At 63.1% G+C, this 56,916-nt stretch carries 49 protein-coding genes and 2 pseudogenes (1 of these 51 running past the window's edge); 34 read left to right on the top strand and 17 right to left on the bottom strand.

Going from position 1 to position 56,916, the window contains the following annotated elements; genetic code table 11:
* From nuoC to NPS58_RS27270, 12 genes are all read left to right on the top strand, one after another.
* On the top strand, nt 1-1,310 hold the 3' portion of the coding sequence (gene nuoC, locus NPS58_RS27215; protein WP_274118308.1) for an NADH-quinone oxidoreductase subunit C/D. 472 nt of this gene lie to the left of the window's left edge; only the last 1,310 of its 1,782 coding nucleotides appear in the window; the start codon falls outside the window, past its left edge; it ends in the stop codon at nt 1,308-1,310.
* Nucleotides 1,311-1,312: 2 nt separating this feature from the next.
* Entirely contained in the window at nt 1,313-1,810 is a 498-nt protein-coding gene (gene nuoE, locus NPS58_RS27220; RefSeq protein ID WP_012313767.1) for an NADH-quinone oxidoreductase subunit NuoE, read from the top strand.
* A complete protein-coding gene (gene nuoF / locus NPS58_RS27225; RefSeq protein ID WP_274118309.1) occupies nt 1,807-3,174 on the top strand; it encodes an NADH-quinone oxidoreductase subunit NuoF in 1,368 nt (455 codons plus the stop codon). The genes nuoE and nuoF overlap by 4 nt, the downstream gene beginning before the upstream one ends.
* A gap of 133 nt (nt 3,175-3,307) precedes the next feature.
* Entirely contained in the window at nt 3,308-6,022 is a 2,715-nt protein-coding gene (gene nuoG / locus NPS58_RS27230) for an NADH-quinone oxidoreductase subunit NuoG (RefSeq protein WP_274118310.1), read from the top strand.
* On the top strand, nt 6,019-7,026 hold the full coding sequence (gene nuoH, locus NPS58_RS27235) for an NADH-quinone oxidoreductase subunit NuoH (protein ID WP_274118311.1): 1,008 nt from the start codon (nt 6,019-6,021) through the stop codon (nt 7,024-7,026). Before nuoG ends, nuoH begins: the two co-directional genes overlap by 4 nt.
* Nucleotides 7,027-7,037: 11 nt before the next feature.
* On the top strand, nt 7,038-7,586 hold the full coding sequence (gene nuoI / locus NPS58_RS27240) for an NADH-quinone oxidoreductase subunit NuoI (protein WP_009400993.1): 549 nt from the start codon (nt 7,038-7,040) through the stop codon (nt 7,584-7,586).
* 9 nt (nt 7,587-7,595) lie between these two features.
* Complete coding sequence (gene nuoJ, locus NPS58_RS27245; protein WP_274118312.1) at nt 7,596-8,096, top strand: NADH-quinone oxidoreductase subunit J; 501 nt, start codon at nt 7,596-7,598, stop codon at nt 8,094-8,096.
* A 4-nt stretch (nt 8,097-8,100) separates the two neighbouring features.
* Complete coding sequence (gene nuoK, locus NPS58_RS27250) at nt 8,101-8,409, top strand: NADH-quinone oxidoreductase subunit NuoK (RefSeq protein ID WP_028944232.1); 309 nt, start codon at nt 8,101-8,103, stop codon at nt 8,407-8,409.
* The gene (gene nuoL / locus NPS58_RS27255) at nt 8,406-10,259 is read left to right on the top strand and encodes an NADH-quinone oxidoreductase subunit L (protein ID WP_274118313.1); all 1,854 of its coding nucleotides are present in this window, start codon (nt 8,406-8,408) and stop codon (nt 10,257-10,259) included. Before nuoK ends, nuoL begins: the two co-directional genes overlap by 4 nt.
* Nucleotides 10,260-10,298: 39 nt before the next feature.
* Nucleotides 10,299-11,831, top strand: coding sequence for an NADH-quinone oxidoreductase subunit M (gene nuoM / locus NPS58_RS27260; RefSeq protein ID WP_274118314.1), 1,533 nt, complete (start codon nt 10,299-10,301; stop codon nt 11,829-11,831).
* A 7-nt stretch (nt 11,832-11,838) separates the two neighbouring features.
* Nucleotides 11,839-13,308 carry an NADH-quinone oxidoreductase subunit NuoN gene (gene nuoN / locus NPS58_RS27265; RefSeq protein ID WP_274118315.1) on the top strand — a complete coding sequence of 490 codons (1,470 nt, stop codon included), beginning with the start codon at nt 11,839-11,841 and terminating at the stop codon, nt 13,306-13,308.
* 149 nt (nt 13,309-13,457) lie between these two features.
* A complete protein-coding gene (locus tag NPS58_RS27270) occupies nt 13,458-15,524 on the top strand; it encodes a TonB-dependent receptor family protein (protein ID WP_274118316.1) in 2,067 nt (688 codons plus the stop codon).
* Here the strand turns inward: NPS58_RS27270 and NPS58_RS27275 are convergent.
* Nucleotides 15,521-16,585 (bottom strand): AI-2E family transporter, encoded by a 1,065-nt coding sequence (locus tag NPS58_RS27275; protein ID WP_274118317.1) that lies wholly within the window; start codon nt 16,583-16,585, stop codon nt 15,521-15,523. The two genes, NPS58_RS27270 and NPS58_RS27275, sit on opposite strands and share 4 nt — an antisense overlap.
* Before the next feature lie 119 nt (nt 16,586-16,704).
* Here NPS58_RS27275 and yegQ point away from each other — a divergent pair, with 119 nt between their 5' ends.
* Both yegQ and NPS58_RS27285 read left to right on the top strand, forming a co-directional pair.
* Nucleotides 16,705-18,051 (top strand): tRNA 5-hydroxyuridine modification protein YegQ, encoded by a 1,347-nt coding sequence (gene yegQ / locus NPS58_RS27280; RefSeq protein WP_425313165.1) that lies wholly within the window; start codon nt 16,705-16,707, stop codon nt 18,049-18,051.
* Nucleotides 18,052-18,264: 213 nt separating this feature from the next.
* Nucleotides 18,265-18,651 carry a fe2+ zn2+ uptake regulation protein gene (locus tag NPS58_RS27285; RefSeq protein WP_274118319.1) on the top strand — a complete coding sequence of 129 codons (387 nt, stop codon included), beginning with the start codon at nt 18,265-18,267 and terminating at the stop codon, nt 18,649-18,651.
* 36 nt (nt 18,652-18,687) lie between these two features.
* Here the strand turns inward: NPS58_RS27285 and NPS58_RS27290 are convergent, their stop codons facing one another.
* Nucleotides 18,688-18,876, bottom strand: coding sequence for a hypothetical protein (locus NPS58_RS27290; RefSeq protein WP_028944224.1), 189 nt, complete (start codon nt 18,874-18,876; stop codon nt 18,688-18,690).
* Nucleotides 18,877-19,021: 145 nt separating this feature from the next.
* Between NPS58_RS27290 and NPS58_RS27295 the strand changes: the two genes are divergently transcribed.
* The 4 genes from NPS58_RS27295 to NPS58_RS27310 all read left to right on the top strand — a co-directional run bounded on the left by NPS58_RS27295 (nt 19,022) and on the right by NPS58_RS27310 (nt 21,473).
* Entirely contained in the window at nt 19,022-19,480 is a 459-nt protein-coding gene (locus NPS58_RS27295) for a hypothetical protein (RefSeq protein ID WP_274118320.1), read from the top strand.
* Between the two features lie 220 nt (nt 19,481-19,700).
* Nucleotides 19,701-20,096, top strand: a complete 396-nt coding sequence (locus NPS58_RS27300) for a Mor transcription activator family protein (protein WP_274118321.1) — start codon at nt 19,701-19,703, stop codon at nt 20,094-20,096.
* Between the two features lie 61 nt (nt 20,097-20,157).
* On the top strand, nt 20,158-20,817 hold the full coding sequence (locus NPS58_RS27305; RefSeq protein WP_274118322.1) for a DUF2589 domain-containing protein: 660 nt from the start codon (nt 20,158-20,160) through the stop codon (nt 20,815-20,817).
* A gap of 89 nt (nt 20,818-20,906) precedes the next feature.
* Complete coding sequence (locus NPS58_RS27310) at nt 20,907-21,473, top strand: DUF2589 domain-containing protein (protein WP_274118323.1); 567 nt, start codon at nt 20,907-20,909, stop codon at nt 21,471-21,473.
* Between the two features lie 9 nt (nt 21,474-21,482).
* Here NPS58_RS27310 and NPS58_RS27315 read toward each other — a convergent pair whose 3' ends face one another.
* From NPS58_RS27315 to NPS58_RS27325, 3 genes are read right to left on the bottom strand one after another with little or no spacing between them, the layout of a single operon-like run.
* Complete coding sequence (locus tag NPS58_RS27315) at nt 21,483-25,157, bottom strand: translocation/assembly module TamB domain-containing protein (RefSeq protein ID WP_274118324.1); 3,675 nt, start codon at nt 25,155-25,157, stop codon at nt 21,483-21,485.
* Nucleotides 25,154-26,896 carry an autotransporter assembly complex protein TamA gene (locus NPS58_RS27320; RefSeq protein ID WP_274118325.1) on the bottom strand — a complete coding sequence of 581 codons (1,743 nt, stop codon included), beginning with the start codon at nt 26,894-26,896 and terminating at the stop codon, nt 25,154-25,156. The genes NPS58_RS27315 and NPS58_RS27320 overlap by 4 nt, the downstream gene beginning before the upstream one ends.
* 57 nt (nt 26,897-26,953) lie before the next feature.
* Nucleotides 26,954-27,613, bottom strand: a complete 660-nt coding sequence (locus NPS58_RS27325) for a GNAT family N-acetyltransferase (RefSeq protein ID WP_274118326.1) — start codon at nt 27,611-27,613, stop codon at nt 26,954-26,956.
* A gap of 161 nt (nt 27,614-27,774) precedes the next feature.
* Here NPS58_RS27325 and xthA point away from each other — a divergent pair, with 161 nt between their 5' ends.
* The 3 genes from xthA to NPS58_RS27340 all read left to right on the top strand — a co-directional run bounded on the left by xthA (nt 27,775) and on the right by NPS58_RS27340 (nt 31,202).
* A complete protein-coding gene (gene xthA, locus NPS58_RS27330) occupies nt 27,775-28,587 on the top strand; it encodes an exodeoxyribonuclease III (RefSeq protein ID WP_274118327.1) in 813 nt (270 codons plus the stop codon).
* A gap of 122 nt (nt 28,588-28,709) precedes the next feature.
* Nucleotides 28,710-30,020 (top strand): phosphate ABC transporter substrate-binding/OmpA family protein, encoded by a 1,311-nt coding sequence (locus NPS58_RS27335; protein WP_274118328.1) that lies wholly within the window; start codon nt 28,710-28,712, stop codon nt 30,018-30,020.
* 174 nt (nt 30,021-30,194) lie between these two features.
* Complete coding sequence (locus tag NPS58_RS27340; protein ID WP_274118329.1) at nt 30,195-31,202, top strand: TerC family protein; 1,008 nt, start codon at nt 30,195-30,197, stop codon at nt 31,200-31,202.
* A 41-nt stretch (nt 31,203-31,243) separates the two neighbouring features.
* Here the strand turns inward: NPS58_RS27340 and NPS58_RS27345 are convergent, their stop codons facing one another.
* Nucleotides 31,244-32,473, bottom strand: coding sequence for an acyl-CoA dehydrogenase (locus tag NPS58_RS27345; protein ID WP_274118330.1), 1,230 nt, complete (start codon nt 32,471-32,473; stop codon nt 31,244-31,246).
* A gap of 138 nt (nt 32,474-32,611) precedes the next feature.
* Between NPS58_RS27345 and NPS58_RS27350 the strand changes: the two genes are divergently transcribed.
* From NPS58_RS27350 to NPS58_RS27360, 3 genes are all read left to right on the top strand, one after another.
* The gene (locus NPS58_RS27350; RefSeq protein ID WP_274118331.1) at nt 32,612-33,535 is read left to right on the top strand and encodes a LysR family transcriptional regulator; all 924 of its coding nucleotides are present in this window, start codon (nt 32,612-32,614) and stop codon (nt 33,533-33,535) included.
* Nucleotides 33,536-33,705: 170 nt separating this feature from the next.
* On the top strand, nt 33,706-34,107 hold the full coding sequence (locus NPS58_RS27355; protein WP_274118332.1) for a MerR family transcriptional regulator: 402 nt from the start codon (nt 33,706-33,708) through the stop codon (nt 34,105-34,107).
* A gap of 18 nt (nt 34,108-34,125) precedes the next feature.
* Nucleotides 34,126-35,025: a hydroxymethylglutaryl-CoA lyase gene (locus NPS58_RS27360; RefSeq protein ID WP_274118333.1), complete on the top strand. Its 900-nt coding sequence runs from the start codon at nt 34,126-34,128 to the stop codon at nt 35,023-35,025.
* Nucleotides 35,026-35,560: 535 nt separating this feature from the next.
* Here the strand turns inward: NPS58_RS27360 and NPS58_RS27365 are convergent.
* The gene (locus NPS58_RS27365; RefSeq protein WP_274118334.1) at nt 35,561-36,097 is read right to left on the bottom strand and encodes an MgtC/SapB family protein; all 537 of its coding nucleotides are present in this window, start codon (nt 36,095-36,097) and stop codon (nt 35,561-35,563) included.
* A 139-nt stretch (nt 36,098-36,236) separates the two neighbouring features.
* On the opposite strand from NPS58_RS27365, the gene NPS58_RS27370 reads away from it, so the two are divergent.
* From NPS58_RS27370 to NPS58_RS27385, 4 genes and pseudogenes are all read left to right on the top strand, one after another.
* Nucleotides 36,237-36,476 (top strand): DUF3203 family protein, encoded by a 240-nt coding sequence (locus NPS58_RS27370; RefSeq protein ID WP_274118335.1) that lies wholly within the window; start codon nt 36,237-36,239, stop codon nt 36,474-36,476.
* A 121-nt stretch (nt 36,477-36,597) separates the two neighbouring features.
* Nucleotides 36,598-38,010, top strand: coding sequence for a cytochrome c oxidase accessory protein CcoG (gene ccoG / locus NPS58_RS27375; protein ID WP_274118336.1), 1,413 nt, complete (start codon nt 36,598-36,600; stop codon nt 38,008-38,010).
* A 40-nt stretch (nt 38,011-38,050) separates the two neighbouring features.
* Nucleotides 38,051-39,460: a GntR family transcriptional regulator MpaR gene (gene mapR / locus NPS58_RS27380; RefSeq protein WP_274118567.1), complete on the top strand. Its 1,410-nt coding sequence runs from the start codon at nt 38,051-38,053 to the stop codon at nt 39,458-39,460.
* Nucleotides 39,461-39,711: 251 nt separating this feature from the next.
* Nucleotides 39,712-40,860: pseudogene (locus NPS58_RS27385) on the top strand (ATP-binding protein); the annotation flags it as partial.
* Between the two features lie 30 nt (nt 40,861-40,890).
* Here the strand turns inward: NPS58_RS27385 and NPS58_RS27390 are convergent.
* Complete coding sequence (locus NPS58_RS27390) at nt 40,891-41,637, bottom strand: SDR family oxidoreductase (protein WP_274118337.1); 747 nt, start codon at nt 41,635-41,637, stop codon at nt 40,891-40,893.
* Between the two features lie 195 nt (nt 41,638-41,832).
* Between NPS58_RS27390 and NPS58_RS27395 the strand changes: the two genes are divergently transcribed.
* From NPS58_RS27395 to NPS58_RS27415, 5 genes are read left to right on the top strand one after another with little or no spacing between them, the layout of a single operon-like run.
* Nucleotides 41,833-43,593 (top strand): copper resistance system multicopper oxidase, encoded by a 1,761-nt coding sequence (locus NPS58_RS27395; RefSeq protein WP_274118338.1) that lies wholly within the window; start codon nt 41,833-41,835, stop codon nt 43,591-43,593.
* Nucleotides 43,586-44,482, top strand: coding sequence for a copper resistance protein B (locus NPS58_RS27400; RefSeq protein WP_274118339.1), 897 nt, complete (start codon nt 43,586-43,588; stop codon nt 44,480-44,482). Before NPS58_RS27395 ends, NPS58_RS27400 begins: the two co-directional genes overlap by 8 nt.
* A 15-nt stretch (nt 44,483-44,497) precedes the next feature.
* On the top strand, nt 44,498-44,926 hold the full coding sequence (locus NPS58_RS27405; RefSeq protein WP_274118340.1) for a DUF411 domain-containing protein: 429 nt from the start codon (nt 44,498-44,500) through the stop codon (nt 44,924-44,926).
* A gap of 10 nt (nt 44,927-44,936) precedes the next feature.
* The gene (locus NPS58_RS27410; RefSeq protein WP_274118341.1) at nt 44,937-45,371 is read left to right on the top strand and encodes a YqaA family protein; all 435 of its coding nucleotides are present in this window, start codon (nt 44,937-44,939) and stop codon (nt 45,369-45,371) included.
* Nucleotides 45,372-45,429: 58 nt separating this feature from the next.
* A complete protein-coding gene (locus tag NPS58_RS27415) occupies nt 45,430-46,428 on the top strand; it encodes an alpha/beta fold hydrolase (RefSeq protein WP_274118342.1) in 999 nt (332 codons plus the stop codon).
* Here NPS58_RS27415 and NPS58_RS27420 read toward each other — a convergent pair.
* The 6 genes from NPS58_RS27420 to NPS58_RS27445 all read right to left on the bottom strand — a co-directional run bounded on the left by NPS58_RS27420 (nt 46,425) and on the right by NPS58_RS27445 (nt 51,856).
* Entirely contained in the window at nt 46,425-47,012 is a 588-nt protein-coding gene (locus NPS58_RS27420) for a DinB family protein (RefSeq protein WP_274118343.1), read from the bottom strand. The two genes, NPS58_RS27415 and NPS58_RS27420, sit on opposite strands and share 4 nt — an antisense overlap.
* Nucleotides 47,013-47,023: 11 nt before the next feature.
* Nucleotides 47,024-48,130: a cell division protein ZapE gene (zapE, locus tag NPS58_RS27425; protein ID WP_274118344.1), complete on the bottom strand. Its 1,107-nt coding sequence runs from the start codon at nt 48,128-48,130 to the stop codon at nt 47,024-47,026.
* A gap of 63 nt (nt 48,131-48,193) precedes the next feature.
* Nucleotides 48,194-49,339 carry a PQQ-dependent sugar dehydrogenase gene (locus tag NPS58_RS27430; RefSeq protein WP_274118345.1) on the bottom strand — a complete coding sequence of 382 codons (1,146 nt, stop codon included), beginning with the start codon at nt 49,337-49,339 and terminating at the stop codon, nt 48,194-48,196.
* A 26-nt stretch (nt 49,340-49,365) separates the two neighbouring features.
* Nucleotides 49,366-49,680: a hypothetical protein gene (locus NPS58_RS27435; protein WP_274118346.1), complete on the bottom strand. Its 315-nt coding sequence runs from the start codon at nt 49,678-49,680 to the stop codon at nt 49,366-49,368.
* 111 nt (nt 49,681-49,791) lie between these two features.
* Nucleotides 49,792-50,754 (bottom strand): agmatinase, encoded by a 963-nt coding sequence (gene speB, locus NPS58_RS27440; RefSeq protein WP_274118347.1) that lies wholly within the window; start codon nt 50,752-50,754, stop codon nt 49,792-49,794.
* A 22-nt stretch (nt 50,755-50,776) separates the two neighbouring features.
* Entirely contained in the window at nt 50,777-51,856 is a 1,080-nt protein-coding gene (locus tag NPS58_RS27445) for an extracellular solute-binding protein (RefSeq protein ID WP_274118348.1), read from the bottom strand.
* 100 nt (nt 51,857-51,956) lie between these two features.
* On the opposite strand from NPS58_RS27445, the gene NPS58_RS27450 reads away from it, so the two are divergent.
* Entirely contained in the window at nt 51,957-52,847 is an 891-nt protein-coding gene (locus tag NPS58_RS27450; RefSeq protein ID WP_274118349.1) for a LysR family transcriptional regulator, read from the top strand.
* 1 nt (nt 52,848) lies between these two features.
* Here the strand turns inward: NPS58_RS27450 and NPS58_RS27455 are convergent, their stop codons facing one another.
* From NPS58_RS27455 to NPS58_RS27465, 3 genes and pseudogenes are all read right to left on the bottom strand, one after another.
* Nucleotides 52,849-55,281: a TonB-dependent siderophore receptor gene (locus NPS58_RS27455; RefSeq protein ID WP_274118350.1), complete on the bottom strand. Its 2,433-nt coding sequence runs from the start codon at nt 55,279-55,281 to the stop codon at nt 52,849-52,851.
* Nucleotides 55,282-55,449: 168 nt separating this feature from the next.
* On the bottom strand, nt 55,450-56,331 hold the full coding sequence (locus NPS58_RS27460; protein WP_337994272.1) for a FecR family protein: 882 nt from the start codon (nt 56,329-56,331) through the stop codon (nt 55,450-55,452).
* A 4-nt stretch (nt 56,332-56,335) separates the two neighbouring features.
* A pseudogene (locus NPS58_RS27465) lies at nt 56,336-56,842 on the bottom strand (RNA polymerase sigma factor); the annotation flags it as partial.
* Between the last annotated feature and the right edge of the window lie 74 nt (nt 56,843-56,916).

The following is a 56,916-nucleotide window of genomic DNA, read 5'->3' on the forward strand; positions in this document are numbered from 1 at the left end:
GGGAAGGTCACCCGCTGCGCAAGGACTACCCTGCCCGCGCCACCGAATTCGACCCGTACAGCCTGACCCTGGCCAAGCAGCAGCTCGAGGAAGAAGCCGCGCGCTTCAACCCGGAAGCCTGGGGCATGAAGCGCCACGGCGCCAACGAAGACTACATGTTCCTCAACCTGGGCCCGAACCACCCATCGGCCCACGGTGCCTTCCGTATTGTGCTGCAGCTGGACGGTGAAGAGATTGTCGACTGCGTCCCGGACATCGGCTACCACCACCGTGGTGCCGAGAAGATGGCCGAGCGCCAGTCCTGGCACAGCTTCATTCCCTACACCGACCGTATCGACTACCTCGGCGGGGTGATGAACAACCTGCCCTACGTACTCGCGGTCGAGAAGCTGGCCGGCATCCAGGTGCCCCAGAAGGTCGACGTGATTCGCATCATGCTCGCCGAGTTCTTCCGGATCACCAGCCACCTCTTGTTCCTGGGTACCTACATCCAGGACGTCGGCGCCATGACCCCGGTGTTCTTCACCTTCACCGACCGCCAGCGCGCCTACACCGTGATCGAAGCCATCACCGGCTTCCGCCTACACCCGGCCTGGTACCGCATCGGCGGTGTTGCCCACGACCTGCCGCGCGGCTGGGACAAACTGGTGAAAGACTTCGTCGAATGGCTGCCAAAGCGCCTGGACGAATACACCAAGGCTGCCCTGCAGAACAGCATTCTCAAGGGCCGTACCATCGGCGTTGCCCAGTACAACACCAAAGAGGCCCTGGAATGGGGCGTCACTGGTGCTGGCCTGCGTTCCACCGGCCTGGACTTCGACCTGCGCAAAGCCCGCCCTTATTCCGGCTACGAGAACTTCGAGTTCGAAGTGCCGCTGGCCCACAACGGCGATGCCTACGATCGCTGCATGGTCCGTGTCGAGGAGATGCGCCAGAGTATCCGCATCATCGACCAGTGCCTGCGCAACATGCCGGAAGGCCCGTACAAGGCGGATCACCCGCTGACCACGCCGCCGCCGAAAGAGCGCACCCTGCAGCACATCGAAACCCTGATCACCCACTTCCTGCAGGTTTCGTGGGGCCCGGTCATGCCGGCCAACGAATCCTTCCAGATGATCGAGGCGACCAAGGGCATCAACAGTTACTACCTGACGAGCGACGGCGGCACCATGAGCTACCGCACCCGGATCCGTACCCCGAGCTACCCGCACCTGCAGCAGATCCCTTCGGTGATTCGCGGCAGCATGGTCGCGGACCTCATTGCGTACCTGGGCAGTATCGACTTCGTTATGGCTGACGTGGACCGCTAAGCATGAACAGCACGCTTATCCAAACCGACCGTTTCGCCCTGAGCGAAACCGAGCGCTCGGCCATCGAGCACGAGATGCATCACTACGAGGACCCGCGCGCGGCGTCCATCGAAGCCCTGAAGATCGTCCAGAAGGAACGCGGCTGGGTGCCTGACGGCGCCATCTATGCCATCGGCGAAGTGCTCGGCATTCCTGCCAGCGATGTCGAAGGCGTGGCCACCTTCTATAGTCAGATCTTCCGTCAGCCGGTTGGCCGGCACATCATCCGCGTCTGCGACAGCATGGTCTGCTACATCGGCGGCCACGAGTCCGTGGTCAGCCAGATCCAGAGCGAGCTGGGTATCGGCCTGGGCCAGACCACCGCCGACGGTCGCTTCACCCTGCTGCCAGTGTGCTGCCTGGGTAACTGCGACAAGGCACCGGCACTGATGATCGACGACGACACCTTTGGCGACGTCCAGCCTGCTGGCGTTTCCAAACTGCTGGAGGGTTACGTATGACCATCACTTCCTTCGGTCCGGCCAACCGTATCGCCCGTTCAGCTGAAACCCATCCGCTGACCTGGCGCCTGCGTGACGACGGCGAGCCGATCTGGCTCGACGAGTACCAGGCCAAGGACGGCTACGCTGCGGCCCGCAAGGCGCTGGCGCAAATGTCCCAGGACGATATCGTCCAGACCGTGAAAGATTCCGGCCTCAAGGGTCGTGGCGGTGCGGGCTTCCCCACCGGCGTCAAATGGGGCCTGATGCCCAAAGACGAATCCATGAACATCCGCTACCTGCTGTGCAACGCGGACGAAATGGAGCCCAACACCTGGAAAGACCGCATGCTGATGGAGCAACAGCCCCATCTGCTGATCGAAGGCATGCTGATCAGCGCCCGTGCGCTCAAGGCCTACCGCGGCTACATCTTCCTGCGTGGCGAATACACCACCGCAGCGCGCAACCTCAACCGCGCGGTCGAAGAAGCCAAGGCTGCCGGCCTGCTGGGCAAGAACATCCTGGGCAGCGGCTTCGATTTCGAGCTGTTCGTCCACACCGGCGCCGGTCGTTACATCTGCGGTGAAGAAACCGCACTGATCAACTCCCTCGAAGGCCGCCGCGCCAACCCACGCTCCAAGCCGCCCTTCCCTGCCGCCGTTGGCGTCTGGGGCAAGCCGACCTGCGTGAACAACGTCGAGACCCTGTGCAACGTGCCGGCTATCGTCGGCAACGGCATCGACTGGTACAAGTCGCTGGCCCGCGAAGGCTCCGAAGACCACGGCACCAAGCTGATGGGCTTCTCCGGCAAGGTCAAGAACCCCGGCCTGTGGGAACTGCCCTTCGGCGTTACCGCCCGCGAGCTGTTCGAAGACTACGCCGGCGGCATGCGCGATGGCTTCAAGCTCAAGTGCTGGCAACCAGGTGGTGCCGGTACCGGTTTCCTCCTGCCTGAACACCTGGATGCACAAATGTACGCCGGTGGCATCGCCAAAGTCGGCACCCGCATGGGTACTGGCCTGGCCATGGCCGTGGACGACAGCATCAACATGGTGTCGCTGCTGCGCAACATGGAAGAGTTCTTTGCCCGCGAATCGTGCGGCTTCTGCACCCCGTGCCGCGATGGCCTGCCGTGGAGCGTCAAGCTCCTGCGCGCCCTCGAGAAAGGCCAGGGCCAGCAGGGCGACATCGAGACGCTGCTGGGCCTGGTCGGTTTCCTCGGCCCAGGCAAGACCTTCTGTGCACACGCACCAGGTGCTGTGGAGCCGCTGGGTAGCGCGATCAAGTACTTCCGCCCCGAGTTCGAGGCCGGCATTGCGTCTGCTGCTCCAGCAGCCGCTGCCCTGCGCCCGGACCTGGCGAAGCCGATCGTCGTCGGCGCATAACGAATAGAAATGCGGACGGTCCGTGCCGTCCGCTGCTTGCCCAGCTCGCTCGGGGATACCTGTCGCGGGCTGCAGGCACACAGTTTTCCATTAGCCACGCCCGCACACGCGGGCCAACGAAGAACTTTGAACCATGGCCACTATCCACGTAGACGGCAAAGAGCTCGAAGTCAACGGCGCAGACAACCTGTTACAGGCGTGTCTGTCGCTCGGCCTCGACATCCCCTATTTCTGCTGGCACCCGGCGCTCGGTAGCGTCGGCGCCTGCCGCCAGTGCGCGGTCAAGCAGTACACCGACGAGAACGACACCCGTGGTCGTATCGTCATGTCCTGCATGACCCCTGCCTCTGATGGCAGCTGGATTTCCATCGAAGACGAAGAAGCCAAGGTATTCCGGGCCAGCGTCGTCGAATGGCTGATGACCAACCACCCGCACGACTGCCCGGTCTGCGAGGAAGGCGGTCACTGCCACCTGCAAGACATGACGGTAATGACCGGCCACAACGAGCGCCGCTACCGTTTCACCAAGCGTACCCACCAGAACCAGGAGCTCGGCCCGTTCATCGCCCACGAGATGAACCGCTGCATCGCCTGCTACCGCTGTGTGCGCTACTACAAGGACTACGCCGGCGGTACCGACCTGGGTGTGTTCGGTGCCCACGACAACGTCTACTTCGGTCGCGTTGAAGACGGCGCGCTGGAAAGCGAGTTCTCCGGCAACCTCACCGAGGTCTGCCCGACCGGTGTGTTCACCGACAAGACCCACTCCGAGCGCTACAACCGTAAGTGGGACATGCAGTTCGCCCCGAGCATCTGCCATGGCTGCTCCAGCGGTTGCAACATCAGCCCGGGTGAGCGCTACGGCGAGCTACGCCGTATCGAGAACCGCTACAACGGTTCGGTCAACCAATACTTCCTCTGCGACCGTGGCCGCTTCGGCTATGGCTACGTCAACCGTACCGACCGCCCACGTCAGCCACTGCTGGCCGACGGTACCAAGCTGAGCCTGGACGCGGCCCTCGACAAGGCCGCCGACATGCTGCGAGGTCGCAACATCGTCGGCATCGGTTCGCCTCGCGCCAGCCTCGAGAGCAACTACGGCCTGCGCGAGCTGGTCGGTGCCGAGCACTTCTACTCGGGTATGGAAGCCGGTGAGCTGGAGCGCGTGCGCCTGGCCTTGCAGGTACTGAACGACAGCCCGCTGCCAGTCCCTACCCTGCGCGAAATGGAAGACCACGATGCGGTGTTCGTCCTCGGCGAAGACCTGACCCAGACCGCTGCCCGCGTGGCCCTGGCCCTGCGCCAGTCGGTCAAGGGCAAGGCCGAAGCCATGGCCGATGCCATGCGCGTACAGCCTTGGCTCGACGCTGCGGTGAAGAACATCGGCCAGCACGCCATGTACCCGCTGTTCATCGCAAGCCTGGCCGAAACCAAGCTCGATGACGTCGCCGAAGAGTGCGTACACGCCGCTCCCGACGACCTGGCGCGCATCGGTTTCGCCGTCGCCCACGCCATCGATCCAAGCGCTCCGGCCGTAGAAGGCCTGGACGCCGAGGCCCTGGAGCTGGCCAAGCGCATCGCCGATGCCCTGGTAGCCTCCAACCGTCCGCTGGTGGTTGCCGGTACGTCGCTGGGCTCCAAGGCCCTGATCGAAGCTGCCGCCAACATCGCCAAGGCGCTGAAACTACGCGAGAAGAACGGCTCCCTGAGCCTGGTGGTGCCTGAAGCCAACAGCCTCGGCCTGGCCATGCTCGGTGGCGAGTCCATCGACGCTGCCCTGGACGCTGTGATCAGCGGCAAGGCCGACGCCATCGTCGTGCTGGAAAACGACCTGTACAGCCGCGTGTCGGCCACCAAGGTCGACGCCGCCCTGGCCGCGGCCAAGGTGGTCATCGTTGCCGATCACCAGAAGACCGCCACCACTGACCGCGCCCACCTGGTGCTGCCGGCGGCCACCTTCGCCGAAGGCGACGGTACCCTGGTCAGTCAGGAAGGTCGTGCCCAGCGCTTCTTCCAGGTGTTCGACCCAACCTACCTGGACAGCAGCATCCTGGTTCACGAAGGCTGGCGCTGGATGCACGCCCTGCGTGCCACCCTGCTCAACAAACCGGTCGACTGGACCCAGCTGGACCACGTCACCAGCGCCTGCGCCTCGGCCGCTGCGCAACTGACCGGCATCGTCAATGCCGCGCCATCTGCCTCGTTCCGCATCAAGGGCATGAAGCTGGCCCGTGAACCGCTGCGCTACTCCGGTCGTACCGCCATGCGCGCCAACATCAGCGTGCACGAGCCGCGTACCCCGCAAGACAAAGACACCGCCTTCGCCTTCTCCATGGAAGGTTACTCGGGCTCGACCGAACCGCGCTCCCAGGTGCCATTCGCCTGGTCGCCGGGCTGGAACTCGCCGCAGGCCTGGAACAAGTTCCAGGACGAGGTCGGTGGTCACCTGCGCGCAGGCGATCCGGGTACCCGCCTGATCGAATCCCAGGGCGACAAGCTCAACTGGTTCGCAGCCATTCCGGGCGCCTTCTCCCCGGCCCGTGGCACCTGGCAGGCCGTACCGTTCTATCACCTGTTCGGCAGCGAAGAGAACTCCTCGCGCGCTGCCCCGGTGCAAGAGCGCATCCCGCAAGCCTACGTGGCGCTGGCCAAGTCCGAAGCCGACCGCCTGGGTGTCAACGACGGTGCGATGCTCAGCCTGAACGTGGCTGGCCAGACCCTGCGTCTGCCGCTGCGTATCAATGAAGAACTGGGCGCTGGCCTGGTTGCCCTGCCGAAAGGCCTGGCCGGTATCCCGCCAGCCATCTTCGGTGCATCCGTCGAAGGCCTGCAGGAGGCAGCACAATGACCTGGTTCACCCCCGAAGTGATCGATGTGATCATCACCGTCGTCAAGGCCGTAGTGGTCTTGCTGGCCGTGGTGGTCTGCGGTGCGCTGCTCAGCTTCGTCGAGCGGCGCCTGCTGGGCTGGTGGCAGGACCGATACGGTCCGAACCGCGTGGGCCCGTTCGGTATGTTCCAGATCGCCGCCGACATGCTGAAGATGTTCTTCAAGGAAGACTGGAACCCACCTTTCGTCGACAAGATGATCTTCACCCTGGCGCCGGTCGTGGCCATGAGTGCCTTGCTGATCGCCTTCGCCATCGTGCCGATCACCCCGACCTGGGGTGTCGCCGACCTGAACATCGGTTTGCTGTTCTTCTTCGCCATGGCTGGCCTGTCGGTTTACGCCGTACTGTTCGCCGGCTGGGCCTCGAACAACAAGTACGCCCTGCTCGGCAGCCTGCGGGCCTCGGCCCAGACCGTGTCGTACGAGGTGTTCATGGGCCTCGCGCTGATGGGCATCGTGGCGCAGGTTGGCTCGTTCAACATGCGTGACATCGTCGACTACCAGGCCCAGAACCTGTGGTTCATCATTCCGCAGTTCTTCGGTTTCTGCACCTTCTTCATCGCTGGCGTGGCCGTGACTCACCGTCACCCCTTCGACCAGCCGGAAGCAGAACAGGAACTGGCCGACGGTTACCACATTGAATATGCCGGCATGAAGTGGGGCATGTTCTTCGTGGGTGAGTACATCGGCATCATCCTGATCTCGGCGTTGCTGGTAACCCTGTTCTTCGGTGGCTGGCACGGTCCGTTCGGCATCCTGCCGCAAGTACCGTTCCTGTGGTTCGCCCTGAAGACCGCGTTCTTCATCATGCTGTTCATCCTGCTGCGCGCCTCGATTCCGCGCCCGCGCTATGACCAGGTGATGGACTTCAGCTGGAAGTTCTGCCTGCCGCTGACCCTGATCAATTTGCTGGTGACCGCTGCGCTCGTGTTGCTCAACACGCCAGCTGTTGCGGCCCAGTGAGGATTTGACCCATGTTCAAATATATTGGCGACATCGTTAAGGGCACCGGCACCCAGCTGCGCAGCCTGGTGATGGTGTTCTCTCACGGTTTTCGCAAACGTGACACCCTGCAGTACCCCGAAGAGCCGGTCTACCTGCCGCCACGCTACCGTGGCCGCATCGTCCTGACCCGCGACCCGGATGGCGAAGAGCGCTGCGTAGCTTGCAACCTGTGTGCCGTGGCCTGCCCGGTCGGTTGCATCTCGCTGCAGAAAGCCGAGACAGAAGACGGCCGTTGGTACCCGGAGTTCTTCCGCATCAACTTCTCCCGTTGCATTTTCTGCGGCCTCTGCGAGGAAGCCTGCCCGACCACCGCGATCCAGCTCACGCCGGATTTCGAAATGGCCGAGTTCAAACGTCAGGATCTGGTGTACGAGAAAGAAGATCTGCTGATCTCCGGTCCCGGCAAGAACCCTGACTACAACTTCTACCGTGTTGCAGGTATGGCTGTTGCCGGCAAGCCGAAAGGCGCCGCGCAGAACGAAGCCGAGCCGATCAACGTGAAGAGCTTGCTCCCTTAAGGAAGAAAGATGGAATTCGCTTTCTATTTCGCATCCGGTGTCGCTGTGGTGTCCACCCTTCGGGTGATCACCAACACCAACCCCGTGCACGCCCTGCTCTACCTGATCATTTCGCTGATCTCCGTGGCGATGACCTTCTTCGCCCTCGGCGCTCCGTTCGCCGGTGTCCTGGAAGTGATCGCCTACGCTGGCGCCATCATGGTGCTGTTCGTCTTCGTGGTGATGATGCTCAACCTGGGGCCGGCTTCGGTCGCCCAGGAACGGGGCTGGCTCAAGCCGGGTATCTGGCTGGGCCCTGTGGTCCTGGCCTCGCTGCTGCTGCTTGAACTGCTGTATGTGCTGTTCAGCAACCAGAGCGGTGCCAGCATCGGCCACACCACGGTCGACGCCAAGGCAGTCGGCATCAGCCTGTATGGTCCTTACCTGCTGGTGGTGGAACTGGCCTCGATGCTGCTGCTCGCTGCAGCGGTGACGGCTTTCCATCTCGGCCGCAACGAGGCGAAGGAGTAATCACATGCCTGCAATTCCTCTCGAACACGGTCTGGCCGTCGCCGGCATCCTGTTCTGCCTCGGTCTGGTCGGCCTGATGGTGCGCCGCAACATTCTTTTCGTGTTGATGAGCCTGGAAATCATGATGAACGCCTCTGCTCTGGCCTTCATCGTCGCCGGTAGCCGCTGGGCGCAGCCAGATGGACAGATCATGTTCATCCTGGTGATCAGCCTGGCAGCCGCCGAGGCCAGTATCGGCCTGGCGATCCTGCTGCAGCTGTATCGCCGCTTCCACACTCTCGACATCGATGCAGCCAGTGAGATGCGCGGATGAACCTTCTCTTTCTGACTTTCGTATTCCCCCTGATCGGCTTCCTGCTGCTGTCGTTCTCGCGCGGACGGTTCTCGGAGAACCTGTCGGCGCTGATCGGCGTGGGCTCGGTGGGCCTCTCGGCCATCGTCGCCGCCTACGTGATCTGGCAGTTCAATGTCGCCCCACCTGAAGGCGGCGCGTACAGCCAGCTGCTGTGGCAATGGATGTCGGTGGACGGCTTTGCGCCGAACTTCACCCTGTACCTGGACGGCCTGTCGGTCACCATGCTCGGCGTGGTGGTCGGGGTGGGCTTTTTGATCCACCTGTTCGCGTCCTGGTACATGCGCGGTGAAGCCGGCTATTCGCGCTTCTTCGCCTACACCAACCTGTTCATTGCCAGCATGTTGTTCCTGATCCTGGGCGACAACCTGCTGTTCATCTACTTCGGTTGGGAAGGCGTGGGCCTGTGCTCGTACCTGTTGATCGGTTTCTACTACAGCAATCGCAACAACGGTAACGCGGCACTCAAGGCCTTCATCGTCACCCGTATCGGCGACGTGTTCATGGCCATCGGCCTGTTCATCCTGTTCCAGCAACTGGGCACCCTGAACGTTCAGGAACTGCTGGTGCTGGCGCCGCAGAAATTCCAGGCGGGTGACTTCTGGATGGTCCTGGCCACCCTGATGCTGCTCGGTGGTGCGGTCGGTAAATCCGCCCAGCTGCCACTGCAGACCTGGCTGGCGGACGCGATGGCCGGTCCTACCCCGGTTTCGGCACTGATCCACGCTGCAACCATGGTGACCGCGGGCGTCTACCTGATCGCCCGTACCCACGGCCTGTTCGCCCTGGCGCCCGATGTACTGCACCTGGTCGGCGTGGTCGGCGGCGTGACCCTGGTCCTGGCCGGCTTTGCCGCCCTGGTACAGACCGACATCAAGCGTATCCTCGCCTACTCGACCATGAGCCAGATCGGCTACATGTTCCTGGCCCTGGGCGTGGGTGCCTGGGACGGCGCGATCTTCCACCTGATGACCCACGCCTTCTTCAAGGCCCTGCTGTTCCTTGCCTCCGGTGCGGTGATCGTTGCCTGCCACCACGAGCAGAACATCTTCAAGATGGGTGGCCTGTGGAAGAAGCTGCCACTGGCCTATGCCAGCTTCATCGTCGGTGGTGCCGCCCTGGCTGCCCTGCCGATCCTGACCGCAGGCTTCTACTCCAAGGACGAGATCCTCTGGGAAGCCTTCGCCAGCGGCAACAGCGGCCTGCTGTACGCCGGCCTGGTCGGTGCGTTCATGACCTCGCTGTACACCTTCCGCCTGATCTTCATTGCCTTCCACGGCGAAGCCAAGACCGAAGCCCACGCGGGCCACGGTATCTCCCACTGGCTGCCGCTGGGCGTGCTGATCGTGCTGTCGACCTTCGTCGGTGCCTGGATTCATCCACCGCTGGCGGGCGTGCTGCCGCAGAGCGTCGGCCATGCCGGCGGCGAAGCCAAGCACAGCCTGGAGATCGCCTCGGGCGCTATCGCCATCGCCGGTATCCTGCTGGCCGCGGTACTGTTCCTGGGCAAGCGTCGCCTGGTCACGGCCATCGCCAACAGCGGCATCGGCCGCGTCCTCTCGGCCTGGTGGTTCGCCGCCTGGGGCTTCGACTGGATCTACGACAAGCTGTTCGTCAAACCTTACCTGCTGATCAGCCACATCCTGCGCAAGGATCCGGTTGACCGCAGCATTGGCCTGATTCCGCGTATGGCGAAGGGCGGTCATGCCGCCATGAGCAAAACCGAAACCGGTCAGCTGCGCTGGTACACCGCTTCGATCGCCGTAGGTGCCGTGCTTGTACTCGGTGCCGTTGTTATGGCTGCGGTCTGATATGAACCTTGCGACTTTGCGAAAGGAATTGAGCCCGTCATGATTTTGCCTTGGCTGATCCTGATCCCCTTCATCGGCGGCCTGCTGTGCTGGCTGGGTGAGCGCTTCGGCGCCACCCTGCCGCGCTGGATTGCGCTGCTGACCATGTCCCTGCTGCTTGGTATCGGCCTTTGGCTGTGGGCCAACGGGGACTACACCCTGGCCCCTGCCCCGGGCGCTGCGCCCGAGTGGGCGGTCGAATTCAAAGTACTGTGGATCGAGCGCTTCGGCATCAGTCTGCACCTGGCTCTCGACGGCCTGTCGCTGCTGATGATCCTGCTCACCGGCCTGCTCGGTGTGCTCTCGGTACTGTGCTCCTGGAAAGAGATCCAGCGTCACGTCGGCTTCTTCCACCTCAACCTGATGTGGATCCTGGGCGGCGTGGTCGGCGTGTTCCTGGCCCTGGACCTGTTCCTGTTCTTCTTCTTCTGGGAAATGATGCTGGTGCCGATGTATTTCCTCATCGCGCTCTGGGGTCACAGCTCCTCCGACGGCAAGAAGACCCGGATCTACGCAGCAACCAAGTTCTTCATCTTCACCCAGGCCAGCGGCCTGATCATGTTGGTGGCGATCCTGGGCCTGGTCCTGGTCAACTACAGCAATACCGGTGTGATCACCTTCGACTACACCCAGTTGCTCAAGGCCGACCTGCCGGCGGGTACCGAGTACCTGCTGATGCTCGGCTTCTTCATCGCCTTCGCGGTCAAGCTGCCGGTCGTGCCGTTCCACTCCTGGCTGCCTGACGCGCACGCCCAGGCACCGACCGCAGGTTCGGTCGACCTGGCGGGTATCTTGCTGAAAACCGCTGCCTACGGCCTGCTGCGCTTTGCCCTGCCGCTGTTCCCGAATGCCTCGGCCGAATTCGCGCCGATCGCCATGACCCTGGGCCTGATCGGGATCTTCTACGGTGCGTTCCTGGCGTTCGCCCAGACCGACATCAAGCGCCTGATCGCCTTCTCCAGCGTTTCGCACATGGGCTTCGTGCTGATCGGTATCTACTCCGGCAGCCAGCAAGCCCTGCAAGGCGCGGTGATCCAGATGCTGGCCCACGGCCTGTCGGCTGCGGCACTGTTTATCCTCAGCGGCCAGTTGTACGAGCGCCTGCATACCCGCGACATGCGCCAGATGGGTGGCCTGTGGCACCGCATCGCCTACCTGCCGGCCATCAGCCTGTTCTTCGCAGCAGCCTCGCTCGGCTTGCCGGGTACCGGTAACTTCGTCGGTGAATTCCTGATCCTGATCGGCAGCTTCGTCAGTGCCCCATGGGTCACCGTGATCGCCACCTCCGGCCTGGTATTCGGTTCGGTCTACTCGCTGATCATGATCCACCGTGCCTACTTCGGCCCGGCGAAATCCGATGAAGTCCTGGCTGGCATGGATACCCGCGAAATGATCATGGTTCTGGGCCTGGCCGGCCTGCTGATCTTGCTGGGCATCTACCCGCAGCCGTTCCTGGACACTTCTGCCGCCACCATGAGCGGTGTGCAGCAGTGGATCGGTACCGCTTTCACTCAACTCGCTTCGGCCCGGTAAGAGCGCTATGGACCTGACGATTCAACACTTTATCGCGCTTGCGCCGCTGCTGATCACCACCATCACTGTTGTTGTAGTGATGCTGGCGATCGCCTGGCGCCGCAACCACTCGCAAACCTTCCTGTTGTCGACCGTGGGCCTGAACCTGGCCCTGCTGTCGATCATCCCGGTATTGAAGGTCGTTCCACTGGCGGTCACCCCGCTGCTGACCATCGACAAGTTCGCCTGCCTGTACATGGCGCTGATCCTGATCGCCACCCTGGCCTGCGTGACCCTCGCCCATGCCTACCTCGGCGACGGCGGCAAAGGCTACCCGGGCAACCGTGAAGAACTGTACCTGCTGATCCTCATGGCAGCCCTGGGCGGCCTGGTACTGGTCAGCGCGCAGCACCTGGCTGGCCTGTTCATCGGCCTGGAACTGCTCTCGGTACCGGTCTATGGCCTGGTGGCCTACGCCTTCTTCAACAAGCGTTCGCTGGAAGCCGGCATCAAGTACATGGTGCTGTCGGCCGCAGGTTCCGCGTTCCTGCTGTTCGGCATGGCCCTGCTGTACGCTGATGCCGGCAGCCTGAGCTTCGATGGCATCGGCAAGGCTCTGGCCGCGACCAACATGCCAAGCCTGCTGGCCCAGTTGGGCCTGGGCATGATGCTGGTCGGCCTGGCATTCAAACTGTCGCTGGTACCGTTCCACCTGTGGACGCCGGACGTGTACGAAGGTGCTCCGGCACCGGTGGCCGCCTTCCTGGCCACCGCCAGCAAGGTTGCCGTGTTCGCCGTGGTCGTACGCCTGTTCATGCTCTCCCCTGCTGCCAGCAGCGGCGTGCTGACCACCGTGCTGTCGGTGATCGCCGTTGCTTCGATCCTGATCGGTAACCTGCTGGCGCTGACCCAGAGCAACCTCAAGCGTCTGCTCGGTTACTCGTCCATCGCCCACTTCGGCTACCTGCTGATCGCCCTGGTGGCGAGCAAGGGCCTGGCCGTGGAAGCCATCGGCGTGTACCTGGTCACCTACGTGATCACCAGCCTTGGCGCCTTCGGTGTGATCACCCTGATGTCCTCGCCGTACAACGGCCGTGACGCCGATGCGCTGTACGAGTACCGCGGCCTGTTCTGGCGTCGCCCGTACCTGACGGCAGTCCTGACCGTGATGATGCTGTCGCTGGCCGGTATTCCGCTGACCGCAGGCTTCATCGGCAAGTTCTACATCATCGCTACCGGCGTCGAGTCGCAGCTGTGGTGGCTGGTCGGTGCCCTGGTCATCGGTAGCGCCATCGGCGTGTTCTACTACCTGCGCGTGATGGTCACCCTGTACCTGATCGAGCCTAACCTGCGTCGTCACGATGCTCCGCTGAACTGGGAACAGCGCACCGGTGGCGTCATGCTGCTGGCAATCGCTATCCTCGCCTTCGTGCTGGGTGTGTACCCGCAGCCGTTGCTGGACATGGTCCAACATGCAGGCTTGCAACTGATCGGTTGATCAGCGACGCTACACCAAACACCCCGCCTCGGCGGGGTGTTTTGTTTTTACCTGTCGTTGCCGGCAATGAGGCCGGTACAAGTCGGCGACTGTGCTTTGCCTGAAGATTGCGACGTCAGATACCCGCTCACAGTCCCGGAACCCCATCGATGCGTCCCACCCTACCCCGCTCCTCCCTCGCCTTGCTGATCTCCTGCGCCGCCTCGGCCCAGGCCAGCGAAGGCATCGAACTTGGCCAGGTACTGATCCAGGAACAGGAACAAAGCGAGCTGCAGGACGCTCGTGAGCGTCTGCAGCAAGTGCCGGGTGCTACCAATCTGGTCGACATGCAGCGCGTGGAGCAGGGCCGGGTCGCCACCAACCAGGATGTACTGGCCTACCAGCCGGGCGTCTTCGCCCAGTCGGCAGGCAACGACGGCATCAAGTTGTCGATCCGCGGTTCAGGCATCAACCGCGCACCCGGCAGCCACGGCTCCGGTGTCTACACGATGTTCGACGGCTTGCCGCTGACCGGTCCAGGCGGCACCCCATACGAACTGTTCGAGCCCCTGTGGTTGAGCCGCGCCGAAGTGCTGCGCGGTGCCAACGGCTTTGACCGCGGGGCCCTGGCCCTGGGTGGCGCCATCGACTACATCACCCACACCGGCTATGACGCTGCGCCGTTGCAGGTGCGCTACGAACTGGGCAGCCGCGGCTATGCCAAGCGCCAGGTCAGCTCGGGTCAGGTACTGGGCGACCTGGATTACTACGTGGCCCTGACCGATGCCGAGTACGACGGTTATCAGGAGCACAGCAGCGGCAGCAGCAAGGGCATCGCCGCCAACGTTGGCTACCGCTTCAACCCGAACCTGGAAACCCGCTTCTACCTGCGTTACCGGGAAACCGAGAACGACCTGGCCGGACGCCTGACCAAAGAGCAGATCAAGCATGATCCGCGGGCGGCCAACCCGGCCTACCTGACACGCGATGACAGCCGCCCGCAACCGGGCAGTACCTGGCTGGGAAACAAGACCACCTTCTATCTCGATGAAGATTCGCAGCTGGAAGCCGGCCTTGTCTATCACGACTATCCGATGGATCTGCGTGAAGGGCCGATGCGACTGAAGGTCGCCTACACCGACGTCAGCGGTACCTTGGATTATCAACGCCGTCACACCCTGTTCGGCCACGAGAGTAAAACCACCATCGGCTGGCGCACCACCAAACACCTGCCCAATAGCGGTGCTTCGCAATACACGCGGGTGAATGGGGTACCCAGTGCGAAAACCCGTGATTTTACCTATCAGGGCTCGGACACCGTCGTGCACGTCGGCAACGAGCTGGAGCTGATCCCGGACCTGTGGCTGACCAGCGGCCTTGCCATGATCTACACGCGACGCGAAAGCGCCGTCACCTACCCGGAAAACGGCGGCAAGGTCAGCCAACATGACTGGGACTATGCACCGCGCCTGGGGCTGCGCTACGACCTGAACCCCAACCTGCAGCTGTACGGCAACCTCAGCCGGTCGGTAGAGCCGCCACACCCCTGGGCGCTGATCTGGAGTTCGCCGGCGGTCAACGGCCTGCAGACCCAACCGATCGAGATGCAAAACCAGACCGCTACCACCCTGGAGCTGGGCGCACGGGGTGACGCGGCAATCGGGCGCTGGGACCTGGCCTGGTACTACGCCGATGTACGCCACGAGCTACTGGCCGTGGAGATCGTCCCGGGCCTGCCCGCTGCCGAATTCAATGCCAGCCCCACAGTACACCAAGGGGTGGAAGCGGGCCTGGACAGCCTGCTGTGGGCCCGTGGCGACGTGGGCAGACTGTCGCTGCGCCAGGCCTACACCTTCAGCGACTTCCACTACCGTGATGACGATACCTTCGGCGACAACCGGCTGCCGGGTATCCCGATGCACTACTACCAGGCCGAACTGCGCTTCGACCTGCCCAGTGGCCTGTATGCCGGGCTCAACACCCAGATGGCCTCCAAGGTCCAGGTCGACTATGCCAACAGCTACCCCACCGATGCCTACGCCCTGCTTGGCGCCACCCTGGGCTACAACTCGCCCAAGCAGGACTGGCAGACCTGGCTCGACCTGCGCAACCTGACCAACAAGCGTTACGCCGCCACGGTGACGCCTGGTTTCAACGACAGGGGCCAGGACATTGCCCGCTCGACTCCCGGGGAAGGTTTCGGGGTCTATGCCGGGGTGTCCTACAGCTTCCGCTAACTGGGCAACTGCACCTGCGGTTTGGTCGACACGAAGATCGCCCAACTGGACATGAACAGCGCGGCGATCAGCGGCCCGATCACGAAGCCGTTGAGGCCGAACACCGCAAGCCCCCCCAGGGTGGAAATCAGGATCAGGTAATCCGGCATCTTGGTGTCCTTGCCCACCAGCATCGGCCGCAACAGGTTGTCCACCAGGCCGATCACGAACACCCCGAAGGCGGCCAGCACCACCCCTTGCCACACCGCCCCGGTGGCCACGAAGTAGACGGCCACCGGCGCCCAGATGATCCCTGCCCCCACCGCTGGCAACAGGGAGAGAAAGGCCATGAGCACGCCCCAGACCAGCGGGCTGGGAATGCCGAGCACCCAGAAAATGATCCCGCCCAATGCGCCTTGGGTCACCGCCACCAACAGGTTGCCCTTGACCGTGGCACGGACCACCCGATTGAACTTGAGCTGCAGACGACGTTTTTGCTGCTCGGCCAACGGCACCGCAGTGCGGATTTTCCGCGCAAGCTCGGCACCGTCACGCAGAAAAAAGAACAGCAGGTACATCATCACGGCAAAGCTCACCAGAAACTCGAAGGTGCCCTGGCCGAAGCTGAAGGCCTGAGTGGCAAAGAACTGGCTGCCCTGCATGGCGCCTTTGGTGATCTTGTCGCGCAAGCCTTCGAAATCCCCGACGCCCATGCGCTCCAGGCCATTCTGGACAAAGGTCGGCAGCATGTGCTGGAAGCGTTCGAGGTAACCGGCGATGTCCAGTTGGCCGCTTTCGATCTTCTGGTACAGCGCCGCGCCTTCCTGTACCAGCAGCGTACTGATGATGATCACCGGCAAGATGGCCATCACCAGGCACGCCAGCAAGGTCACCGCGGCCGCCAGGTTGCGTCGCCAGCCCAGGCGCAGCAGCAGGCGGCGCTGCATGGGCGCGAAGAGGATCCCGAGGATGACCGCCCAGAACACCGCGCCGTAGTACGGCAGCAGAATCCAGAAAAACGCGATGGTCACCAGGGTCAGGAGTAGAAGCAGGGCCTTGTGCTGCTGGGCGGTTTCGTTCATGGGCGTTCCTTGGCTGTTCACAACATTAGTGCGCAGCCACTGCGCAAAAGTGCCCTTGATGCAGATCAATAGTCGCCGGCCGCAATAGCGTTAGCATCCGCGCCTTTTACCCCGACGCCATCATGACCCTCCTCGCCAAACCCGAATTGCTCGCCCCTGCCGGCACCCTGAAGAACATGCGCTATGCCTTTGCCTATGGCGCCGACGCCGTGTATGCCGGCCAGCCGCGCTACAGCCTGCGTGTACGCAACAACGAGTTCGATCACGCCAACCTCGCGCTGGGTATCAAGGAAGCCCAGGCCCAGGGCAAGCGCTTCTACGTGGTGGTCAACATCGCCCCGCACAACGCCAAGCTCAAGACCTTCCTCAAAGACCTGGCACCGGTGATCGAGATGGCCCCCGATGCGCTGATCATGTCCGACCCGGGCCTGATCATGCTGGTGCGCCAGCACTTCCCGCAGATGCCGATTCACCTGTCGGTCCAGGCCAATACGGTGAACTGGGCCAGCGTCGAGTTCTGGCGCAGCCAGGGACTGACCCGGGTGATCCTGTCGAGGGAGTTGTCGCTGGAGGAGATCGAGGAGATCCGCCAGCAGGTGCCAGAGATGGAGCTGGAAGTGTTCGTCCACGGCGCCCTGTGCATGGCCTACTCCGGTCGTTGCCTGCTCTCGGGCTACCTCAATCGCCGGGACGCCAACCAGGGCAGCTGCACCAATGCCTGTCGCTGGAAGTACAGCGCGACCCCGGCCAGCGAAGACGCCAGCGGCGACATCGTTCGTGAAGTACAACCGACCCTGGGTGTGGGTGCACCGACCGAGCAGGTTTTTCTGCTTCAGGAGAGCAATCGCCCGGATGAAGACATGCCGGCGTTCGAAGACGAGCATGGCACCTACATCATGAACGCCAAGGACCTGCGTGCCGTGCAGCATGTCGAGCGCCTGACCCGCATGGGGGTGCACTCGCTGAAAATCGAGGGCCGGACCAAGTCGCACTTCTACTGCGCACGCACTACCCAGGTGTATCGACAAGCCATCGACGATGCCGTGGCAGGTCGTGCCTTCGACCGCAGCCTGATGCTCAACCTCGAGTCCCTTGCTCAACGCGGCTATACCGAAGGCTTCCTGCGTCGCCACGTGCATGATGAATACCAGAACTACCAGCGCGGCAACTCGGTGTCTGAGCGCCAGCAGTTCGTTGGCGAGCTGACCGGCGAGCGCGTCGATGGCCTGGCCGAAGTGCGCGTCAAGAACCGCTTTACCGTGGGCGATCACCTGGAACTGATGACGCCCCGTGGCAACTATCACTTCGACCTGCATCAGTTGCGTGATCGCCAAGGGGACGCGGTCGAGGTGGCGCCGGGGGATGGGCACACGGTCTATCTGCCGATTCCCGAGCAAGTGGACCTGGCGTTTGGCCTGCTACTCAAGGAGCTGGTGCACAGTGAGGGAGGGCCTGCACTGCGATAGCCTGCTGTCAGTCACACCCGGGCGGCTGGCGAGCCTGGTTGGACGAAGCGCGGCCAGAAAATTTACGGGGTTGACCGGTCCGATACGTCTTTATCTGAGTGGCCCGATAAATTTTTTTCACCAGGTACTGCAGTTTTTCGACACTCGTTCGTCTTATAGGGTGTGGGCAACAATTTTCACAGACCTGGACTGGCCACGAAAAGGAGTATTCGCATGTACAACCAGCAGCAGTCGGTGATCGCCGACAGACCCAAGCACAAACCGCGACAAGCGTTGGCAAACAGAGCGGACGGCGGCGATACCGAGCGACCCGGCAACGAACACATTCGCGAGCTGCTTCGCTCGTACGGGCTGCGTACCAGCCTGATCCGCCTCAAGGTCATCGATGCCTTGCACATGGCAGACAGGAGCGGTCGCAGCATCGGTGTCCGCGGTGTGCACAGCCAGCTCGAACAGCTGGATATCCCGCTGTCGTTCCTCAGTGTGCGCGAGGTGCTCAAGCGCTTGTGCACCGAAGGCGTGATCAGCATGGGCAGTGACAAGTGCTACAGCCTCAATGCCGAGGCTCGCGACATTCTCGAGCACACCAACCCACGCTGAGCGAATGGCCGGCGAACGCCGGCCACGCAAGTTACCTCAAGGCTTGACCTTGCGGCGCATGATGCCGTTGACCACCACCACGGCAATGGCCACACCAATGGCAATGTACTGGAACACTTGCTCACTGATCGTTCCCTGCTTCTGCAGGTAGGACAGGCCGAGCATGATCCCCAGCACCAACAGGGAGATCAGAATGGAGTATTTCAGGCGTTGACCTTGAGTCATTGATTAATCCTTGCGACATCGGGGTAAAGCCCTGGGCGGGCCGTGCGCATCATACAACGCAGCCGGACAATTTCCTTCTTTTGCAGCCATCTGGCAGCTGAAACCATGGTGTTCCGACCTTCCCACGGACAAACGGACGATCACCATGCTCACCTGCCGACTGCTCAGCAGCTTCGCCCTGCTGGCCTGTATCAATGCCCAGGCCATACCCACCACTACACTCTCACCTGAACAACACCATGCCCTAGGCAAACAATTGGCCGAGACCGCCGGCGCCAGCCAATGGCAACAGCTTTGGCACCGCTCACGCCTGGCCGGCTACCTCGACAGCCAGCCGACGGGTGCCTACTTCACCCTGCCCCAGGCCGTGCTCCCCGAGGCCGCGCGCCTGACGTTGAGCGACCCGAGCGTAACCAGCGCCCTCAACCAGACCCAAGTGCTGTATCGCCGCGACTTCCCATCACAATCCATCGGCCGCCAGGGCGAGCGCCCTCTGAACGCCCTGTGCGTCCTCGTCGACTGGCGCACATTGCCCGAGCATGCGCTGGCCCGACCTGCCCCTTACCTGGGGCAAATCAGCCTGCTGCTGGCGCGCCCGTGCTGACACTCATGGGTTGCCGTACCTGGGCACCGCCGCCAGCGGACACCAACGGCAGAACAAGGGCCCTGGCGCAACGACGCATCGTTTTCCCATTTAAGCAGCCCATTAGACCTACAGATCACATACACAAACCCTACCCTTCGTGCTGCGCTTGCAGCCTGTTGCGACCCGCCCGGATGTTCAAACATGGTGATGCCCAATCACTCTCCACAAGGAAGTCATCATGGAGCTACAGGACCTGGAACGCATCGACATCCACCAACTGCCCCACTCACTGCAAATGCTGGTCGGATGCCTGGGTATCGAGCATGCCTACAACCTGACCTGCGCCTACGGAGGGCGTCCCAAATACATCCCCAAGCATCGCGAGCGCACCGCATTGGCCGAGGTCCTGCCGCCGGCGGCCCTGGATGCCCTGATCAAGCAATATGCCGGCATGGCGCTGGAGATCCCCAAGGTCGACCATTTTCTTCGCCAGTTGCGCAATCAGCAGATCCAGCGCGAAAGCGCCGATGGCCTGTCGCGCAGCGTACTGGCCAACAAATACGGATTGAGCCTGCGCCAGATCGGCAACATCCGGCGCCAGGAAGGCGGCCAGACTCACAGCCTTGCAACCTGACCTGCCGACCAGAACACGCCTACCCGCACATTGATGTGCATTGACGATAAGGAAATGTCCCATGGCTACAATCGATAACAGCTTGATCGGCTCGGTGTTGAACGCACTGCCGCTGGACCGGATGATTTCCGGCCCGCTGCAGGCAATGATTCAAGCCCAGACTTCGGCGAGCAAGTCCTACGCCGACTTCCTCATGGGCGTGTGCATCCAGAATGGCAAGGCGGTGTCCATCCAGTTCGACTACGACGAGACCATCACCAACGAGCAAGGGGTGTATCAGGGATCGGTATCGAAAAAGATGCAGGTCCCGCTGATCGCAGCGGTGACCCATCCGAACATCGCCATTGAAGAAGGCAGCATCGAGTTTGAGCTGACCATCAGCCAGCAGGCCGAGAGCGCCAGCGAAACAGCTGGCTCGGCGCGCTTTGGCGCATCGCTCGGCTGGGGGCCTTTCAAGCTGGATGTAAAAGGCCAGATCAGCCACAAATCCAGCCAGACCCGCAAGACCGATACCCGGGCCCGCTATGCGTTCAATACCAAGGTCCGCCGCCAGGACCCGCCGGAAGCCTTGCTGCGGGTGATCGACTTTCTCACCGAGGCTGCCACCAAGCCTGTGATGCTGCCCAACACGGCGCCCAGCAATCCCGGTCAGTTGCCTGCCGATAATGCCTTGCCGATGCCCGATCAGGCCGACACCCCACTCCCAATCCCGGCCCCTTGAGTCAGCAGTCAATGGCCTTGCTTGATCGAAACCCACCCAGCCCCTTATCCATAAGGGGCTTTCTTTGAGTATTCATGGAGCGCGAACGCATGGACAATCGCCCATCGAACAACGTCCCGATCACTTCCAGCGACTTGTGCGACATCACCCGCGGCCTGCAGGAAGCCGCAGCGGCCACCAATACGCTGATCGCCCAGCAATACATCAAGCTGTTCGACCAGTTCTTCGATTACGACGCCGAGGCGCTGGGCACGCCGATGAAAGCCAAGATGGTCGAAGTGGCCATGGATGAGCAGCACCGGATGCAAATACCCTTGATTGCCCTGGTATCGCCCCGGGGGCTGGCCCTGGAACGCATGCAGGTCGATCTGTCGGTCAAGATCCTCAACACCGACAATGCCGAAGCGGCGCCAGGCCTGAATCACGAGCGTTTCTTCGTGACCCTGGGCGGGCAGAGCAAGCGCTGTGGCGAGGGGCGAGACCCCGACGAAGTGCAGATCCGCATGCAGTTCCAGGCCTGCGAGCCCCCGGAAGCACTCAACCGGCTCATCGAAGAGTACACCCACCTGATCTCGCCCCGGCGCATGCCTGAGCCTGAACCTGCGCCAGGCACCGCCGACAGCAACGAGTTCATCGAAGCGGCGACCGTGCGCTAGCGCTTCGTGTCAGAAATCCCGCTTGTAGAAGATATCCAGCGAACTTGCCACGCCGCTGGCCGCTTCCAGGTAGACCTTCTTGCTCAGCTTGTATCGCAAGGCAACCGTGTTGACCGGCTCGAAAACCCCGACCCCATAACGCAAGCTCAAGCGCTCGGTCAGGTTGCCACTCGCCACTACGCTGGTGCTGGTACCACTGCCCTGGGTGTCGAGCTGGAAGTCTTCGATGCCCAGGCTTGAGGCCAGGCTGCCGGTGATCCCGGCGCTGCCGGCCAGGCCCAAGCCCAGCGCGGCTTCGGCCAGCATGTTGTTGTCCTCGCCGGTGGTGCCCAGGGGGCGCCCCAGTACCAGGTACGACAGAGCCTGCTCCTGGCTCATGGCCGGCTCGGAGAACACCTGGGTGGTCGGTTGCTCGGCGCTGCCGCTCAGGCGAATACCGGCGATCACGTCATCGGTCTGGCGAATGGCTTCGATATCCAGGTAGGGCTGGTCGATCGGCCCGGCGAACAACAGTCGCGCGCGGCGAATGGTCAAGCGTTGGCCATAGGCACGATAGCGACCATCGGCCAGGCTCAGTTCACCGCGGGTGTCGAGGTTGTCGCCAATATGCACATGCCCCAGCAGGTTGGCCGTCAGGCCAAAGCCCGAGAACGACAGCTTGTCCTGGCCGACTTCGACATCGATGTCCATCGCGACCGCCATCGGTGGCTTGCCCTGTTCGGTCTGGTGGCCCACGATCACCGTGTCATCGGAGACCTTGACCGTCGAAGGCGGCAACTCGCGCACGGTGATCTTGCCCTTGGGCACCAGCACTTTGCCTGTCACTGCCAGCTTGTCGCCCTGCACGCTGATCTTGAGGTTTGGGGCAATCTCCAGCGCGGCATAGGGTTCGACGTTGACCGGCAGGCGCTGGCCCTGCAGCTGCAGGTCGACCGCCAGGGCCTGGGCCCAGCCAATCTGTCCGCGCAAGCTCCCCTCACCTGCTTCCCCGCTTTTCCAGGCGCCATTGAGCTGCACCTGCTCGCCGGCAATCAAGGCCTGGATGTTCAGGTCTTCCAGGCTGATCGGCAGTTCCGCACCGCTGACTTCGCCCCCGCTCAGGTTCAAGCTGCCATTGACTTGTGGCCCAAGCAAAGTACCCGACAGCTGGCCACTGCCGTTGAGCTGGCCGGCCAGGCGTTCGACCATGGGGGCGAACGGCCGGGCAATGGCCAGGTCCAGGCCGCTCAGGCGGAAGGTGCCGGTCAACGGCTTGTTGCGGGCTACCGGGTCAAGCCGCGTCACCAGGGCCAGTTCGCCCAGGCGCTGGCCGCGAAAATCCAGGCGGGTGTCGACACGGCGTGGCGCCAGGGTGCTTTCCAGGCGCAAGGTCTGGTAAGGGAAGTCGAGCCATTGGCCTTTCTCTCGCAGCTTCAATGTCCCGCCGCTGGCATCCACCACCAGTGTTCCCTTGGGGCCACTGGCCGGCAGGTCCAGGTTGATGTCGGCATTCAGCTGTCCCTGCCAGGCAAAATCCTTGGGCAACCATTGGGCCAGGCTCTGCAGCGGGAACTGCTTGAGGTGATAACGCAGGCGCGGCTCCGGGGCCAGGCGTTGGTCTTCACCGCACAGGCTGGCCTGCCCCGAGCGCCAGCAATGGGCACCGAAGTCCAGTTGCCCGCTGGCCAGGCGCTGCAGTTTTGCCGGTGCCTGCAAGCGCCAGTCCTGACCGCCCGCCTGAACCTGGCCAGTGGCCAGGCGGCCCCGCCAGTTGCCCTTGTCCAGCACCCCATCGGCACCCAGGTCGAGTTTGAGCTGCGGCCCATCCAGGGCCAGCTCCAGCTGCTGCTGGCGGATATCGCCACGGCCATTGACGGTGAGCTTGCCAAGCGGGGTGTCGCCCAGGCGAATGCCGCTGGCCTGCAGGTCGATCACCGCCCGTTGTGCGCTGTCGAGTCGAGCGTCGAGCGTCAGGCGCTGTACGTGGTTATCGGCCTGGGCCAGTTGCTGGCCTTGCAAGGTCAACGTGCCCTGAGGCGCCTCCAGGGTACCCGCGACGTCCAGCTTGCCCTTGAGCTGGCCTTGCAGTTGCGGCCAGAGCTGGCCCAGGCGTGGCAGGTCGAGGTCGACCTGGCCGGCCAGGCGCTGCTGCAGGCTGCCGCTGCCGTTGATGTGGTTGTCGCCCAGGCGGATATCGAGCGTCCCCAGGGTCCAGGTCTTGCCGGCACCGGTGGCCACGGCCTTGAGTACCGCGGGTTGGCCGCGCAGGCGTCCCTTGAGGTCGAGGTCGGCATCGAGGCTGAGCTCGCCGTTTTTCATTTGCCCTTTGCTGCGCAACGGGCCCGCCAGTGTACCCGGCAGCTCGGCCAGCCAGTAGGCCGGGTTCAATGCCGAGAGTTCGAGGGCGGCATCCCAGGCCACAGCATCGGCGAACTGCACGCTGACGCTGCCGGCCAGCTTGCCTTGCCCGGCAGCGAGGGCCAGTTGTGGCAAGGCGATCTGTCCAAGGTCGCCCTTGAAGGGACTGCTCAGGCTGAAGGCACCCGCCGGCCCATCCAGGTCGCCATTGAACTGGCCCTGATAGTTGCCATCGCGATACTGCACCTGGCCATTGAAGCGGCGCAAGGTCACTTGGGGAGCTTGCTCCAGTGGATACAACCGCAGCCACGGAAAATCCAGCCAATCGACGGTAGCCTTGGCGCTCATGCCCTGCTGCCAATCGGCGCTGGCGGTAAGCTTGAGGTACTGCTCGGCGCTTGCGGTCAGGTCCAGGGCACCGAGTTGGGCCCCCTTGGCATCGACCTTGCCTTGCAGGTTCAGCCCCACCGGGCCTTGCTCGGCTGGCAGGCTGGCCGTGCCGAGCAGTAGATACCCGCGCTGCAGGTCGCCCTTGGCACTGAGGTCGAGGTTGGTCAGTTGCAGGGTATCTGGCAGATCGGCGCCGGGCTTGAAGGCATCGGCCTTGATCTGCACGCGGGCGGGCAGATGCTCGGCCAGGGCCTGCAGTTCACCGCTCAGCCGGGCATCGAGGTAACCACTGCTCCGAGCCGTAAGCTTGAGGGTCTTTTGCAGTTCACCCTCAACCTGCAAGGCCAGCTGCCAGTCGCGCCCATCGACCTTGGGTAGTTGCAATAGGCCCTGCGCCTGCAGCGGCCAGTCGCCTTCCGGCGTCAGCAGTCCTTGCAGGCTCAGGTGCAGGTCTTCGCGCTGCAACTGCAGGCTGTCGATCTTGAGTCCGTCGACGGTCCAGTGCGCCGCCAACTGCAGTTGGCTCAACTGCTCATTGCCGTCCAGGCGCAGGTGGCCGATACGGACCTCTCCCAGTTCGATCGCCAGGGGCAACTTGAGGGCAGGCAATTGCAGTGGACCGCTGTCGGGTGCTGGCTCGGAGGGCGCAAAGGCCAGGTTGACCTGGTCGGCCTGCAGGCGCTCGATGCACAGGGTCATGCGCAACAGGCAGGCAGGCGTCCAGTCGAACACCGGCGCCACCAGATCCACACGATCGGCGCCCTGCTCCCACACCACGCGGTCGGCTTGCCACCGACCGCCGAGGCGACCCTCAAATGCTTCAAGCTGCAGTCCTGGCACCAGGCCCAGTGCCCAGCGGCTGCCCGCCTGCGTACCGAGCACCAGGCCGACGGCGATCACCCCCAGCAGCACCAGTGCCAGCACGCCAAGGAGGATATGTTTGAAAACGCGACTCACAGTTCCGGCCCCATGGAGAAGTGCAGACGGAAACCGCCGTCGTCATCCAGCGCATGGGCCAGATCCAGACGCAGCGGCCCGACAGGAGATACCCAGCGCACACCGATACCGACGCCGGTCTTGAGGCTGGGGAACTCCAGGTTATTGAATGAGTTGCCTTGGTCGACAAAGGTCGCCACCCGCCATTTTTCAGCCACGGCGTACTGGTACTCGGCACTGCCGGCTACCAGGTAGCGGCCGCCAATGCGATCGCCGTCGGAGTTTTTCGGCGACAGGCTCTGGTAGTCATAACCCCGTACGCTCTGGTCGCCACCGGCGAAGAAACGCAGCGAGGGCGGAATCGAGCTCTGGTAGCTGCTGGTAGCGCTGCCACCAAACTGCACCCGCCCCAGAAAGCGGTGGTTCTGGCCCAGCGTCGTCAGGCCCCTGAGCACGACATTGACATGCAGCAGGTTGGTATCGGAAACCAACCCTTCCTTGGCTGCCTGCACATCGAACTGCAGACGATAGCCATTGTGCGGGTCGATACGGTTGTCACTGCGCAGGTACGAGTAGCTCACGCCCGGCATCAGCAGCGTGCTCAAGCCCGAGTCATCACCCAGGCGATACTCCTCGTGCTGGAACTTGAGCGACAGCACCCGCTGCCAACCGCTGGGCAGCTTGCTGTGCCATTCGGGGCCGACGGTGAGCAGCTTACTCAAGGTATCGGTGCCGGCGATTTCCTCGTTCTGGTAGCCACCGGCAAAGCGCAGTTTGTCGGTCAGGGGCGGATCAAGCGGTATGTCATAAAACAGGCCCACGTTCTGGCGCGGCGCCGACAGTTCGGTTTCCCAGCCATAGCTGTGGCCTTGCGGGTTGACCCAGTGCCGCGTCCAGTTGGCTTTGCCGCGTGGGCCAACGTCGGTCGAGAACCCCAGGCCCAGGCCCATGGTCCGGGGCTTTCGGGTTTGCAGCTGGACGGCCACCGGAATGCTCTGGTCCACCGCCGCGGTGGGCGCGGCATCCACCCGCACGCCCTCGAAGTAGCCGCTCGACTGCAGGGCGTTGTTGAGTTCGGCGATCAGTTCGGAGTCGTAGGGGGTATCGGCCTTGAACGGCACCATGCGTTGCAGAAGAGTTTCATCGAAGGGGGTGTCGCCGGCAAAACTGACCTTGCCCAGGCGATAGCGTGGGCCGCTCTGGTAAATGAGCTCGATATCGGCCACCCCCGCCATAGGGTCGACCGCCAGGCGCTGGCGAACAAAATGGCCACCGAAAAAACCGTAGCGCGAGGCCTGGTTCTGGATCAGGCGCTTGGCATCTTCATAGTGGCCATGGTTGAGCACCTCGCCTGAGCGCAGGGCCTTGCTGTTGGGGATGCGAAAGGCCTTGAGTTCACTGGCCGGGCCTTCGATGCGGATGGTCACGTCACGCAGGTGCACAGGCTCGCCCGGATCGATGCGCAGGATCAGCTGCGGGTTGTCGTCGGCCTTGGCCGGCGGTTTGACCTCGCTTTCGATTTGCGCCTGATAGTACCCCAGTGCCTGGGCCGCCTTGCGCGCCTGCTCGACAGCGCCGCGGCTGAAGCGCAGCAGCGCCTCTTCATCGCGTTTACCAAGGCTGCCGATATAGCCTTCGACATTGGCCTTGAGTTCGTTATTGGCAGGTTTGACCCGAACCACCAGCTCGCTTTGTGCGCACACTGCAAAGCTGGCAATCCATAACATCAAACCGCAGGTGAATCGTCCTGAATACGTCATAGGCGCGGATGCTACCAGAGCTTGGCGCCTGCATGGAGCCCAAGGCTCTCCTGCCTGCTATACAGGCAATGCCGCTGCCCGTTGGGAGGACTGGGGGTTGGGGTGGAAGAACACGTGCTCGCGGACAGGTCCAACGGCAATTTCGCCGATCTCCTGATAGCCCTGGCGTTGATAGAACGCCAGGTAGTGCGGGTTGCCGGTATCCAGTACCACGCCTTCGGAGTTCTCGTCTTCCGCGCACCAGTCATGTACCGCCTGCAGCAACTGCTCGCCGTAATGCTTGCCCTGGAACTGCGGATGAATCCCCAGCAATGGCAACACATGCACCGTGTCGCCCGGCAGGCACGCCATCAGCGCGGCCTGGTAATCCAGGTAGCGCCGCGTGCAGCGAAAGCCGGTACTGAGCACCATGCGCATGCGCCAGGCCCAGCTTTCGGTGATGCCCAGGCGCCGCTGCGGTGGTGCGATCAGGGCGATCCCGATCAGGCGGTCGTCCACCAGCAGCCCCAATGCCGGCAGATCCTGGAGAAAGTGCTGTTTGACCAACTCACGCACCGTGGCGCGGATGCGCTGGTCGTAGCCGGGACGCTGGGCCTCGAACAGGAAGTTGAACGTCGGTTCATGACGATAGGCGTGATACAGCAGAGAACGCGCCTCGCGGCTGTAGCCGCCATCGAGCAGGCGGATCTGGGCCGGGACGGCAGTCGATTCGGACATGCTGGGAAACCTCTGCAAATGGGCATTCATTGCCTTTGAGGCGGACGTTGCGCCGACGTTCACCCGAGCACCACGTTAGCAGCCTATGGGTTGACGCGCCACGCTGGCCGCAGGCGCCGATGTCGGCTAGCATCCTGGGTTTTATCAGGATTGTGTTTCCCATGAAGATCGTCTCGTTCAACATCAATGGCCTGCGCGCCCGGCCCCATCAGTTGGCGGCGTTGATCGAAAAGCACCAGCCGGACGTGATCGGCCTGCAGGAAACCAAGGTCAGCGACGATCAATTCCCGCTGGCCGACGTCCAGGCCCTGGGCTACCACGTTCACTTTCACGGCCAGAAAGGCCACTACGGTGTCGCCCTGCTCTCGCGCCAGGCGCCCCTGAGCCTGCACAAGGGTTTTGCCAGTGACGAAGAAGAGGCCCAGCGTCGCTTTATCTGGGGCACCTTCGCCGATGCCGACGGCACGCCGGTCACCATCATGAACGGCTATTTCCCCCAGGGCGAAAGCCGCGACCACCCCACCAAGTTCCCGGCCAAGCAGCGCTTCTACAGCGACCTGCAGACCCTGCTCGAGAGCCAGTTCAAGAACGACCAGCCCCTGGTGGTGATGGGTGATGTGAACATCTCGCCAGAAGACTGCGACATTGGCATCGGCGCCGACAACGCCAAGCGCTGGCTGAAGACAGGCAAATGCAGCTTTTTGCCTGAAGAGCGCGAATGGATGGCCCGCCTGAAGAACTGGGGCCTGGTCGACAGCTTCCGCCACCTGCACCCGGAGGTCGCTGACCGCTTCAGCTGGTTCGACTACCGCAGCCGCGGCTTTGAAGACGAGCCCAAGCGCGGACTGCGCATCGACCTGATCCTGACCTCCCACGGCCTGCTGCCGCGGATCAAGGCCGCGGGCGTCGACTATGACCTGCGCGGCATGGAAAAACCGTCGGACCACGCCCCGATCTGGCTGGAACTGGCGTGACGCATCGCGGTGCAAGCTCGCTCCTGTGGGAGCGGGCTTGCACCGCGACCTCACTGTCATCCAACCGTCACCCCACTGTCTTAATCTGCGGCACATCCTTTGTCTGAAGAGTGCCTGCCGGCATGTTCCGCCACCTCAGCCTGATTCTGCTGTGCCTGTTCACGCTCGCTACCCACGCGGCGCCCCTGTTGCGTATCCAGGGTTCCAACACCATCGGCGCGACGCTGGCACCGGCACTGGTGCAGGGTTTGCTGGCCGCACAAGGCGCCAGCGACATTTCCATCGTCGCGACCCAAGTCCCCAACGAAGTCCAGGTCCGTGCCCGCGACACCCACGGCCAACCGCTGCGCATCGACATCGCCGCCCACGGCTCCAGCACCGGCTTCGCCGCACTCAAGACTGGCCAGGCAGACCTGGCCGCCGCCTCGCGGCCGATAAAGACCAGTGAACTGGACGCGCTCAAGCCCCTGGGCGATCTGAACAGCGCCGCCGCCGAGCAGATCATCGGCCTGGACGGCGTCGCCGTGATCGTCCACCCCGACAACCCATTGCCGCAGGTGACCACCGAGCAACTGGCGGGGATTTTTGCCGGGCACATCACCACATGGGATGCCCTGGGCCTGGGCCACGGGCCGATTCACCTGTATGCCCGGGATGACCGCTCGGGCACCTTCGAAACCTTCAAGGCACTGGTACTCGCCCCCAAGGACCAGGTGTTGGCCGCCAGCGCCCAGCGCTTCGAATCCAGCGAGCAACTGACCAACACCGTGATGTCCGATCGCCAGGCCATCGGCTTCAGCAGCCTGGCGTCGGTGCATGGCGCGAAGGTCCTGGCCATTGTCGACGGCGCCTCTCGACCGATGCTGCCCAGCCCTGCGCTGGTGGCCAGCGAAGACTACCCGTTGTCACGACGCTTGTACTTCTACCTGCCCCCCGAGAACGCTGCGCCCTGGGCCCGGGCGCTGGTGGAGTTCGCCCAGAGCGCCCAGGGCCAGGCCATCGTCACCGGCAATGGCTTTGTCGGCCAACAGGTGCATGCCCTGCCGGTACCACCGGCTGCCGATATGCCTGCGCGTTACCAGGACCTGGCGCGTAACGCCCAGCGCCTGTCGGTGAACTTTCGTTTTCAGGAGGGCAACGCCAGCCTCGACAACAAGGCCCTGCGCGATGTGCAGCGGGTGGTCGATTTTCTGCGCCAGCACGACAAGCTGAACCAGCGTGCCGTGCTGGTGGGGTTCGGCGATGCCAAGCGCGATCCGCAGCGTGCCGACCTGCTCTCGCGCCTGCGCGCCATGGCAGTGCGCCGGGAACTGGCCAAGGCCGGTGTCGAGCTGCGCGACATCATCGGCCTGGGCGATGAACTGCCCGTGGCGACCAACACGGCTGAAGAAGGTCGGATCCGCAATCGGAGAGTGGAGGTCTGGGTGTACTAAGTGTCCTGGAATTGCGTAGGCAACCTTTTGTTACAGCCTCGATTGGGCTGCAACCATCACCGGGGCTAGTCTTTTAAATGTGACGCCGGGCCCCTCTGACGGCTGCCAAGCCGCCATGTCGGAGTCACTGCTGCCTTGATCCGCAAGGCAGCGACGACAATCAAGGAGGGGCGCATGGCGGCTCTACAGGCATTTCTCGACAACGATTTCCTCGGTACCAGCGCCTGGTTCTGGCTGGCATTCATCGGCATCGTCCTCACCCTGCTGGTGCTGGACCTCGGCGTTCTGCACCGCAAGGCCCACACCATCGAAATGCGCGAAAGCCTGCTGCTGTACAGCGGCTACTTCAGTGTCGGGGTACTGTTCGGGGCCTGGGTCTGGTTCGAGTTGGGCGCCCAGCGTGCCCTGGAGTTCTACACCGGTTTCCTCGTCGAACAGTCGTTGTCCATGGACAACGTGTTCGTCATGGCGATGATCTTCAGCTACTTCTCCATTCCCCGCCTCTATCAGCACCGGGTCCTGTTCTGGGGCATCCTCGGGGTGGTGGTGTTGCGCGCCATCATGATTGGCGTGGGCAGCGCGCTGGTCCAGGAATTCGCCTGGATCCTCTATGTGTTCGGGGCCTTCCTGCTGTTTACCGGGGTGAAGATGCTGTTTACCCGCGAAGAGTCCCACCCGGACCTGGCCAACAACCCGGTACTCAAGTTCGTGCGCGGCCACCTGCGCGTCACCGACGACCTGCACGGCCCGCGCTTTTTCGTGCGGATCAAGGCTGCCGGGCAAAACAAGGCCGCGCTGTTCGCCACTCCGCTGTTCCTGGCCCTGGTGCTGATCGAGCTGGCCGACCTGGTATTCGCCGTCGACAGCGTGCCGGCGATCTTCGCCATCACCCAGGACCCGTTCATCGTCTACACCTCGAACATTTTCGCGATCCTTGGCCTGCGTGCCCTGTACTTCGCCCTCGCGGCGCTGATACACCGTTTTGTCTATCTCAAATATGCCCTGGCCCTGGTGCTGATCTTCATCGGCAGCAAGATTTTCTACCACGGACTGATCGGGCCGGTTCCAGCCTTGCTATCGCTGGGCGTGACCCTGGGCCTATTGACCGGTGGCGTGGTGCTGTCATTGTTCAAGACCCGCGACCGCCCAGCGCATCCAGCCAAATCCGGGAGCCATGAATGAACCAGGCCCGCCTAAGCGGGCCTGGTTTTTCAGGGTGTTCGTCAATGCGCGCTGCGCAGCATCTCCTTGGGCACGTACTTGCCGATCTCGAACTTGCCAATGGCCGCCCGGTGAACTTCATCCGGGCCGTCGGCGAGGCGCAAGGTACGCTGCATGGCATACATGTAGGCCAGTGGGAAATCGCCGCTGACCCCGGCGCCGCCGTGAATCTGGATGGCCCGGTCGATCACCTTCAAGGCCACGTTCGGTGCCACCACCTTGATCTGGGCGATCTCGCTGCGAGCCACCTTGTTGCCCACGGTATCCATCATGTAGGCCGCCTTGAGGGTCAGCAGGCGGGCCATGTCGATCTCCATGCGCGAGTCGGCGATCTTGTCGACATTGCCCCCCAGGCGCGCCAGCGGCCGGCCAAACGCCGTACGCTCCACCGAACGCTTGCACATCAGCTCCAGGGCCCGCTCGGCCATGCCGATCGAGCGCATGCAGTGGTGGATTCGGCCAGGGCCAAGGCGCCCCTGGGCGATCTCGAAGCCGCGCCCCTCGCCCAGCAGTACGTTTTCGTAAGGCACCCGGACATTTTCGAACAGCACTTCGGCATGGCCGTGCGGGGCATCGTCGTAACCGAACACCGGCAGCGGCCGGACGATTTTCACCCCCGCAGTATCGGTGGGCACCAGAATCATCGAATGCTGCTGGTGACGCGGTGCATCCGGGTTGCTCAAGCCCATGAAGATAATGATCTTGCAGCGCGGATCGCATGCCCCGGAGGTCCACCACTTGCGACCGTTGATGACCCACTCATCGCCATCACGCACCGCCCGGGCCGCCATGTTGGTGGCATCGGACGACGCCACGTCCGGCTCGGTCATGGCGAAGGCCGAACGGATCTCGCCGCGCAACAGCGGCTCCAGCCACTGGCGCTTGTGTTCCTCGCTGCCATAGCGCACCAGCACTTCCATGTTGCCGGTATCCGGCGCCGAGCAGTTGAACGGCTCGGGCCCCAGCAGCGAACGGCCCATGATTTCGGCAAGGGGCGCGTACTCCAGGTTAGTCAGCCCCGCACCCAGCTCCGACTCGGGCAGAAACAGGTTCCACAGGCCTTCGGCCTTGGCCTTGCTCTTGAGCTCTTCCATGATCGCGGTCGGTTGCCAGCGATCACCCTCGGCGACCTGACGCTCGAACACCGCTTCAGCGGGATAGACGTAAGCATCCATGAACGCCGTGACACGTTCGCGCAGCGCCTGGACCTTGGGTGAATAGGCGAAATCCATGGGCAATACCTTCAGTGGAAAGGGGAACTGATGAAGAGACTAGATCAGCCAGCACAATCCACCTAGTCTATTCTCGGCGTGTATAAACATTCATAACCGATATATGATCTACCCATAACTTCAACAAGAGCGGCGCCCATGAACCTGAGCAAGGTCGACCTGAATCTGTTCATCGTCTTCGATGCCATCTACACCGAAGCCAACCTGACCCGCGCCGGACAGATCGTCGGCATTACCCAGCCGGCGGTGTCCAACGCCCTGGCGCGACTGCGCGAGACCTTCAACGACCCGCTGTTCGTGCGCACCGCCCAAGGCATGGTGCCCACGCCCATGGCGCAGAACATCATCGGCCCGGTACGCAATGCCCTGTCGCTGCTGCGCGTGTCGGTGCAAGAGAGCCGCATCTTCAACCCCCTCCAAGCCAACAAGACCTTTCGTATCAGCATGACCGACCTCACCGAGGCGGTGATCCTGCCGCCGCTGTTCCAGCGCCTGCGCCGCCTGGCCCCAGCGGTGATCATCGAAAGCTTCCTGTGCAAGCGGCGCGAAACCACCAAGGAACTGGCCGCCGGACGCCTGGACTTTGCCGTCGACGCACCGCTGAACACCGACCCACAGGTACGCCACGTAAAGTTGATGCAGGACCAGTACGTGTGCGCCCTGCGCCAGGGTCACCCGATGGCCAAGGACAAGCTCAGCCTGGATGACTACCTGGGCCTGACCCACATCCACATTTCCAGTCGGCGCAACGGCCTGGGCTATGTCGACCTGGCGCTGGGCAAGATGGGTGTGCAGCGCAAGATCGCCCTGCGTTCGCAGCATTACCTGATGGCTTCCCAGGTGCTGCAGCAGACCGACATGGTCATGACCGTGCCCGAGCGCTTTGCCCGCCGGCACCAGCTCAACTACCTGAGCCTGCCGGTCAATGACGTGCCGCCGCTGGAAACCCACCTGTACTGGCACGAAAGCACCGACCAGGACCCGGCAAACCGCTGGATGCGCGAGCAGATCATCGAACTGTGCCAGGCAGTGGTAGCCCAGGATGAGCGAGCCGAAGCGTAGGAGCGGGCTTGCCCCGCGAGAGGCCAGTACAGCCCGCACATCAACTGTCGCCTGGATCACGGCGCGAACACGCCCCTACGGTGAATGAGCCCACAGCCCGTGAATCCTTGCTTGACGTATACGTAAACCTGCAATTAGCTTAGCTCCATGCCCCTCTTCCGAGCCAAGCAATGAGCAGCCAGACCTACAGCATCTCCGACCTGTCCCGCGAGCTGGACATCACCACCCGCGCCATCCGCTTCTATGAGGAACAGGGCTTGCTCTCCCCCGAGCGTCGTGGGCTCGAGCGTGTGTACTCGGCACGCGACAAGGTCAGCCTCAAGCTGATCCTGCGCGGCAAGCGCATCGGCTTCTCGTTGGCCGAGTGCCGCGAGCTGATTGAACTCTACGACCCTACCAGCGGCAATCTAAAACAGCTGCACAGCATGCTGGCCAAGATTGCCGAGCGTCGCGCCCAGCTCGAACAGCAACTGCTCGACATCCAGCAGATGCAGCTGGAGCTGGACACCGCCGAAGAGCGCTGCGAACAAGCGCTGGCCACCACCCTGAACAACCAGAAAAACAGCCATTGAGCCCTGAGGAACCGCGCCATGTCATTGCCTGAAAAAGTCCGCCTGGTCGAAGTCGGCCCGCGCGACGGCCTGCAGAACGAAGCCCAGCCCATCAGCGTGGCGGACAAGGTCCGGCTGGTCGATGACCTGACTGCGGCCGGCCTCTCCTATATAGAAGTGGGCAGTTTCGTCTCGCCCAAGTGGGTCCCGCAGATGGGCGGCTCCGCCGAGGTGTTCGCCCAGATCCTGCAAAAGCCTGGCGTCACCTATGCGGCCCTTGCGCCCAACCTGCGCGGCTTCGAAGATGCCCTGGCGGCCGGGGTCAAGGAAGTGGCCGTGTTCGCCGCGGCCTCCGAGGCGTTCTCGCAACGCAATATCAACTGTTCGATCAGCGAAAGCTTGCAGCGCTTCGTCCCGATCATGGAGGCCGCTCGCGAGCAGGGTGTGCAGGTACGCGGTTATGTGTCCTGCGTGCTGGGCTGCCCCTATGAAGGCGCGGTGAGCGCCGAGCAGGTCGCGCCAGTGGCCCGCGAGCTGTTCGAGATGGGCTGCTATGAAGTGTCGCTGGGCGACACCATCGGCACCGGCACTCCAGGCGCTACCCGCCGCCTGTTCGAGGTGGTCGCCGCCCATGTACCGCGCGCGCAATTGGCCGGGCACTTCCACGACACCTACGGCCAGGCCCTAGCCAACGTCTATGCCAGCCTGCTTGAAGGTATCCAGGTGTTCGACAGCTCGGTCGCGGGCCTTGGCGGCTGCCCTTATGCCAAGGGCGCCAGCGGCAATGTGGCCAGCGAGGATGTGCTGTACATGCTCCAGGGCCTGGGTATCGAGACCGGTATCGACCTCGAGCAACTGATCCTCGCCGGCCAGCGCATCAGCACGGTGCTGGGCCGGGCCAACGGCTCGCGTGTGGCACGCGCCCGTAACGCGGGTTGAACGGCGGCGGTAACAGCAGATGGGATGTCTGAGTGTTACCGCCCCCGCAGTGCCCCGCAAAAATCCGGGTAACACGGAAACAAATCGACAAATCCTCTCGCCTACCTTTCCTGCCAAAAACACTAAACCATTGATTTAATTAGGTTTTAAAAAGTTGGCACGGCATCTGCTATATCTTTGGTACAAGAACAATAAAAACTGTGACACACCAATAAAAATAAGACGTAACGACTCTGACATAACAAGAACAACACGGCAGAGACGCAGCTAACAGATTTTTTTGGAGAGGATGTGCTTTCCCGGGGCGTGCCCCGCAACCTGACACAAAACAATAAAACTACCCCAAGGTAGCGATGGTCACGGTTGGATCAGCAATGATGAAAGTAGATCAGCGCTCAAAAAAATACGTTTGCTCTTGATCCCGGATGGGGATCGCCCGTTTCAAGAGGCAACGGTTGCCAAAAACAACAATAGACCGCCCTCCAATAACAAAAAAAGAGCACGCAACAATCTTTGAGGGGAGCTTCGGCTCCCCTCAGTGCTTCCCGCCCTCCTCGTTTTCGCCCTCCTCGTCATCCTCGTCGTCTTTCTCGAAGCGGTTCACCACCCAGGGCATCAAGCCCAGCACCAGCAATGCCAGCAGGGTACTGATTACCGCCGTCGCCTCGCGCCCCATGCCCGCCGCCACACCGATGGCAGCCGTCATCCACAAGCCCGCCGCCGTGGTCAGCCCTTTGACGTGGCTGAGCGTCTGGTGGTGCCCTTTGAGAATGGTGCCGGCGCCCAGGAAGCCGATGCCCGCCACGATGCCCTGGATCACCCGGCTCAACGCCGCATCGTCGACCCCGGCCATGCGCGGCACCAGCACGAACAAGGCCGCGCCCATCGCCACCAGCATGTGCGTGCGCACTCCGGCCGCCTTGCCCTTGAGCTCACGCTCAAAGCCCAGGATGCCGCCGAGCAGGGCCGCCATCAGCATGCGCACCGTTACCTGCGTCAGTTGCTTGGCATCATTGATGTCGGCGAATTCGGCTACCAGCGTTACCCAGACTTGATGCCACCAGGCGTCCATGACGTGCTCCGCGAAAGGACTGTTTCAAGGTGGACCCTGCGCCAGCCCAAAAATGCGCCGACCGCTGATCGGTTCACCACAGCAACCTGCCCAATGCCAGGGTCACACCCAGTAAGCCCCACGTGTGGAGGATGCGAGCATGCCCATTGAAATCGATCCAACCAACCAACGTTGCACCCTGATCGGCGACGACCTGCACATCCAGGGCGCTGCCGCCGATGTGACGGTGCTGACCGATGAACAGCTGCGCATGTCGGTGGCCGAGCTGGGCGGCGAGCGCGTTCCGATCACCGAAGCTGAAGCTGACGCCCTGACTGTAGCAGGTGCGGTGGATGGTCGCAGGCATCTCAAGACCACCGAGCCAGGCTCGGTAATCTGAGGCCTGCAGGGTTCTGGCGGTAAATCTGATACGGTTTTTATAGAAATACCTGAGCCTGTTATGCAAACAGATGGGACGCCATAGTGCTCTGGCCTGATCGAGGCCTGATGAGCGACGAACCATGAGCGATAGAATTCCCGTCCAGATCGTTGAAATTGCCGAGCCTTCCCCCACCAAGAAGAAGACCGCCAGCAGCGACAGACAAATCCATACCCGCAGCTTCACCGGCTTGTTTCGTAACCTGCGCCTGGTGGGCGCGGGTTTTCTCTATGTACTGTTCTTCGGCACCGTCTGGTTGAACTGGAACGGTCGTCAGGCCGTGCTGTGGGACCTGGCCGAAAGCAAGTTCCACATCTTCGGCGCGACCTTCTGGCCACAGGACTTCATCCTTCTCTCGGCGCTGCTGATCATCTGCGCGTTCGGTCTGTTCGCCATCACCGTTCTGGCCGGACGGGTATGGTGCGGCTACACCTGCCCGCAAAGCTCCTGGACCTGGTTGTTCATGTGGTGTGAAAAGGTCACCGAAGGCGACCGCAACCAGCGCATCAAGCTCGATGCCGCGCCCTGGGGCCTGAACAAGATGATGCGCCGCTCGGCCAAGCATACGTTGTGGCTGGCCATCAGCCTGATCACCGGACTGACTTTCGTCGGCTACTTCACCCCGATCCGGCCGCTTACCGAAGAGCTCTTCACCCTGCAACTGGGGGGTGTGAGCCTGTTCTGGGTGCTGTTCTTCACCGGCGCCACCTACATCAACGCCGGCTGGCTGCGTGAAGCGGTGTGCATGCACATGTGCCCCTACGCCCGGTTCCAGAGCGTGATGTTCGACAAAGACACCCTGGCCATCGCCTACGACCCGGTCCGCGGCGAATCCCGTGGCCCGCGCAAGAAAGACAGCGACTACAAGGCCAAGGGCCTGGGCGATTGCATCGACTGCCAGATGTGCGTGCAGGTCTGCCCCACTGGCATCGACATCCGCGATGGCCTGCAGATGGAGTGCATCGGCTGCGCTGCCTGCATCGACGCCTGCGACTCGATCATGGACAAGATGGGCTATGCCCGCGGCCTGGTCGGCTACAAGTCCGAACACAACCTGCAAGGCGGCAAGACCAACTGGCTGCGCCCTCGCCTGGTAGGCTATGTCACTGCGCTGGTGGTGATGATCGGCGCCCTGGTGATTGCCCTGCAGCTACGCCCGATGGTGTCGATGGACGTGATCAAGGACCGTGGCCTGTTCCGCGAGAACAATCTGGGCCAGATCGAAAACATCTACACCCTCAAAGTCATCAACAAGACCCAGCAACCGCAGCGCTACCGCCTGCGCCTGGTGGATGCCGAGGGCTTCGAGTTGCACGGCAAGACCGAGTTCACCCTGGACGCAGGCGAGATGAGCGAGTTGCCGGTGTCGGTAGCGTTGCTTGCCGAGCGCGCCCAGAGCAGCTCCCAGGAGATCGGTTTTGAAGTGCTCGACACCGACGAGCCCGGCGTTGCCAGCATCGCCCATAGCCGTTTTGTCGCGCCATTGAACCGCTGATCACATACACTTCGCAGCAGTTGAAACGTCCAGAGCCATGATGAAACGCTACGAGAAATTCGCCGACGACATTGCCGAACTGATTCGCTCCGGGGTCCTGGGCCCCGGCCAGCGGGTGCCGTCGGTGCGTTACGCCAGCCAGACCCACGGGGTCAGCCCTTCCACGGTGTTCCAGGCCTATTACCTGCTGGAGCGTCGCGGGCTGATACGGGCGCGGCCGCGCTCGGGCTACTTCGTCAATGCCCACGCCCCGCGTCAGTTCAACGAGCCGCAGATCATCGAGCAGGCCAGCGAGTCCACCGAGGTGGATGTCAGTGAACTGGTGTTCTCGATCCTCGACTCGATCAAGGACCCGCAGACCGTGGCCTTCGGCTCGGCCTTCCCCAGCCCGCACCTGTTCCCCTTGCCGCGCCTGGCCCGCTCGATGGCCAGCGCCAGCCGCGAGATGGACCCGCGCATGGTGGTGACCGACCTGTCACCGGGCAACCCGCAACTGCGCCGCCAGATAGCCCTGCGCTACATGGTCGGCGGGCTGATGCTGCCCATGGAGGAGCTGCTGATCACCAACGGCGCCCTGGAGGCGCTGAACCTGTGCCTGCAGGCGGTGACCGAACCGGGTGACCTGGTGGCCATCGAGGCGCCGGCCTTCTATGCCTGCCTGCAGGTGCTGGAGCGCCTCAAGCTGAAGGCGGTGGAAATTCCCGTACACCCACGCGAAGGTATCGACCTGGGCGTACTGGCACAAACCTTGAGCAAACACCCGGTCAAGGCCGTGTGGTGCATGACCAACTTCCAGAACCCGGTAGGCGCCAGCATGCCGGAAGAAAAGAAGCAGCAACTGGTCGAGCTGTTGCGCCAGCATCAGGTACCGCTGATCGAAGACGATGTGTATGCCGAGCTGTACTACGCCCAGCAGGCACCCAAGCCGGCCAAGGCGTTCGACACCGACGGCCTGGTAATGCACTGCGGCTCGTTTTCCAAGAGCCTGGCCCCGGGTTACCGCATCGGCTGGGTGGCCGCCGGGCGTTACGCGCAGAAAATCGAAAGGCTCAAGCTGATGACCTCGCTGTGCGCCTCGATGCCCGCCCAGGCCGCGATCGCCGACTACCTGCAACACGGCGGCTACGACCGCCACCTGCGCAGGCTCAGGTATGCCCTGGAAGAGCAACAGAACGCCATGCTGGCCGCCATTGCCCGCCACTTTCCAGCCCAGACCCGAGTCAGCCACCCGTCCGGCGGGTATTTCCTGTGGCTGGAGTTGCCCGAGCAGATGGACTCGCTCAAGCTGTTCCAGATGGCCCTTGCCCAAGGTATCAGCATCGCGCCCGGGCCGATCTTCTCGCCGACCCAGCGCTTTCGCAATTGCATCCGCCTGAACTACGGCAGCCCCTGGACCGAGCAATCGGAGAAGGCCATGGAAACCCTGGGCAGGATCGTGCGCTCGTTCTAGCCGGCCAGGCGTGCCACTCCACCATTGTTGAGTGCCGCCTGGAGCGCTACAGTTTCTTGTCTCCAGGCCGGATCTTGCGTATGCCACCTAGCGAACTCGACACCTTGCGCCAACAGCTGGAGGCCATCCGGCAGCAGAACACGCAACTCAAGGCCCAGCTGGCCGAACGCAACGCCCGTGACCGCGTCCAGGCGTCTATCGAACAGGCCCTGGCCGAAGCCCGGCAACGCTACCTGTTCTTGTTCGACACCATGGACGAAGGCTTCTGCATCATCGAGTTCTTCGATGGTCCGCACGGCCCGCTCAGCGACTACGTACATGTCGAAGCCAACGCAGCCTATGCCAAGCACGCGGGCATCGACAACGTGGTCGGGCAGACGCTCAGGGGCATGGTGGATGCCGAAGCCGACGACTGGATCGAGCGTTACCGCCCGGTGTTACTGACTGGCGACCCGGTACGCTTCGAACAGGAGCTGATCGCGACCAGCCGATTCCTGAGCATTTGCGCCTTTCGCATGGAGCCGGCCAGTCGTCGCCAAGTGGCGGTGCTGTTCCAGGACATCACCGAACGCATTCGGGCACAAAGCGCGCTCAAGCGCCTCAATGAGGACCTCGAGCAACGGGTAGCCCAGGCCGTTGTCGAGCTCCGGCAAGAACAACAGCAGCTGCACAAGGCCGAAGAAGCCCTGCGCCAGTCACAGAAAATGGAAGCCGTCGGCCAGCTCACCGGCGGCATTGCCCATGACTTCAACAACCTGCTCACCGGTGTGCTGGGCGCCCTGCAGATATCGCGCAACCTGCTGGCCAAAGGTCGCCACCAGGACATCGACCGCTTGCTCGGCACCGCCGAAGAAGCCTCCAACCGCGCCGCATCCCTGATCCAGCGCCTGCTGGCCTTTTCCAGGCGCCAACTGCTGGAACCGCGGCCCACGGATGTGAATGAGCTGGTGGCCGGGATGGAAGACCTGATCCGCCGCAGTGTCGGCCCGCAGATCGAGGTCAGGGTAATCACCAGCGCACAGCCGTGGCACTCCTTCATCGATCCGCCACAACTGGAAAATGCCCTGCTCAACCTGTGCCTCAATGCCCGCGATGCATTGCCCGACTACGGGCATATCACCATCGAGACCCACAACCTGCTGCTCGATGAGCACAAGGCGGCGCAGCTGGACCTCAAGGCCGGCCACTACCTGCGCCTGAGCGTCAGCGACGATGGCATGGGCATGCCCCCTGAAGTGCAGCGCCGCGTGTTCGACCCGTTCTTCACCACCAAGCCCGTAGGCCAGGGCACCGGCCTTGGCCTGTCGATGGTCTACGGCTTCGTACGCCAGTCCGGTGGCCAGGCACGAGTGCAGTCACAGCCGGGCCAGGGCACCAGCATCCACCTGTACTTGCCGCGCCTTGAACCACAAGAGGACCTGAGCGCCTGATCAGCGCCCGCCGCCCAGGTCGACGAAGCTGCCGGTCGAATACGAGGCTTTGTCTGACAGCAGCCAGATGATCGCCTCGGCCACTTCCTCGGCCTGGCCGCCACGGCCCATGGGGATGCCCGGCTCAAGCTTGCCGACCCGATCCGGGTCGCCGCTCAGGGCGTGGAAGTCGGTGAAGATGTAGCCCGGGCGAACTGCATTGACCCGTACCCCTTCACCGGCCACTTCCTTGGCCAGCCCCACGGTGAAGGTATCCAGCGCGCCCTTGGAGGCGGCGTAGTCGACGTACTCGTTGGGCGAGCCCAGGCGCGCGGCGACCGATGACACGTTGACGATGCTGCCACCCTGCCCGCCGTGGCGCGTCGACATGCGCTGCAAGGCATGCTTGGCGCATAGGATCGGCCCGACCACATTGGTTTTCATCAGCTTGAGCAGGCGGAATTCCGAGACTTCCTCGATCCTGCTTTTCTGGCCGATGGTGCCGGCGTTGTTGACCAGCGCGGTCACCGGGCCCAGCTCGCTGTCGACACGGTGGAACAACTGGATGATTTCGTCTTCGACACTGACGTCGGCCTTGACCACGATGGCCTCGGCACCCAGCTCACGCACATCGGCCAGCACGCGCTGGGCCGCCTCGTCGTCGCTCAGGTAGTTGATGCAGATGCGATACCCCTCACGGGCCGCCAGGCGCGCGGTGGCGGCGCCAATGCCGCGGCTGGCGCCGGTGATCACGATGACCTTGTCCATGGATACTCCTTGCCCCCAATGGTGCTGACCCATCAAGGCTAACGCAGGAAGGGGCCTGGCGAAAAGCCGCGTCCTACAGCCTGCGCCGCTACAGACCCATGAGAGCAGCTGACAAATCTGTAATCTGCGTCTCAGTTTTCTGACAGTCGTCACTCACTAATGTCGTGCCACCATCGCTACCGGATTGGCAATGACATGCTCCGACACCCCTCCCGCCGTACCTTCGTCAAAGGCTTCGCCGCAGCCAGTACCCTGGCCGGCCTTGGCCTCTGGCGCCTGCCCGCCTTTGCTGCCAGCACCCCACTGGGCAATGAACTCGCCGGCCGTGACTTCGAACTGTTCATTGGCCAGACGCCGGTCAACATCACCGGCCGCCCGCGCACCGCGCTGACCATCAACAACAGCCTGCCAGGCCCGGTACTGCGCTGGCGTGAAGGCGACACGGTGACCCTGCGGGTGCGCAACCGCCTGGACGAGCCAACCTCACTGCACTGGCACGGCATCATCCTGCCGGCCAACATGGACGGCGTACCGGGCCTGAGCTTTGCCGGTATCGAGCCGGGGGGCGATTACCTCTACCGGTTCACCCTGCAGCAGAGTGGCACCTACTGGTACCACAGCCATTCGGGCCTGCAGGAGCAGGCCGGGGTGTACGGCGCGATCGTCATCGAGCCCAAGGAGCCAGAAGCGCATCGTTACCAGCGCGACTACGTGTTGCTGCTCAGCGACTGGAGCGACCAGGCGCCCGATGAACTGATGGCCACCCTGAAAAAGCAGTCCGACGCCTTCAACTACCACAAGCGCACCGTCGGTGATTTCATCGATGACGTGGCGATGCACGGCTGGTCAAAGACCGTGGCCGAGCGCAAAGGCTGGGCGCAGATGCGCATGAGCCCCACCGACCTTGCCGACATCAGCGCCGCCACCTACACCTACCTGCTCAACGGCCAGCCCCCGGACGGCAACTTCACCTGCCTGTTCCAGCCGGGCGAAACCGTGCGCCTGCGCCTGATCAACGGCTCGGCCATGAGCTACTTCGACTTCCGCATTCCGGGCCTGAAACTGACGGTGATCGCCGCCGATGGCATGCCGGTGCACCCAGTGACCGTGGATGAACTGCGCATTGCCGTGGCTGAAACCTACGACGTTCTGGTGGAGGTCGGCGACCTGCCCGCCTACACCCTTTACGCCCAGAGCATGGACCGCACCGGCTATGCCCGTGGCACCCTGGCCCGCAGCAACGGGTTGAGCGCACCCGTGCCAACACCCGATCCGCGGCCGGACCTGACCATGGCCGACATGGGCCACGGCGGCATGGACGCCATGGGTGGCATGGATCACGGCAAGATGGGCGGCATGACTGCGATGGCCGGCATGGACCACAGCAAGATGGGCGGCATGGAAGGCATGGATCATGGTGCCATGACAGGCATGCAGACCCACCCGGCCAGCGAAACCGACAATCCGCTGGTGGACATGCAAACCATGAGCCCCAGGCCCAACCTCGCCGACCCGGGCATCGGCCTGCGCAATAACGGTCGCCGGGTACTGACCTACGCCGACCTCAAGAGCACCTTTGCCGACCCCGACGGCCGCGAGCCGTCCCGGGAAATCGAGCTGCACCTGACCGGCCATATGGAACGCTTCGCCTGGTCGTTCAATGGCATCAAGTTCTCCGACGCCGAGCCCCTGCGCCTGACCTACGGCGAGCGCCTGCGCATCACTCTGGTCAACGACACCATGATGGCCCACCCCATCCACCTGCATGGGCTGTGGAGCGACCTCGAGGACGAGCATGGCCGCTTCCAGGTGCGCAAGCACACCCTCGACATCCCGCCGGGCAGCCGCCGCAGCTACCGGGTCAGTGCCGATGCCCTGGGCCGCTGGGCCTATCACTGCCACCTGCTTTACCACATGGAGATGGGCATGTTCCGCGAGGTACGCGTCGATGAATGAGCTACTCAACCGCCCATTGCTGGGCAGCCTCGCACTGCTTGCCTTGCTGGCCAGCGAAGATGTCCGCGCCCAGCAGTCGGCTCCTGGCGCCATGAACCACGACGGCATGAACCACGGCACGATGAATCACGCCACCATGGACCACAGCGCCATGGGCCATGCCCCGGCCCCGGATGCACCGCGCACGCCCTTGCGGCCCATCACCGACGCCGACCGCCGCGCCGCCTTCCCGCCCTTGCCCGGACACACGGTGCATGACAAGCAGGTGAACTGGGCGGTGATTGTCGAGCAATTGGAGTACCAGAACTTCGACAGCCGCGACGTGCTGGACTGGAACGCCAACGCTTGGATCGGCGGGGATATCGACCGCCTCTGGCTGCGTACCGAAGGCGAGCGTGAGAACGGCGTCACCCATAAGGCTGAGCTGCAGGCACTCTGGGGCCATGCCATCAGCCCCTGGTGGGAGCTGATGGGCGGCCTGCGCCAGGATTTCAAACCGGCCAGTGGCCAGGTATGGGCGGCATTCGGCATCCAGGGCACGCCGCTCTATGGCCTGGAACTGGAAGCCACTGCCTATGTGGGTGAGCGGCAACAAACCGCGCTGCGCCTGGAGAGCAGTTACGCTATCCTGCTGACCAACCGCTGGATACTCGAGCCGTCCCTGGAGGCGAACTTCTATGGCCGTAACGATGCCAGCCGCGACCAGGGCAGTGGCCTGGCCGACAGTGAAATCGGTCTGCGCCTGCGATATGAAATAACCCGCGGATTTGCCCCTTACCTGGGCGTGAGTTTCAACCGGAGCTACGGCAATGCCGCCGAACAGATCCGTGATGACGATGGCGACATCGGCCAGACCCGCCTGGTCGCTGGTGTCCGCCTGCGCTTCTAGTCTTGGAGAGTCACCATGTTGAGCAAGAAAATCGCCGCCTTCGGCCTGCTGGCCCTGAGCACCCTGGCCCAGGCCGGCCAGACCATCGATGTGTACCGCGACCCGAACTGCGGTTGCTGCAAGGAGTGGATCACCCACCTGCGCGACAACGGTTTTACCGTCAATGACCATGTCGAGCCGAACATGAGCGCGGTCAAGCAGCGCCTGGGCGTGGCACCGCGCCTGGCCTCGTGCCACACCGGCGTGATCGACGGCAAGTTCGTCGAAGGCCATGTTCCGGCCGAACAGGTCAAGCTGCTGGCCAAGCGTTCCGACCTCAAGGGCCTGGCCGTACCGGGCATGCCGATGGGCTCGCCCGGCATGGAAATGGGCGACCACAAGGACGCCTACCAGGTCATCGGCCTGACCAAGGACGGTCGCGACGAAGTGGTCGCCAACTACTGACCAGCCCTGAATGTTGAGTGAATGGGCGCTGTTTCTCAGCGCTTTCGGCGCCGCCACCCTGTTGCCGCTGCAATCGGAAGCCGTGCTGGTGGGCTTGCTGGTGCGCGACCCTCAGGCCGTGGCCAGCCTGCTGCTGATTGCCACGGCCGGCAATGTACTGGGCTCGATCGTCAATTGGTTGCTGGGGCGCGGTATCGAGCACCTGCGTGACCGACGCTGGTTTCCGTTCAAGCCCGCCCAACTGGGAAAAGCCCAGCAGCGCTACCAGCGCTATGGGCAGTGGTCGCTGTTGCTCAGCTGGATGCCGGTGATCGGCGACCCCTTGACCCTGATCGCCGGGATCATGCGCGAGCCGTTCTGGCGCTTCCTGTTGCTGGTGACCGTGGCCAAGGCGGGTCGCTACCTGGTACTGGCCCTGGCGACGCTGGGCTGGATGCAACACTGAATCCTTGCCAGCGGATACAGTCTGAGCCTGAACCCCAGGCTCAACACGGAGTCCCCCTATGCTGCGCTTCACCGCCCTGGCCCTGAGCGGCCTGCTCGCCAGCCATGCCTTCGCCGCCCAGCCGCCGACCTATGGCGCGCAACTCGAAGGTTTCAGCTACCCCTATCCCCTCAAGCACTTTGACTTCCAGTCCCAGGGCCAGCCCCTGCAGATGGGCTACATGGACGTTGCCGCCAGCGGCAAGGCCAACGGCCGGACCGTGGTACTGATGCACGGCAAGAACTTCTGCGCCGCCACCTGGGAAACCACCATCCAAGCCCTGAGCGAGGCCGGTTACCGGGTAATCGCTCCGGACCAGATAGGCTTTTGCAGTTCAAGCAAACCGGCGCACTACCAGTACAGCTTCCAGCAACTGGCCGACAATACCCACACACTGCTCAAGCAGCTGGGGGTCACCAGGGCCAGCCTGCTCGGCCACTCCACCGGCGGCATGCTCGCCACGCGCTATGCGCTGCTCTATCCGCAACAAGTCGAGCGCCTGGCGCTGGTGAACCCCATTGGCCTGGAGGACTGGAAAGCCCTGGGGGTGCCCTACCGCACGGTCGACCAATGGTATGAGCGCGAGCTCAAGCTCGATGCCGAAGGGGTGCGCAACTACGAACGCAAGACCTACTACGCCGGACGCTGGAAGCCCGAGTACGAGCGTTGGGTGCACATGTTGGTGGGGCTCAACCAGGGGCCGGGACACAGGGCGGTGGCATGGAACTCGGCGCTGATCTACGACATGATCTTCACTCAGCCTGTGGTCTATGAATTCAAGGATCTGCAGATGCCGACCCTGCTGCTGATCGGCGACGCCGACAGCACAGCCATCGGCAGCGATATCGCGCCGCCCGAGGTCAAGGCCCGGCTGGGCCACTACAAGACCTTGGGCAAGGAGGTGAGCAAGCTCATTCCCCAGGGCCAACTGGTAGAATTCCCAGGCCTTGGGCATGCACCGCAGATCGAGGAACCGCAGCGTTTCCACCAGGCCCTGCTTGGCTGGCTGGGGCGCTAACGCCCCCAGATCTGGGCTTCGCTCCAGCCAAGCTCGGCAAAGTCCTGGGCCCGCAGGTTGGCCTCCTCCTCGCAGAAAAACTCGTCGAGTTGCGGGGGCCTTACCGACGTGTCGCTGAGCATGCCATGGACCTGCCCGCGATGATGGATCTGGTGCTCGAACAGGTGGGAGAGCAGGCGCAATCGCTGTTCGCGCTGGACCCAGTCAGGGCGCACGATGCTCACGTAGCGTTGCAACTGGTCGTCGCGCAACTGGCTGCAATAGGCAATCAGCCGGTGATCGGCCTGGGCCTGCTCGGCACTGAGCAGCTCGCAGTCGGCAAACGGCTCCTCGGGCTCGAAGAAGCGCTCGCTGTCGGGCTCCGGCGCTTCGCCACGCTGCTCCGACTCCAGGGCATTGAGGTAGAACCAGTCCACCGTGAGGATGTGGTTGAGGGTCGCCTTGATCGACCCGAAGAAGCTGCAGCGCGGTGCCAGGAACTCGTCCTGGCTCAGCTGCAGGCAGGCCTTGTAGAGCCTGTGATTGGCCCAACCGTTCTGGTAGGCCATGGTCAGTAGATGATGCGATAGCGAAAGCGGCTGCATGATCGACTCCTTCAACAGAAGCGTTGCAGTTGCATCTCCCGCAAGCGGCTCAGCGTTCGCCGGAACGGGAACTCCAGATACCCTTGAGTGTAGAGCGCTTCGAGGGGCACTTCGGCTTGCAGATAGAGGGCGACCCGACGGTCGTAGCATTCATCGACCAACGCGATGAAGCGCCGCACGCTGTCATCGTGTATCGACAACTGCGGCAGTTCACGGTCTCCCGCGACTACTCGCTGGGCGCCATCTTCGGTACCCCGAGCGATTTTGGCGGGACGCTGGCGCGCGCCCAGGGCCGGCACATCGCCGAGCAGGATAGCGGTGAAGCGGTCGCACAAGGCCATGAAGTCCATGGCCGCCAATGGCTGCTCGCACAGGTCGGCGTAGCGGCACCAGATTACCGTGTCGCAGCGCTGCACGACCTGGATCTGCCGGGCCCCCACCTGCAGGGGCTGCTCGGTGACGGGCTGTTCGCCGCCGAGCTGCGCAAAGACCCCGCCCAGGACCTGAGGCTGGCCAGCCTCGCTCACCCAGTAGCGTTGCTGGGCGGCTCCAGGGTGCAGGCGGTGGTCCTGCCCACCGGCCACCGCCTGCACCTGCATGTGCTGTTCGATGGCGACGATCGCAGGCAGGAAGCGCTCGCGATTGAAGCCATCGCTGTACAGCTGGTCAGGCGGCTGGTTGGAGGTGGCGACAACCACCACACCCGCCTCGAACAACACCTGGAACAGGCGCCCGAGAATGATCGCGTCACCGATATCGTTGACGAACAACTCGTCGAAGCACAGCACCCGAATCTCTTCGGCCAGCGACAAGGCCAGGGCGTGCAAGGGGTCGGCGGTGCCATTGAGCTGGAACAGCCGCTGGTGCACCCAGCGCATGAAATGGTGAAAGTGCTGGCGGCGGGCGGGCACCTGCAGGCAACGGTAGAACTGGTCCATCAGCCAGGTCTTGCCACGCCCCACCGGGCCCCAGAGGTAGACGCCCGGAGGGGTTTCGCCGCGTTGCAGGGCGTTGAAGCAGGCGTCGAGCGCACTGGCGGCCTGCGCCTGGGCTGGATCGCTGACAAAACCGTCGCAGTCGATGGCCTGCTGGTAGAGGCGCAGGGGTGAGCCGGGCATTGAGAGGGCCTGTGGGAAAAGCGCCCATTCTGGTGCTGAACCGGACCGCGGGCAAGCCCGCTCCTACAAGTCCAGGCCTACTTTGAGCAGCTCGCCGTCCTCGGCATCGGTGAGCAGATACAGGTAGCCGTCCGGCCCTACCCGCACATCGCGGATTCGCGCATCGAGTCCGTCCAGCAGGCGCTCTTCATGAACCACCTTGTCGCCATCGAGCTGCAGGCGAATCAGTTCGTGGCTCAGCAAGGCGCCAATGAACAGGCTGTGGTCCCAGGGCTTGAAACGGGGGTTGTCGTAGAAGGCCATGCCGCTGATGGCCGGCGACTTCTCCCAGACATGGTGCGGGTCGACCATGCCATCCACATGCTCGCCCCTGGCCTCGGGAATCGGCAGCAGCGAGTAGTTGATGCCGTGGGTAGCGATAGGCCAACCGTAGTTCTTGCCAGGTTTGGGAATATTGATTTCATCACCGCCGCGTGGGCCGTGCTCATGGGTCCACAGCTCGCCGGTCCAGGGGTTGAGCGCCGCACCTTGCTGGTTGCGATGGCCAAAGGACCAGATTTCCGGCCGCACATTCTTCTGACCGACGAAGGGGTTGTCCTTGGGTACCGTGCCGTCCGGGAGAATGCGCACCACTTTGCCCTGCAGTTTGTCGAGGTCCTGTGCGGTGGGGCGCTGGTTGTTCTCGCCCAGGGCGATGAACAGGTAGCCGTCGCGGTCGAACACCAGCCGCGAACCAAAATGGTTGCCGGTGGACAGCTTGGGTTGCTGGCGGAAGATCACATTGAAGTCTTCGAGCTTGGCCATGTCGGTAGACAAGCGCCCCCGTCCGACCGCCGTACCGGCCTTTGCATCCTCACCCTCTTCGGCAAAGCTCAGGTACACCAGGCGATCCTGCTTGAAGGTTGGCGACAACACGACATCGAGCAAGCCACCCTGGCCCTGGGCCCAGACCACCGGCACGCCCCCCAGTGGGGCACCGACCTTGCCCTCGGCGCTGACAATACGCAGGTTGCCCGGGCGCTCGGTGACCAGCATGCCCTTGCCATCCGGCAGGAACGCCAGGGCCCAGGGGTTGCGCAGGCCTTCGGCCAGGGTGCTGACCTTGACGGTGCCCTCCTCGCTCTTGAAGTCGCGTTCGGGGGCAGCATGGGCCAACAACGGCAACAGTGCCGCCGTCAACAAGGTTGGTATCCAGGTGCGTGCAGACATTAGCGTTTCCTTCCGAGGGGCCGCCATCAAGGCGTACGAGTCGACTCGCGGGGCGGTCGGGTGGGTTCCAGGCGCGGCGCGGACTGCTCGCGGCGCATGTTCTCGCCATTACCGATCCCGCGATTCTCAAGGGTCGGCTGACGCGGATTGGGCTGGGTCGAGGGGCCGCGCACCGGGGGATTCGGCTGCACGCTGCCTTGTCGGCTGTTGGGATTGGCCCGCATGATCGGGCTGTTGTAGGGGTTGTTTGGCGATGCCGCCAATTGCATCGGCACCTGCGCAGCCTGTACCGGCACGCTCAACAACAGGCCGGCGGCCAGGCCCAGCAGTGATCTGTTCACGGGTTCACCTCCTGCGCGAAACGACGCGCCCAAGCATTGGATAGCCTAAGGCGCGTCAGGTTCGTCAGGGAACTGGGATTTCTCCTACAGGTGATTCATTTTGTTTCCGACTCAGACATCCACTTTGTGCCGAGCGGCGTACAGGCAGAGCATCTCCATTGCCAGCGTTGCGCCGGCCAGTGCGGTGATGTCGGCATGGTCATAGGCCGGGGCCACTTCCACGATGTCCATGCCCACCAGGTTGATGCCACGCAGGCCGCCGAGAATCTCCAGTGCCTGCACCGTGGTCAGCCCGCCGCACACCGGGGTACCTGTGCCGGGCGCATAGGCCGGGTCCAGGCAGTCGATATCGAAGGTCAGGTACACCGGGTTATCGCCCACCCGCTGTCGAATCGACTCGATGATCGCCTCGCAGCCGCTGCGGTGCACGTGGCGTGCATCAAGCACGGCAAAACCCTGGGTATCGTCGTTGGTGGTACGCAAGCCGATCTGTACCGAACGCGCGGGGTCTACCAGGCCTTCGCGGGCGGCGTGCCAGAACATGGTGCCGTGGTCGACACGCCCGCTGCCCTCCTCGTCCGGCCAGGTGTCGCTGTGAGCGTCGAAGTGGATCAGCGACAGCGCTCCATGCTTGCGCGCATGGGCCTTGAGCAGCGGGTAGCTGATGAAGTGGTCGCCGCCCAGGGTCAGCATGGCGCAGCCCGCTTCGAGGATGAGTTCGGCGTGTGCCTGGATGCTGTCCGGTACGGTCTGCGGGCTGCCGTAGTCGAAGTTGCAATCGCCGTAGTCGATCACTGCCAGGTGATCGAACGGGTCGAACTGCCACGGCCAGTGGCGAGCCCACGCCTGCTGCACCGAGGTTGCCCGGATCGCCCGCGGGCCGAACCGCGCCCCCGGCCGGTTACTGGTGGCGGTGTCGAACGGCACGCCGCTGACCACCACATCGACACCGCGCAAGTCGCGGCTATAGCGGCGCCGGGAAAAACTGGTGATACCGGCAAAGGTGTTTTCAGCGACGGTGCCATACAGGCTGTCGCGGGTCATGGCCTGGTCGTTGTTCGGGGCGAGATCCATCATCGGGCTCCTGGTTCTGTTGTTATTGACGGCTACGGAACGTGGTCCACAGGCGGGTGCGCTGGCGCATGTCGGCCAGGCTCATGCTGCGGTCGGCAAACAGCCGTGCGCGCACTTCATCCGAAGGGTAGATATCCGGGTCGCTGCGCACTGCCTCATCCACCAGCACGGTGGCGGCCTGGTTGGCGTTGGCGAAAAACAGCGTGTTGGTCAGTGGCGCCACCGAGTCGGGGCGCAGCATGAAGGCGATGAAGGCCCGCGCCGCTTGCGGGTGCGGCGCATCCTTGGGGATGACCAGGTTGTCTTGCCAGATGATCGTACCTTCCCGGGGAATCCGGTAGATCACCTGATAGGGCTTGCCGGCCTGGCGGGCCTGGTCGGCGGCCATGCTGGCGTCGCCGTTGTAGGTCAGCGCCAGGCACACACTGCCGTTAGCCAGGTCGTTGATCTGCCGGCCGTTGGCGACATAGCTGACCGAGGGCTGCAACTGCTGGAGCAGCGCCTGGGCGGCTGCCAGGTCTTGCTTGTTGCGGCTGTAGGGGTCCTTGCCCAGGTAATGCAGGGCCACGCCAATCACCTCCTGGGGCGAGTCGGACATGGCGATCCCGCAGTCCTTGAGCCTGCTGGCGTATTCGGGCTTGAACAGCAGGTCGAGGCTGTCCAGCGGTGCATCACCGAGCCGCTGGCGCACCGCCTCGAGGTTCATGCCCAGGCCCAGGGTGCCCCAGGTATACGGCACGGCGTACTGGTTGCCGGGGTCCACCTCAGCCAGCTTGGCCAGCAGGTCCTTGTCCAGGTTGCCATAGCCGGGCATCGACTGCGCCTGCAGGGGCTGCAGCGCCCCCGCTGCCAAGGCCCGGGCCAGCAGGCTGGATGATGGCACCACCACATCGTAGCCACTGCCGCCGGTGAGCAATTTGGTTTCCAGCACTTCGGTGGTGTCGAAGGTGTCGTAGCGCACCTTGTAGCCGGTTTCCTTTTCAAAGCGCTGTAACGTCTCTGGCGCCACATAGTCGGCCCAGCTGTAGAGGTTGAGGACTTTTTCTTCGGCATGCACTGGCAAGGCCAGTATCAGGGGGAGCAACCACAGGGTCGTACGCATGTCAGGCACCTTTGTCAGTGGATGCCGCCAGCATGCACGCCGGGTTACATTGCTAAAATGACAAGTTACTTAACCTGACATTCAGCTGGAGCAATGTTTGATGCTCGGACAACTGCACGACCTCGACCTGCACCTGCTGCGGCTGTTCGTCACTGTAGTCGAGGCCGGCGGCTTCAGTGCCGCCCAGGGCGTGCTGGGCCTGAGCCAGCCGAGCATCAGTCAACAAATGGCGCGCCTCGAGACCCGCCTGGGCTATCGGTTGTGCAGCCGCGGTAAAGGTGGCTTTCGCCTGACCGCCAAAGGTGAGGTGCTGCTCAAGGCCACGCGGGAGCTGCTGGTGCAGATCGAAGCCTTCCGCCACCAGGCCAATGGCGTGGCTGGGCGCCTGCTGGGAGAGGTCCGGGTGGGTATTTCCGAAGCCCAGGACAGCAGCGTGACCCTGCGCCTGGCGCGGGCCATCGAACGCTTTCGTCAACGCGACGAATCGGTGCGCCTGGAACTGGTCAGCGCCATGCCGGCCGACCTTGAACGCCAGTTGTTGCAGCAGCGCCTGGACCTGGCCATCGGCTACTTCTCTGGCAAGCAATCGGCCTTCGACTACATGCCGTTGTTCGAAGAGCCCCAGCGCCTGTACTGCGCCAGCCACCATCCGTTCGCCCGGCAGAGTCAGGTCAGCCTCGAGGTATTGCGCGAGGCCGACCAGGTCGAACACCCCTACCGCTTCATGGAAACCCCCGACCCGCTCAGCGGCGGTCGCGCGTCAGCGCGCTCCGAGCAGGTCGATGGCGCCCTGGCCTTTATTTTGTCGGGACGCCACATCGGCTACCTGCCCTGCCACTTCGCCGCGCCCTGGGTCGAGCGCGGACTGCTGCACGGGCTGGACCCGGCGCTGAATTTCGAGGTGCCCTTCGTGTTGGTCCGGCACCGCGCACAGGTGCCCAGCGATGCCCAACAGGCCTTTACTGACGACCTGCTGGCCGCCTTCGCCTGACTCAGTAGGCCATCGACCAGGTCAGGGTGTAGGTACGGCCACGGCCCTGGTAGTCATACAGGTATTCCGGGCCGTAAGTCGGCGAGTAGAACAGCGTCGCGCGCTGGCCCCAGACGGTGCTGTACTGCTTGTCGAGCAGGTTCTGGATGCCGGCGCTGAACGTGCCGAAGCCGGTGTCCTGGCTGCCCAGCAGGTCGAAGGTGGTGTAGCCGCTGATCTTGTGGTCGGCATCGTCTTCGAGGGTGAAGGCGTGGTTGGCCTGCAGGCGCGCGCTGCGGCCCTCTTCCTTCCAGCCAACGAACGCGGTGGACTTGGACAACGAGGCGTAACGGGCGTCACGCTTGATCCAGTCGCCCTGCTGGTCTTCTTCCTCGGAGCGCACCAGGTGCAAGGTGCTACCCGCCTCCCAACCGCTTTCGAAGTGACGGGTCAGCGCACCTTCGAAACCGAAGTCACGGCTCTTCTGGTCCTCGACGTTAATGGTCAGGGTGGCCATGTCGGTGGTGATGATCTTGTCCGACCAGATGTAGTACACCGCCGCCTGGGCGTCCCAGTCCAGGTCGGAATAGCGCCAGCCCATTTCCACCTGGCGGCTCTTGATCCCGGCCAGCGGGTTGTCTTCGACGCTCAGGCCGGGTTTACCGTAGTACTTGGCCGGGTCCGGCAGGTCGAAGCCTTCACCGTAGTTGGTCCACACCTGATGGCCGTTCTTGAAGTCATAGATGGCGCCCAGGTTGAACAGGTTGACCTGGTAGTCGTTGTTGCCGCCGGGGACGTTCTTGAAATCACCGACATCCACGTCCATCTGCTGGCGCCGGGCGCCGCCGGAGACAGTGAGGTTGTCGGTGGCATGCCAGTCGAGCTGGGCATAGTACGACAGGCCGTCGACACGGTAGCTGGGGTAGCGCGGCGCCTTGCTGGCTTCTTCCAGGTCCAGGCCACCGCTTTCGGATGAGGTCAGTGCGTCGAAGGTGGTCTGCTCGGCGTTGAAGCGCTCGCGGTCCAGGTCCACACCATAGGTCAGCTTGAGGGTGTCCCACTGCTTGGCGAACAGCGCCTTGAGGCTACTGACTTCGAAGTTCTGCTGGGAACCTGCAAAGTACACCCCCGTGGAACCCGCAGGCTTGCCGGGGTTGTAGTACGGGAACGGGTAGAAGTTGTCGTCTTCCTTGCGGTAGGACGCTTGCAGGTAGAAGTCCTGACCCAGCACATCGCTGTGGTGGTAGTTGGCATTGAGCAGCAGGCGCTTGGTGCGCGGCTCGAGGTCGGTGGAGTAACCGCTGCGCAGCTCGGCGTCTTCCAGGTCCGAGGGGGCGTTGTAGTTCAGGTTGGGAAAGTAGATCCCGGTGCTGCCGTGGTTGCCCGAATCGTAGTACTGGGCCAGCAGGTCGAGGCTTTGCTCGTCGTTGAACTTCAGGCCCAGGTTGCCGAGCACATCGATGGTGCGGTTGTACTGCAGGTCGGTCTGGGTGTTGTCGATGAAGATCTGGTCACCGGCACCATCGTAGAAAGCCTCGTTCTGCTCGCCCGAGATGCCCAGGCGCGCACTCACCCGCTCGTTACCGCCACTGACCGACTGGGCGATACGGGTCGAAAGGTCGTCGCTGTTGTTGAAGCCGCTGCTGGCCCCCAGCTGGGTCTCGAAACGCGCAGGCCCTGCCTCGCCCTTCTTGGTCACGATATTGATGATACCGCCGGTGGCGCCACCACCGTAGATGGCGCTGGCACCGGAGAGCACCTCAACGCGCTCGACGTTGAACGGCGAAATGCTGTCGAACTGGCGCGACAGGCCGCGCGAGCTGTTCTGGCTGACACCGTCGATCATCACCAGCACGTTGCGACCGCGCATGTTCTGGCCGTAGTTGGTACGCCCTTCCGGCGCCAGGTCCAGGCCCGGCACCAGCTTGCCGATAGCTTCCTTGAGGCTCACACCGCTGTTGATCTGCTCGTTGAGCTGCTGCTGGTCGACCACCCAGACGGTACCCGGGATTTCACTGATGGAGGTGCTGGTACGCGATGCGACGCTGACTTCGATCGGCTTGAGGCTGACACTGGCCGGCGTTGTCTGGGCCTTGCGCAGGATCACCGTGCGCGCATCGCTGAACTGCCAGCTCATGCCACTGCCGGCCAGCAGGCTCTGCAGTGCCTGGGCGATGCTGTAGCGACCATTGAGGGCCGGGCTGTGCAGGCCGGCGACATCGGAGGTGGTGAACAACAGGTGCAGACTGGCCTGGTCGGCGAATGCAGTCAGGGCCTGATCGAGGCTCTGGGCCGTCAGCTCCAGGGTGACTTCGCGGTCTTGCTGGGCGCTGTTCTGCGCCGCACGGGCAACCTCGGCGGCCTGTACCCAGATCGGACCGAGCAACGCTGCAACCGCAGTCGAGGCCAGCAGCGCGTGTTTGAAATAGCCGCTGGAGGGGGCGATAGACTTCACTGTTTTCTTCCAGGCAAAGGTACAAATGAGAATGAATTGCTGATCAGTCTCACTACGACGATTGGGCGAAGAAGAACTTGCAGTGCGAATCTGAAAATATTTTCAACAGCGGGCTTGCCCCGCAATGCACACGACTGACCGATTGCTATCGCGGGGCAAGCCCGTGTGCTAGTACACCACCGCCAACCAGGGCAGATAGGTCACCTTCAGCGCATACCGTTGCTCCAGCGTGCGCAGCAAGCCTTGCGGGTCATCCAGGTCGAACACGCCACTGACCTGCATCGCCCCCAGTCGCTGATCCGACAACACAATTCGCCCGTGCTGGTAGCGCTCGAGCTCGGCCAGCACCTCGCGCAATGGCTTGCCGTTGAAGATCAACTTGCCGCGTTGCCAGGCCGTCAGCGCCCGAGCGTCCGGCGTGGCCTGCAACATCCGGTCCCCCACTTGCGCCTCGCCCTGGGCAATCACCACCTGGTTGCGACCGCCCTCACGACGCACACTGAACACAGCCTCGCTACCCAGCACCGGCTCGCCACCGGCATCGACCACAAAGGGCCGCGGGTCACTGGCGGGTTCAAACAGTGCTTCACCCGCCTTGAGCATCACCCGACGCTGGCTGCTGCTGAAATCCACCGACAACGCACTGCCACTGTTGAGCAGTACAGTCGAACCATCGGCCAAGGTGATGCGCTGCTGCTGGCCAACACCGGTGTGGTAATCGGCGAGCAAGGCCGGTGCCTGTTGCCAGCCGCCATACCCCACCAGCGCCAGCACCAGCGATGCCGCCAGCGCCGAGCCCCAGCGGCGTCGACGCGGCGGCGCAGGCATCGTCAATTGCGCGGCAGCCCTGGTCTGGCCCAGGTCGCCCCACAAGGCTTCGGCTTCCTGTGCCGCTTGCGTGTGGGCAGGGCTCAGCGTGCACCAACGCTGGTAGCGCGCCCGGTCGGCATCGCTGGCGGTGCCGGAATGCAGCAGCACCTGCCAGTCGAGGGCATCGTCGCAGAGGTCGCTGATCGGCTGCGGTGCAGGCATGGATAGGGCATCAATCATGGTTGTGTTTGAGCCAGTCACGACAATGACGCAATGCCTGGCCGATGTATTTTGCCACCATGCTCTCGGAAACGCCCAGCTGTTGTGCAATCTGCGCCTGGGTCAGGCCTTCGACACGGTTGAGCAACAGTGCCTGGCGGGCATTGGGCGAAAGCTGCAGCAGCGCCTCGTCAAGTTGCTCCAGGCGCTCGCGGGCCAACAAGGCTGCCTCCGGCGCTGGCGCCGGGCACGGCAACTGGTGCGCCGCATCGGTTTCATCGAGATTGCCAGCCATGCGTTGTTCGCGACGCAAGGTGTCGATGGCAAGATTGCCGGCCACACGAAAGATGAAACTGCGCGCGTGCAGCACCGGCAGGTCCTGTTGCTCGATCTTGACCAGCTTGAGGTAGGTTTCCTGGGCCACGTCGGCCGCACGCTGACGGTCGCTCATGCGCCGGGTCAGGAACTGCAGCAGGTCATCGTAATGTTCCTGGAAGCTGGCAAGCAGCCCGGACACGGGAGACGTCAACATGGAGGGATTCGAGGGGCCTTGGGAACGGGAGACAGGCGTTAATGAGAAACAGTATCGTTCATAATGCCAGCGGC

Origin of the sequence: Pseudomonas putida (assembly GCF_028682455.1) — a bacterium.
Lineage (GTDB): Bacteria > Pseudomonadota > Gammaproteobacteria > Pseudomonadales > Pseudomonadaceae > Aquipseudomonas > Aquipseudomonas putida_AA.

What these genes read in the sequence shown, in the direction of transcription:
- nuoH (WP_274118311.1), top strand. Translation starts at nt 6,019, where the DNA reads ATGACCTGGTTCACCCCCGAAGTGATCGATGTGATCATCACCGTCGTC.
- NPS58_RS27410 (WP_274118341.1), top strand. Translation starts at nt 44,937, where the DNA reads ATGTTGAGTGAATGGGCGCTGTTTCTCAGCGCTTTCGGCGCCGCCACC.
- NPS58_RS27270 (WP_274118316.1), top strand. Translation starts at nt 13,458, where the DNA reads ATGCGTCCCACCCTACCCCGCTCCTCCCTCGCCTTGCTGATCTCCTGC.
- nuoE (WP_012313767.1), top strand. Translation starts at nt 1,313, where the DNA reads ATGAACAGCACGCTTATCCAAACCGACCGTTTCGCCCTGAGCGAAACC.
- NPS58_RS27370 (WP_274118335.1), top strand. Translation starts at nt 36,237, where the DNA reads ATGCCCATTGAAATCGATCCAACCAACCAACGTTGCACCCTGATCGGC.
- NPS58_RS27290 (WP_028944224.1), bottom strand. Translation starts at nt 18,876, where the DNA reads ATGACTCAAGGTCAACGCCTGAAATACTCCATTCTGATCTCCCTGTTG.
- NPS58_RS27285 (WP_274118319.1), top strand. Translation starts at nt 18,265, where the DNA reads ATGTACAACCAGCAGCAGTCGGTGATCGCCGACAGACCCAAGCACAAA.
- mapR (WP_274118567.1), top strand. Translation starts at nt 38,051, where the DNA reads ATGAAACGCTACGAGAAATTCGCCGACGACATTGCCGAACTGATTCGC.
- speB (WP_274118347.1), bottom strand. Translation starts at nt 50,754, where the DNA reads ATGGATCTCGCCCCGAACAACGACCAGGCCATGACCCGCGACAGCCTG.
- NPS58_RS27320 (WP_274118325.1), bottom strand. Translation starts at nt 26,896, where the DNA reads ATGACGTATTCAGGACGATTCACCTGCGGTTTGATGTTATGGATTGCC.
- NPS58_RS27405 (WP_274118340.1), top strand. Translation starts at nt 44,498, where the DNA reads ATGTTGAGCAAGAAAATCGCCGCCTTCGGCCTGCTGGCCCTGAGCACC.
- NPS58_RS27275 (WP_274118317.1), bottom strand. Translation starts at nt 16,585, where the DNA reads ATGAACGAAACCGCCCAGCAGCACAAGGCCCTGCTTCTACTCCTGACC.
- nuoK (WP_028944232.1), top strand. Translation starts at nt 8,101, where the DNA reads ATGCCTGCAATTCCTCTCGAACACGGTCTGGCCGTCGCCGGCATCCTG.
- NPS58_RS27360 (WP_274118333.1), top strand. Translation starts at nt 34,126, where the DNA reads ATGTCATTGCCTGAAAAAGTCCGCCTGGTCGAAGTCGGCCCGCGCGAC.
- NPS58_RS27300 (WP_274118321.1), top strand. Translation starts at nt 19,701, where the DNA reads ATGGAGCTACAGGACCTGGAACGCATCGACATCCACCAACTGCCCCAC.
- nuoF (WP_274118309.1), top strand. Translation starts at nt 1,807, where the DNA reads ATGACCATCACTTCCTTCGGTCCGGCCAACCGTATCGCCCGTTCAGCT.
- NPS58_RS27415 (WP_274118342.1), top strand. Translation starts at nt 45,430, where the DNA reads ATGCTGCGCTTCACCGCCCTGGCCCTGAGCGGCCTGCTCGCCAGCCAT.
- NPS58_RS27345 (WP_274118330.1), bottom strand. Translation starts at nt 32,473, where the DNA reads ATGGATTTCGCCTATTCACCCAAGGTCCAGGCGCTGCGCGAACGTGTC.
- nuoM (WP_274118314.1), top strand. Translation starts at nt 10,299, where the DNA reads ATGATTTTGCCTTGGCTGATCCTGATCCCCTTCATCGGCGGCCTGCTG.
- NPS58_RS27355 (WP_274118332.1), top strand. Translation starts at nt 33,706, where the DNA reads ATGAGCAGCCAGACCTACAGCATCTCCGACCTGTCCCGCGAGCTGGAC.
- NPS58_RS27325 (WP_274118326.1), bottom strand. Translation starts at nt 27,613, where the DNA reads ATGTCCGAATCGACTGCCGTCCCGGCCCAGATCCGCCTGCTCGATGGC.
- NPS58_RS27450 (WP_274118349.1), top strand. Translation starts at nt 51,957, where the DNA reads ATGCTCGGACAACTGCACGACCTCGACCTGCACCTGCTGCGGCTGTTC.
- nuoL (WP_274118313.1), top strand. Translation starts at nt 8,406, where the DNA reads ATGAACCTTCTCTTTCTGACTTTCGTATTCCCCCTGATCGGCTTCCTG.
- NPS58_RS27420 (WP_274118343.1), bottom strand. Translation starts at nt 47,012, where the DNA reads ATGCAGCCGCTTTCGCTATCGCATCATCTACTGACCATGGCCTACCAG.
- NPS58_RS27430 (WP_274118345.1), bottom strand. Translation starts at nt 49,339, where the DNA reads ATGTCTGCACGCACCTGGATACCAACCTTGTTGACGGCGGCACTGTTG.
- NPS58_RS27365 (WP_274118334.1), bottom strand. Translation starts at nt 36,097, where the DNA reads ATGGACGCCTGGTGGCATCAAGTCTGGGTAACGCTGGTAGCCGAATTC.
- xthA (WP_274118327.1), top strand. Translation starts at nt 27,775, where the DNA reads ATGAAGATCGTCTCGTTCAACATCAATGGCCTGCGCGCCCGGCCCCAT.
- NPS58_RS27335 (WP_274118328.1), top strand. Translation starts at nt 28,710, where the DNA reads ATGTTCCGCCACCTCAGCCTGATTCTGCTGTGCCTGTTCACGCTCGCT.
- NPS58_RS27350 (WP_274118331.1), top strand. Translation starts at nt 32,612, where the DNA reads ATGAACCTGAGCAAGGTCGACCTGAATCTGTTCATCGTCTTCGATGCC.
- NPS58_RS27400 (WP_274118339.1), top strand. Translation starts at nt 43,586, where the DNA reads ATGAATGAGCTACTCAACCGCCCATTGCTGGGCAGCCTCGCACTGCTT.
- NPS58_RS27295 (WP_274118320.1), top strand. Translation starts at nt 19,022, where the DNA reads ATGCTCACCTGCCGACTGCTCAGCAGCTTCGCCCTGCTGGCCTGTATC.
- NPS58_RS27460 (WP_337994272.1), bottom strand. Translation starts at nt 56,331, where the DNA reads ATGATTGATGCCCTATCCATGCCTGCACCGCAGCCGATCAGCGACCTC.
- NPS58_RS27390 (WP_274118337.1), bottom strand. Translation starts at nt 41,637, where the DNA reads ATGGACAAGGTCATCGTGATCACCGGCGCCAGCCGCGGCATTGGCGCC.
- NPS58_RS27445 (WP_274118348.1), bottom strand. Translation starts at nt 51,856, where the DNA reads ATGCGTACGACCCTGTGGTTGCTCCCCCTGATACTGGCCTTGCCAGTG.
- zapE (WP_274118344.1), bottom strand. Translation starts at nt 48,130, where the DNA reads ATGCCCGGCTCACCCCTGCGCCTCTACCAGCAGGCCATCGACTGCGAC.
- NPS58_RS27305 (WP_274118322.1), top strand. Translation starts at nt 20,158, where the DNA reads ATGGCTACAATCGATAACAGCTTGATCGGCTCGGTGTTGAACGCACTG.
- ccoG (WP_274118336.1), top strand. Translation starts at nt 36,598, where the DNA reads ATGAGCGATAGAATTCCCGTCCAGATCGTTGAAATTGCCGAGCCTTCC.
- NPS58_RS27340 (WP_274118329.1), top strand. Translation starts at nt 30,195, where the DNA reads ATGGCGGCTCTACAGGCATTTCTCGACAACGATTTCCTCGGTACCAGC.
- nuoI (WP_009400993.1), top strand. Translation starts at nt 7,038, where the DNA reads ATGTTCAAATATATTGGCGACATCGTTAAGGGCACCGGCACCCAGCTG.
- nuoG (WP_274118310.1), top strand. Translation starts at nt 3,308, where the DNA reads ATGGCCACTATCCACGTAGACGGCAAAGAGCTCGAAGTCAACGGCGCA.
- nuoJ (WP_274118312.1), top strand. Translation starts at nt 7,596, where the DNA reads ATGGAATTCGCTTTCTATTTCGCATCCGGTGTCGCTGTGGTGTCCACC.
- NPS58_RS27395 (WP_274118338.1), top strand. Translation starts at nt 41,833, where the DNA reads ATGCTCCGACACCCCTCCCGCCGTACCTTCGTCAAAGGCTTCGCCGCA.
- NPS58_RS27310 (WP_274118323.1), top strand. Translation starts at nt 20,907, where the DNA reads ATGGACAATCGCCCATCGAACAACGTCCCGATCACTTCCAGCGACTTG.
- nuoN (WP_274118315.1), top strand. Translation starts at nt 11,839, where the DNA reads ATGGACCTGACGATTCAACACTTTATCGCGCTTGCGCCGCTGCTGATC.